Annotated in this window: 55 protein-coding genes and 1 tRNA gene (2 of these 56 cut by a window edge); 20 read left to right on the forward strand and 36 right to left on the reverse strand. The window is 66.1% G+C overall.

Going from position 1 to position 57526, the window contains the following annotated elements; genetic code table 11:
* Positions 1-247: the start of a malonyl-CoA decarboxylase gene (locus tag N825_RS04760; protein ID WP_037447484.1), read on the reverse strand. It extends 1154 nt beyond the left edge of the window; the window shows 247 of its 1401 coding nt (coding positions 1-247); its start codon is at positions 245-247; its stop codon lies off the left edge, out of view.
* Between the two features lie 148 nt (positions 248-395).
* Here N825_RS04760 and N825_RS04765 point away from each other — a divergent pair, with 148 nt between their 5' ends.
* Complete coding sequence (locus N825_RS04765; RefSeq protein WP_051511540.1) at positions 396-1076, forward strand: GntR family transcriptional regulator; 681 nt, start codon at positions 396-398, stop codon at positions 1074-1076.
* Between the two features lie 58 nt (positions 1077-1134).
* Here N825_RS04765 and N825_RS04770 read toward each other — a convergent pair whose 3' ends face one another.
* The 3 genes from N825_RS04770 to N825_RS04780 form a co-directional block, all read right to left on the reverse strand.
* Positions 1135-2553, reverse strand: coding sequence for a homospermidine synthase (locus tag N825_RS04770; RefSeq protein ID WP_037447486.1), 1419 nt, complete (start codon positions 2551-2553; stop codon positions 1135-1137).
* 93 nt (positions 2554-2646) lie between these two features.
* The gene (locus tag N825_RS04775; protein ID WP_063833614.1) at positions 2647-3987 is read right to left on the reverse strand and encodes a type III PLP-dependent enzyme; all 1341 of its coding nucleotides are present in this window, start codon (positions 3985-3987) and stop codon (positions 2647-2649) included.
* 420 nt (positions 3988-4407) lie between these two features.
* Positions 4408-5160: a class I SAM-dependent methyltransferase gene (locus N825_RS04780; RefSeq protein ID WP_037447918.1), complete on the reverse strand. Its 753-nt coding sequence runs from the start codon at positions 5158-5160 to the stop codon at positions 4408-4410.
* Positions 5161-5343: 183 nt separating this feature from the next.
* Between N825_RS04780 and N825_RS04785 the strand changes: the two genes are divergently transcribed.
* A complete protein-coding gene (locus N825_RS04785; protein WP_245613009.1) occupies positions 5344-5718 on the forward strand; it encodes a cupin domain-containing protein in 375 nt (124 codons plus the stop codon).
* 11 nt (positions 5719-5729) lie between these two features.
* Here N825_RS04785 and N825_RS04790 read toward each other — a convergent pair whose 3' ends face one another.
* The 10 genes from N825_RS04790 to N825_RS04835 all read right to left on the reverse strand — a co-directional run bounded on the left by N825_RS04790 (position 5730) and on the right by N825_RS04835 (position 12907).
* Positions 5730-5927: a hypothetical protein gene (locus N825_RS04790; protein WP_037447488.1), complete on the reverse strand. Its 198-nt coding sequence runs from the start codon at positions 5925-5927 to the stop codon at positions 5730-5732.
* Positions 5928-5997: 70 nt separating this feature from the next.
* A complete protein-coding gene (locus tag N825_RS04795) occupies positions 5998-6609 on the reverse strand; it encodes a GNAT family N-acetyltransferase (RefSeq protein WP_051511542.1) in 612 nt (203 codons plus the stop codon).
* Between the two features lie 32 nt (positions 6610-6641).
* A complete protein-coding gene (sseA, locus tag N825_RS04800) occupies positions 6642-7514 on the reverse strand; it encodes a 3-mercaptopyruvate sulfurtransferase (RefSeq protein WP_037447492.1) in 873 nt (290 codons plus the stop codon).
* A gap of 49 nt (positions 7515-7563) precedes the next feature.
* On the reverse strand, positions 7564-8268 hold the full coding sequence (locus N825_RS04805) for an alanyl-tRNA editing protein (protein WP_037447494.1): 705 nt from the start codon (positions 8266-8268) through the stop codon (positions 7564-7566).
* Positions 8269-8282: 14 nt separating this feature from the next.
* Positions 8283-9287, reverse strand: coding sequence for a cysteine synthase A (locus tag N825_RS04810; protein WP_037447921.1), 1005 nt, complete (start codon positions 9285-9287; stop codon positions 8283-8285).
* A 105-nt stretch (positions 9288-9392) separates the two neighbouring features.
* On the reverse strand, positions 9393-10010 hold the full coding sequence (locus N825_RS04815; RefSeq protein ID WP_037447497.1) for an NUDIX domain-containing protein: 618 nt from the start codon (positions 10008-10010) through the stop codon (positions 9393-9395).
* 111 nt (positions 10011-10121) lie between these two features.
* Positions 10122-10658: a helix-turn-helix domain-containing protein gene (locus N825_RS04820; protein WP_063833616.1), complete on the reverse strand. Its 537-nt coding sequence runs from the start codon at positions 10656-10658 to the stop codon at positions 10122-10124.
* Between the two features lie 202 nt (positions 10659-10860).
* On the reverse strand, positions 10861-11922 hold the full coding sequence (locus N825_RS37715) for a S1C family serine protease (protein WP_198038177.1): 1062 nt from the start codon (positions 11920-11922) through the stop codon (positions 10861-10863).
* Positions 11923-12122: 200 nt separating this feature from the next.
* Complete coding sequence (locus N825_RS39645; protein WP_037447499.1) at positions 12123-12428, reverse strand: hypothetical protein; 306 nt, start codon at positions 12426-12428, stop codon at positions 12123-12125.
* 405 nt (positions 12429-12833) lie between these two features.
* Positions 12834-12907 (reverse strand) — tRNA-Cys (locus N825_RS04835).
* 244 nt (positions 12908-13151) lie between these two features.
* Between N825_RS04835 and N825_RS04840 the strand changes: the two genes are divergently transcribed.
* From N825_RS04840 to N825_RS04905, 14 genes are all read left to right on the forward strand, one after another.
* The gene (locus tag N825_RS04840) at positions 13152-13808 is read left to right on the forward strand and encodes a protein-L-isoaspartate O-methyltransferase family protein (protein ID WP_037447501.1); all 657 of its coding nucleotides are present in this window, start codon (positions 13152-13154) and stop codon (positions 13806-13808) included.
* 96 nt (positions 13809-13904) lie between these two features.
* Positions 13905-14237: a rhodanese-like domain-containing protein gene (locus N825_RS04845; RefSeq protein ID WP_037447930.1), complete on the forward strand. Its 333-nt coding sequence runs from the start codon at positions 13905-13907 to the stop codon at positions 14235-14237.
* On the forward strand, positions 14237-15631 hold the full coding sequence (locus N825_RS04850; RefSeq protein WP_037447503.1) for a TolC family outer membrane protein: 1395 nt from the start codon (positions 14237-14239) through the stop codon (positions 15629-15631). The genes N825_RS04845 and N825_RS04850 overlap by 1 nt, the downstream gene beginning before the upstream one ends.
* Positions 15632-15763: 132 nt before the next feature.
* The gene (locus N825_RS04855; protein ID WP_483852542.1) at positions 15764-16381 is read left to right on the forward strand and encodes a DUF2497 domain-containing protein; all 618 of its coding nucleotides are present in this window, start codon (positions 15764-15766) and stop codon (positions 16379-16381) included.
* Positions 16382-16506: 125 nt separating this feature from the next.
* The gene (locus N825_RS04860) at positions 16507-19173 is read left to right on the forward strand and encodes a valine--tRNA ligase (protein WP_037447508.1); all 2667 of its coding nucleotides are present in this window, start codon (positions 16507-16509) and stop codon (positions 19171-19173) included.
* Positions 19174-19547: 374 nt separating this feature from the next.
* A complete protein-coding gene (ilvD, locus tag N825_RS04865; protein ID WP_037447510.1) occupies positions 19548-21287 on the forward strand; it encodes a dihydroxy-acid dehydratase in 1740 nt (579 codons plus the stop codon).
* 33 nt (positions 21288-21320) lie between these two features.
* Complete coding sequence (locus N825_RS04870) at positions 21321-22115, forward strand: YdcF family protein (RefSeq protein WP_037447511.1); 795 nt, start codon at positions 21321-21323, stop codon at positions 22113-22115.
* A 95-nt stretch (positions 22116-22210) separates the two neighbouring features.
* The gene (locus N825_RS04875) at positions 22211-23182 is read left to right on the forward strand and encodes a septal ring lytic transglycosylase RlpA family protein (protein WP_051511545.1); all 972 of its coding nucleotides are present in this window, start codon (positions 22211-22213) and stop codon (positions 23180-23182) included.
* 99 nt (positions 23183-23281) lie between these two features.
* Positions 23282-24430 carry a D-alanyl-D-alanine carboxypeptidase family protein gene (locus N825_RS04880; protein WP_037447512.1) on the forward strand — a complete coding sequence of 383 codons (1149 nt, stop codon included), beginning with the start codon at positions 23282-23284 and terminating at the stop codon, positions 24428-24430.
* 3 nt (positions 24431-24433) lie between these two features.
* Entirely contained in the window at positions 24434-25063 is a 630-nt protein-coding gene (tmk, locus tag N825_RS04885; protein ID WP_037447513.1) for a dTMP kinase, read from the forward strand.
* Positions 25060-26148, forward strand: coding sequence for a DNA polymerase III subunit delta' (locus tag N825_RS04890; RefSeq protein ID WP_037447514.1), 1089 nt, complete (start codon positions 25060-25062; stop codon positions 26146-26148). Before tmk ends, N825_RS04890 begins: the two co-directional genes overlap by 4 nt.
* 55 nt (positions 26149-26203) lie before the next feature.
* The gene (metG, locus tag N825_RS04895; RefSeq protein ID WP_037447515.1) at positions 26204-27760 is read left to right on the forward strand and encodes a methionine--tRNA ligase; all 1557 of its coding nucleotides are present in this window, start codon (positions 26204-26206) and stop codon (positions 27758-27760) included.
* Between the two features lie 7 nt (positions 27761-27767).
* Entirely contained in the window at positions 27768-28580 is an 813-nt protein-coding gene (locus N825_RS04900; RefSeq protein WP_037447516.1) for a TatD family hydrolase, read from the forward strand.
* Entirely contained in the window at positions 28577-29350 is a 774-nt protein-coding gene (locus tag N825_RS04905) for an MBL fold metallo-hydrolase (protein ID WP_037447518.1), read from the forward strand. Before N825_RS04900 ends, N825_RS04905 begins: the two co-directional genes overlap by 4 nt.
* 46 nt (positions 29351-29396) lie before the next feature.
* Here the strand turns inward: N825_RS04905 and N825_RS04910 are convergent, their stop codons facing one another.
* Genes N825_RS04910 through N825_RS04920 form a run of 3 tightly spaced genes read right to left on the reverse strand, consistent with a single transcriptional unit; the run spans position 29397 to position 32247 of the window.
* A complete protein-coding gene (locus N825_RS04910; protein ID WP_037447520.1) occupies positions 29397-30710 on the reverse strand; it encodes an NAD(P)H-dependent oxidoreductase in 1314 nt (437 codons plus the stop codon).
* A 7-nt stretch (positions 30711-30717) separates the two neighbouring features.
* Complete coding sequence (locus tag N825_RS04915; protein WP_037447521.1) at positions 30718-31518, reverse strand: phytanoyl-CoA dioxygenase family protein; 801 nt, start codon at positions 31516-31518, stop codon at positions 30718-30720.
* Between the two features lie 45 nt (positions 31519-31563).
* A complete protein-coding gene (locus N825_RS04920) occupies positions 31564-32247 on the reverse strand; it encodes a GntR family transcriptional regulator (RefSeq protein ID WP_037447522.1) in 684 nt (227 codons plus the stop codon).
* A 258-nt stretch (positions 32248-32505) separates the two neighbouring features.
* Between N825_RS04920 and mazG the strand changes: the two genes are divergently transcribed.
* Both mazG and N825_RS04930 read left to right on the forward strand, forming a co-directional pair.
* On the forward strand, positions 32506-33333 hold the full coding sequence (gene mazG, locus N825_RS04925) for a nucleoside triphosphate pyrophosphohydrolase (RefSeq protein WP_037447523.1): 828 nt from the start codon (positions 32506-32508) through the stop codon (positions 33331-33333).
* Positions 33334-33358: 25 nt separating this feature from the next.
* Entirely contained in the window at positions 33359-34138 is a 780-nt protein-coding gene (locus N825_RS04930) for an SDR family NAD(P)-dependent oxidoreductase (RefSeq protein ID WP_051511568.1), read from the forward strand.
* On the opposite strand, the gene N825_RS04935 is transcribed toward N825_RS04930, so the two are convergent.
* The 14 genes from N825_RS04935 to N825_RS05000 form a co-directional block, all read right to left on the reverse strand.
* Positions 34139-34939 (reverse strand): inositol monophosphatase family protein, encoded by an 801-nt coding sequence (locus tag N825_RS04935; protein ID WP_037447524.1) that lies wholly within the window; start codon positions 34937-34939, stop codon positions 34139-34141.
* Between the two features lie 160 nt (positions 34940-35099).
* Complete coding sequence (gene groL / locus N825_RS04940; RefSeq protein WP_037447526.1) at positions 35100-36752, reverse strand: chaperonin GroEL; 1653 nt, start codon at positions 36750-36752, stop codon at positions 35100-35102.
* A gap of 36 nt (positions 36753-36788) precedes the next feature.
* On the reverse strand, positions 36789-37076 hold the full coding sequence (locus N825_RS04945) for a co-chaperone GroES (RefSeq protein WP_037447527.1): 288 nt from the start codon (positions 37074-37076) through the stop codon (positions 36789-36791).
* A gap of 286 nt (positions 37077-37362) precedes the next feature.
* Positions 37363-38685 carry a GTPase HflX gene (gene hflX, locus N825_RS04950; RefSeq protein WP_037447530.1) on the reverse strand — a complete coding sequence of 441 codons (1323 nt, stop codon included), beginning with the start codon at positions 38683-38685 and terminating at the stop codon, positions 37363-37365.
* 31 nt (positions 38686-38716) lie between these two features.
* The gene (hfq, locus tag N825_RS04955) at positions 38717-38965 is read right to left on the reverse strand and encodes an RNA chaperone Hfq (protein ID WP_037447532.1); all 249 of its coding nucleotides are present in this window, start codon (positions 38963-38965) and stop codon (positions 38717-38719) included.
* 78 nt (positions 38966-39043) lie between these two features.
* Positions 39044-39757 carry an HAD family hydrolase gene (locus N825_RS04960; RefSeq protein ID WP_037447534.1) on the reverse strand — a complete coding sequence of 238 codons (714 nt, stop codon included), beginning with the start codon at positions 39755-39757 and terminating at the stop codon, positions 39044-39046.
* Positions 39757-40620 (reverse strand): D-amino-acid transaminase, encoded by an 864-nt coding sequence (locus N825_RS04965; RefSeq protein ID WP_037447537.1) that lies wholly within the window; start codon positions 40618-40620, stop codon positions 39757-39759. The genes N825_RS04960 and N825_RS04965 overlap by 1 nt, the downstream gene beginning before the upstream one ends.
* A gap of 49 nt (positions 40621-40669) precedes the next feature.
* Entirely contained in the window at positions 40670-42046 is a 1377-nt protein-coding gene (trkA, locus tag N825_RS04970; protein WP_037447540.1) for a Trk system potassium transporter TrkA, read from the reverse strand.
* A 3-nt stretch (positions 42047-42049) separates the two neighbouring features.
* A complete protein-coding gene (ntrX, locus tag N825_RS04975) occupies positions 42050-43471 on the reverse strand; it encodes a nitrogen assimilation response regulator NtrX (protein WP_037447542.1) in 1422 nt (473 codons plus the stop codon).
* Positions 43461-45749: a sensor histidine kinase NtrY-like gene (locus tag N825_RS04980; protein ID WP_051511546.1), complete on the reverse strand. Its 2289-nt coding sequence runs from the start codon at positions 45747-45749 to the stop codon at positions 43461-43463. The genes ntrX and N825_RS04980 overlap by 11 nt, the downstream gene beginning before the upstream one ends.
* Positions 45750-45821: 72 nt before the next feature.
* Positions 45822-47276 (reverse strand): nitrogen regulation protein NR(I), encoded by a 1455-nt coding sequence (gene ntrC, locus N825_RS04985; protein WP_037447543.1) that lies wholly within the window; start codon positions 47274-47276, stop codon positions 45822-45824.
* Positions 47276-48406 carry a two-component system sensor histidine kinase NtrB gene (locus tag N825_RS04990; protein ID WP_051511547.1) on the reverse strand — a complete coding sequence of 377 codons (1131 nt, stop codon included), beginning with the start codon at positions 48404-48406 and terminating at the stop codon, positions 47276-47278. Before N825_RS04990 ends, ntrC begins: the two co-directional genes overlap by 1 nt.
* Complete coding sequence (dusB, locus tag N825_RS04995; protein WP_037447546.1) at positions 48406-49392, reverse strand: tRNA dihydrouridine synthase DusB; 987 nt, start codon at positions 49390-49392, stop codon at positions 48406-48408. The genes N825_RS04990 and dusB overlap by 1 nt, the downstream gene beginning before the upstream one ends.
* 173 nt (positions 49393-49565) lie before the next feature.
* Entirely contained in the window at positions 49566-50381 is an 816-nt protein-coding gene (locus N825_RS05000) for a cytochrome C assembly family protein (RefSeq protein WP_037447549.1), read from the reverse strand.
* Positions 50382-50609: 228 nt separating this feature from the next.
* On the opposite strand from N825_RS05000, the gene N825_RS05005 reads away from it, so the two are divergent.
* Complete coding sequence (locus tag N825_RS05005) at positions 50610-51782, forward strand: bifunctional 2-C-methyl-D-erythritol 4-phosphate cytidylyltransferase/2-C-methyl-D-erythritol 2,4-cyclodiphosphate synthase (protein WP_037447552.1); 1173 nt, start codon at positions 50610-50612, stop codon at positions 51780-51782.
* Positions 51783-51808: 26 nt separating this feature from the next.
* On the forward strand, positions 51809-52294 hold the full coding sequence (locus N825_RS05010; RefSeq protein ID WP_037447554.1) for a CinA family protein: 486 nt from the start codon (positions 51809-51811) through the stop codon (positions 52292-52294).
* On the opposite strand, the gene N825_RS05015 is transcribed toward N825_RS05010, so the two are convergent.
* From N825_RS05015 to N825_RS05035, 5 genes are all read right to left on the reverse strand, one after another.
* Positions 52291-53265 carry a DNA/RNA non-specific endonuclease gene (locus N825_RS05015; RefSeq protein ID WP_051511548.1) on the reverse strand — a complete coding sequence of 325 codons (975 nt, stop codon included), beginning with the start codon at positions 53263-53265 and terminating at the stop codon, positions 52291-52293. The two genes, N825_RS05010 and N825_RS05015, sit on opposite strands and share 4 nt — an antisense overlap.
* Before the next feature lie 45 nt (positions 53266-53310).
* Entirely contained in the window at positions 53311-53784 is a 474-nt protein-coding gene (locus N825_RS05020) for a type II toxin-antitoxin system RatA family toxin (protein ID WP_037447556.1), read from the reverse strand.
* A 9-nt stretch (positions 53785-53793) separates the two neighbouring features.
* Positions 53794-54753 (reverse strand): lipoyl synthase, encoded by a 960-nt coding sequence (gene lipA, locus N825_RS05025; RefSeq protein ID WP_084164337.1) that lies wholly within the window; start codon positions 54751-54753, stop codon positions 53794-53796.
* A gap of 133 nt (positions 54754-54886) precedes the next feature.
* On the reverse strand, positions 54887-56290 hold the full coding sequence (gene lpdA / locus N825_RS05030) for a dihydrolipoyl dehydrogenase (protein ID WP_037447561.1): 1404 nt from the start codon (positions 56288-56290) through the stop codon (positions 54887-54889).
* Positions 56291-56303: 13 nt separating this feature from the next.
* Positions 56304-57526 carry the 3' portion of a pyruvate dehydrogenase complex dihydrolipoamide acetyltransferase gene (locus N825_RS05035; protein WP_037447564.1) on the reverse strand. Its footprint extends 175 nt past the window's final position, so 1223 of the gene's 1398 nt are visible here — the last part of the coding sequence; the start codon falls outside the window, past its right edge — the gene reads right to left on this strand; the stop codon is at positions 56304-56306.

The following is a 57526-nucleotide window of genomic DNA, read 5'->3' on the forward strand; positions in this document are numbered from 1 at the left end:
ACCGCTCCGCCAGCGTCACCAGGAAGGCACGCCGGCCCTCGGCGTCCAGCTTTCGCCAGCCGCACAGGATCTCGTCGGCCAAAGCCACACCGGACGCCTCGCCGCGGCCGCTGAGCAGGGATTCGCATAGGGCGGTCAAGCTGGCGGCGGACGTGGGTCCCTCCGGCGCGCCGCGACCGAGCAGCGAGCGGCCCCGGTCGGCGATGGAGTTCATCAGGTCGCCAAGGAAGGATGTGTTCGTGGTCATGGCTCTGTCCTCACGACTGGGCCTCACAAGGGAGCCCGGGGAGACCCAAGGGGACCTTGTATGCGGCTGGCTTCGATGTGCATTATGAAGCGACATCCTGTGAACAGAGTCAACCAGTCTTGTATACAAAAAATGGATCTATGTGGACATGACCCTGCGAGAGCCGGACGAGACGCGCCTCAAGTTGCGTGACCGTATCGAGAACGAGATCCTGACCGGGGCCATGCCGCCGGGCTTCCGGTTGGACGAGGTGACGCTGGCGACCCGCTTCGGCGTGTCGCGCACCCCCGTGCGGGAAGCCTTGTTCCAGCTGGCGTCCGCCGGGTTGATCGAGATCCGACCCCGGCGCGGTGCCGTGGTGTCGGAGGTTGGGCCGGAGCGGCTGGTGCAGATGTTCGAAGTGATGGCTGGCCTGGAGGGAATGGCCGGGCGCCTCGCCGCGCGCCGCCATAATGGCGATGACCGCGAAGCTCTGACGGAAGCCCACGCGGCCTGCCGGCTCGCGGCCGAAACCGCCGACGCCGACGCCTATTATTACGAGAACGAGCGTTTCCACCACGCGATCTACGCGGCCAGCCACAACGCCTTCCTGATCGAGCAATGCGCGGCATTGCACCGGCGGCTGAAGCCTTACCGGCGCATCCAGCTTCAGGTGATGAACAGGGTCGCCAATTCGCTGGCGGAACACGAGGCGGTGGTGGGCGCCATCCTGGGGACGGACGGAGAGGCCGCCGAACGGCTGCTCCGCGACCACATCATGATCCAGGGCGACCGCTTCTCCGACCTGATGGCGTCGCTGGCCGAGCGGTCGAAGCGACCCTTGGGATGATTTAAGAACGGTGCTGGGAAACGGGCGGGTCGGCCATGCCTCCGACCCGCCCGACGTCTCACACCACCCGGAAGTTCTTGAACTGCCAGGGGTCGGTCGTGTCGACGTCTTCGGGGAACAGGACGCCGCGGTTGTGCAGCGGAGTCCAATCGCTGTAGGAGCCGGTCAGCTTGCCCAGATAGGGGGCCGCGATCTCCAGGACGCGTTCATGGTTCAGTTCCTCCGGCTCGACGATGCCGGCCTTGGGGTTTTCGATCGCCCAGATCACGCCGGCCAGCGCCGCGGCGGTCACTTGCAGGCTGGTCGCGTTGTTGTGCGGGCACAGCTCGCGAGCTTGCTGGATCGACAGCTGCGACCCGAACCAGTAGGCTCCCTTCGCGTGGCCCATCAGCAGCACGCCCAGCTCGTCGATGCCGCCGATGATCTCATCCATCATCAGACGCTTCTCGGGCTGCATCGCCCAGGTCTTGCCGGCGAATTCGTGCAGCGACAGGATCGCGTCGTCGCAGGGATGGTAGGCGTAATGGACGGTCGGCCGGTAGCGCACCGAGGTGCGGTCCCAGACGGTCAGGTAGTCGGCGATCGAGATCGCCTCGCTATGGGTGATCAGGAAACCGTGGAGCGGTCCCTCCTTCGGGGTCCAGGTCCGAACCCGGGTGCCGGCGCCCGGCCGCATCAGGTAGATAGCCGCGTCGCAGCCGAATTCGTGGCGCCGCCCGTCTGGCGGCAAGCCCTTCTCGTGCGTGCCCCAGCCCAGTTCGGCCGGCTGGCATCCCTCGCCGACGAAGCCGTCGATCGACCAGGTGTTGACGAACTCGCCGCGCTTCTTCGGCACGTTGGAAACCTGGGTGTCGCGCTCGGCGACATGGATCGCCTTGACGCCCAGCGTCCGCGCCAGATCGGCCCAGCCGTTGCGGGTGCGCGGCGTCTTGATGTCCAAGCCGGTGTCGGCGGCGATGTTCAGCAGCGCCTGCTTGACGAAATGCGACACCAGCCCCGGGTTGGCGCCATGGGTGATCACGGCGGTCGGACCGTTGGCGTAGCCACCCTTGTGCTGAAGCACCGATTCGCGCAACGCGTAGTTGGAGCGCAGCGACGGGGACAGCGAGGTGTCGGTGTATCCGCCGGCCCAAGGCTCGATGCAGGAGTCGAGGTACAGGGCGCCGCGGGTATGGCAGAACTTGATCAGCGCGAGGCTCGACACGTCCACCGATAGGTTCAGCACGAAATCGCCCTCGCCCACCATGGGGTCGAGCACCGACCGGAAGTTATCCCGGGTCAGCGGGATGCGATGGAATTTGATGCCATACTCCTCCGCCTCCGTCTTTCCCCTGTCCTCGGCGGTCACGACCGAGATCTGCTCGGGCTTCATGTCGATGTGACGCAGCAGGAGAGGCAGGATGCCTTGGCCGATGCTGCCGAAACCGACGATGACGAGGCGGCCGGCGAACTTGACGATGGGAGAGGTCGTGGTCATGGCATGTTCCGAACAAGCTGGAGGTGGCTGACGAATGTCGGGGCCCCGCTGGGTGGATGGGTTGACGAGGAGAGAGTAGAGGAGCGGCGGCCCTTAGGCAGCACGCTCCATGATGTGACCGACCGATTTCGCAGCCGCGTCACTCCAATCGGAGTCACCTTCCGGCTGGACTTCCTGCTCCAGGTAGCCCGGAGTTTCCAGAAGCGGCCGATCGGTCACGTCGACCAGACGGACATTGTCGAAGCCGTTGAACGCGGTGCGCAGGCAGGAGCCATAGGCGCCGAGCTGCCCCAGCTCGATCCAGTCGCCGGCCTTGATGTCGGCGGGCAGCATGAAGGGGCCGACCATGTGATCGGCGCTGTCGCAAGTCGGTCCGTAGAACGAGAACCCGACTTCCTCCACGTCACCCCGGTCATCGCTGGCTTGGCCGTCCGCCTCGGGGCGGATCATCCGCGCCGGGAAGCGGAACGCGGGCACGCCGGCGTCCGACAGGCTGCCATAGACGCCATCGTTGATGAAAAGCTCGTCGCCGCGCCGCTTGATCACCTGGACCACCAGCGAGACGCCGGGCGCCACCAGGGCGCGGCCGGGCTCGCACCACAGTCGCGTGCGGGACGGCAGGCCAAGGTGGGCGAAACCGCGCGCGATGGCGGCCATGAAGTCGTCCAGCGGCGGCGGCGTGACGCCCGGGTAGCTGACCGGGAAACCACCACCGACATCCATCACGTCGATCTCGACGCCAGCGGCCTCGATCACCGTGCCGGCCAGTTCCAGCGCGCGTTCGTAGGCGGCGGGGTCCAGGCTCTGCGATCCGACATGGAAGCAGATGCCGATCCGACGGCTGACGGCGCGGGCGGCGCGCAGGAGCTTGGCGGCCTCGGCCGGGGCGGCGCCGAACTTGCCGGACAGGTCGTAGACGGCCGAACCCTTGGGCAGCGCCAGACGGATGAACAGGCCCAGGTCGTCAGCCTGCTCGGTCTGCTCCATCAGCTTCTCCAACTCCTCGGCGCTGTCGAGCGAGAAGTCCCGCACGCCGTAGTCGAAGTAGGCTTGATGGATGGCGTCCGGCGACTTGACCGGATGCATGTAATGGATCTCGGCATCGGAGAACATCTGACGGACCAGACGGACCTCGCCAGGGGAGGCGGCGTCGAAATGGCGGATGCCACCCTCGTACAGGGCGCGCATCACAGCCGGCTCCGGATTGCACTTGACCGCGTACAGCACGTCGCCGGGAAACGCCGACACGAAACGGGCGGCGGTGGCGCTGAGGACGGCGGGTCGCAGGCAATGGACGGGATCGACCGGGCGCAGGGTCTCGACCAGATTGTCGACGCAGGTGAGCGGGCGGCGGACGGACGGGGTGCCGCGGCGGGCGAGGGTGGTTCCCCGGCGCAGCGGAGAGACGGCGGAACGGAAACGGACGTGAGCCATGACGCATCCTCTCGTGGGCCGCGGACGCGCCGACGGACCCATGAAGACAAAACGAGCCCCAACGGCCTTTAAGCCGCGGGAAGGGACGAATTGGTGGGGATGTGTGACAGATCGGGCGACGCTCCGGCACCGCTAGTAACGCGGTGTGCGGGATCTTTCCAGCGTCGGCGGATCTGCCCGCTACCTTACGGTTCTAAAGCCTTCTGGCCGATAGCAAACATACTTACCTCCCTCTCGGGACCGGCCCACGGATGACCGGTTCTGCCAAAAAGGACGCGGTACGTCGTTACATAACCTCAAAGGGCCAGCGGCACGTGCGGGTGCGTCAACGACTGCTGAGATACTCTCTTCGCGCGGAGATGCAAGGGTATTTTTGTTACGGATCCGTGATTCTGTCCGCGCGGTCAGAATCACGCGCCGTCAAAGCAGGCCGAGCGCCAGGTAATCACCCAAGTGGCGCCAGATGCAGCCGACTTCCCGGAAGCCCACCTGACGCAAGGCGGCAAGATGGAAGTCCATCGTCATCTCCTGCTTGGGCGGCAAGTTGGAGAATCGGCGATGCCGTTCGGCGACGGCGGCGCTCAAGGCCGGTTCCGCCGCGATGGCGTCCCACCAGCCGACCCAGTCGTGGGCGCCATCGGCCCGGGCCGCCGCGCGGTTCGCCTTGATCGCCGTGGCGGTCATCCGCCGCAAGGTCGGCTGCGTCTGGTCGTAAGAGCAGATATCGCCATTGACGAAGACTCCCCCTGGTGCCAGCACGGACGTCAGGTCCTGATAGACCCGCATCAGGTTGGGGGCGCCCAGCCAGTGGAGGGCGGTCGTGCTGACGACGGCGTCGAACCGCCGGCCATCCAGGTAATCGACCCAGTCGGTCCGGCGCATGTCCAGCTCGATCCAGCTCCGGTCGGTGCTGTCCGCGTGCATCGCTCGGGCGAGGGTCAGCAGGAGGGGATCATAGTCCAGTCCGACGATCTCGGCGCCGGGCAGACGTTCCGCCAACCGGTCGCCCAAGCTGCCGGGGCCACAGCCGAGATCCAGGATCACCGGGGCGACCAGTCCGGCCGCCGTCAAGGCGTCCGCGATGATCTCGAACCGAGTCTCGCGGTGGGTGACATAACCCTCCTGCTGGCGATCCCATTCCTTGATCCAGCGGGAGGCCGAATCGGGGGTCAAGTTTCGCGTTCGGGTGGCTGTCAACGCCTGATCCATCCGGGACATCCTGTTCAAAAACCGTACATCTGTTTCCAGGTGGTACGAACGTAATCTCTCTGACCGACGATAAAACCACCAGTGCCACAAAGTCTTCACGAATGCCGGGGCAGCAGGGTGGCAATAGGGTATGCCACTAATGGTGCGGTGCAGCAATCAATTCGAGAGATCAAAAGTATGGGTTCGTTTAAAAACAACGTCTTCGATGACATTCCTGACGTCATGCCGGAGGAGATTCTCCAGGACCTGTTGGTGACGCCGGGAGTTCGTATTGAACGCATCGTCTCGCGCGGCCAGAGTTCGCCCCCCGGTTTTTGGTACGATCAGCCAGAGGGCGAGTGGGTGATCGTGCTGCGCGGCGCCGCCATCCTTGAATTCGAGGGCGAGGCGGAACCCCATCGTCTGCTTTCCGGCGATCACCTGAACATTCCGCCGCGCCGGCGCCACCGCGTGGCTTGGACCGATCCCGACCAACCGACGGTCTGGATCGCGGTGTTCCACGCGGACCGGCGGGCAGACTGACTGGAACGGCGTCAGGCCTTTCTCGGTGCGCCGCCAACCTCTTTCTCCAGGTCCGCGATCCGCTTCGCCATGGCCGTGCGGATGCCAGGAGCGACCGTCGGCTTGAGCGCCGCGAACTGTTCGCGCAACTGCTTGAGCAATTGGACCTTCTGGTCCTTGCTCCGCTTGATCGCGACGTTGTCGGAATGTTGGCCTTCGAAAGCGCGCATGACTGTTCTACCCGATACTGTCTGAGGTCATCGTGACGGACCCGGACCTTATGGTTGGAACAACGTGGAATCAAGAAGTTACGATCGGGTGTTGAGGTGCCGCGTCAAGGGGGATCAAACCGGTGACGCGCGGGTCGTCGGCGATCCTGACATCCTGGCGCACCGGAGTGAAGCCCGCGCGCTGGTACAGGCGCAGGGCCTTGGGATGGTCCAGCGTGCAGGTGTTGACCGTCACCTTCCCGGCACCTCCCTTCCAGGCGGCGTCGATCGCGCAGCCCAGCAGGAAGGGGCCCAGCCTCATGCCGACGAATTCCGGAATCATGCCGAAATAGCTGAGGTCCACTGCGGTTCCCCGGCGCCGGTCAAGCTCGGCGAACCCCGCCGGGACGCCGCCGACATACAGCACGGCGATCTCCACCTTCGGGTCATGGATGATCGCCGTCAGGGCCGCGTCGTCCAGCTTGCGCCGGTCCACCCACAGCCAGGGTTCGCCGACCGTGTTGTAGAGATACCGGTAGAAGGAGACCGTTGGTCGCTCCGCCCGCAGCAGCGCCAGCTTCTCGACCGGCGGGCGCGGTTTCGGAGCGGTCGGCGGGCTGGTCATCTCCAGATAGGTGATGACCACGCGCAGCTTGCCCGGTGGCAGACCCGGCACGACGCGAAGATCGGGAGGGGTCGTCATCGGGTCACCCTTCCAGTTTCAGGCTTCCAGTTTCAGGCTGCCGGTTTGGCGGGGCCCGTCTCGACCGGCAGATCGTCGCGCCGTCCCCACTCGGACCATGAGCCGTCATAGACCGCGACATCCTCCTTGCCCAGCAGGTAAAGGCCCAGCGCCGCGACGCAGGCGGTGATGCCGCTACCGCAACTGGTCACCACGGGGCGCTTCATGTCGATACCCGCCTTTTCCACCAGGGCGGTGAGCTGATCAGCGGATTTGAAGGTCCGGTCGCCTGGGTTCAGCAGGTCGCCGAACGGCAGGTTCAGGCTGCCCGGAATGTGGCCAGCCCTGCGGCCCGGCCAGAAATCGGCCTCGGCGCCGGTGAAGCGGCCAGCCGCCCGCGCGTCGACGATCTGTTCCCGGCCGGCGCCGATCGCGTCCTTGACTTGACCAGCGTCCCGGACCAGGAACGTGTTGAGGCGCGCCGTGAAGTGCCGCTCGCGCGGCATCGGCGGCATGTCCTCCAACGGGCGCCCCTCGGCGATCCACTTCGGCAATCCACCATCGAGCACGGCGACGTCGTGGTGGCCGAACACCCGAAACATCCACCAGACCCGGGCCGCGCTCATCAGGCCATGGGTGTCGTAGACCACGATCCGCACGCCATCGCCCAAACCGAGCTTGCGGACGCGCGAGGTGAACTTTTCCGGCGACGGCAGCATGTGCGGCAGGTCGCTCGACGTGTCCGAGATCTCATCGACATCGAAAAACACGGCGCCGGGAATGTGGCGCTCCTCGTACTCGGCGCGGGCGTCGCGGTCGGAGCCCGGCAGGAAATACGTGGCGTCAACCGCGCGGACATCCGGAGCGCTCAGGTGCTGGGCCAGCCACTCGGTGCTGACGAGCGCGTCGGGTTTTGAATAAGGCATCGTTTCCCCTCGAAAGTTCGGTGCGGCCGTGACCGGCCATCGCCGGTCGTCAGGCCGTGAGCGCCACGACCACGCGCCGGTTCTGCTTGCCCTTGTTCTCTATCTTGGTGACTTCGACCCGGCCGATCTCGCCGGTCCGGGCGACGTGGGTGCCGCCGCAGGGTTGCAGGTCGACGCCGTCGATCTCGACCAGCCGCACCTTTCCCGTACCGGTCGGCGGCCTGACCGACATCGTGCGGACCAGATCCGGATTGGCCTCCAGCTCCGCGTCGTCGATCCAACGCTGACCGACCACGTGATCCGCCTCGATCAGGCGGTTCAACGCCTCCGTCAACGCGTCCTTATCGAGACTGGCCGACGGCACGTTGAAATCGAGACGGCTCTTGTCCGCCCCGATCTGGCCACCCGTGACGGAGCCTGGCACCACCGCGCACAGCAGGTGCAGGCAGGTGTGCATTCGCATATGGGCGAAACGGCGGTCCCAGTCGATCTCCACCTCGACCGAATCGCCAACGGCCGGCGCCGCCGATCCAGGCTCCAGCACGTGGATCGCGGTGTCGAGGCCATCGCCCTTTATGGTGTCGACGATCCGAGTCGCGGTTCCACCGTGGTGGAGCGTGCCCGTGTCGCCGGGTTGTCCACCACCGGTGGGATAGCAGACGGTCCGGTCAAGCGTGACGCCGCGCTCGTCCACGCCCATCACGGTGGCGGCGCATCGGGTGGCGTAGGCGTCCTGGCGGAAGATGGATTCCATTCTCGGATCAAGCCTCAGCTATCGAGCCATGACGGCACGGGCAGGTTCTTCTGCCGAAGGAAAGTGGGATTGAACAGCTTGGACTGATACCGCGTCCCGAAGTCGCAGAGGATGGTGACCACGGTATGACCCGGACCCAGGTCGCGCGCCACCTTCATCGCGGCGGCGACATTGATGCCGCTGGATCCGCCCAGGCAGAGACCTTCGTTCTTCAGCAGGTCGAACAGCAGGGGCAACGCCTCCTCGTCCGTCACCCGATGCCAGTCGTCGATCGGGGCCCCCTCGAGGTTCGCCGTTATGCGGCCCTGGCCGATGCCTTCCGTGATCGAGTTGCCCTCGGCCTTCAATTCGCCATGGGCGTAATGATTGTACAGCGCCGAACCCATGGGATCGGCCAAGGCGATCCGGATGTCGGGGTTCATCTCCTTCAGCGCCATGCCGACGCCGGCGAGCGTGCCGCCGGTGCCGACGGCGCAGGTGAACGCGTCCACCGCGCCACCGGTCTGGCGCCAGATCTCCTGGCCCGTCGTCGCCTTGTGGCCTTCGCGGTTGGCGGTGTTGTCGAACTGGTTGGCCCAGATCACGCCGTTGGGCTCGGTCGCCGCCAGTTCGGCCGCCAGCGTCTCGGAATAGCGGACGTAGTTGCCGGGATCCTTGTAGGGCAGGGCGGGAACCAGGCGGAGGTCCGCGCCCACCAGGCGCAGCATGTCCTTCTTCTCCTGGCTCTGGGTCTCAGGCATGACGATCACGGTGCGATAGCCGAGGGCGTTGCCGACCAACGCCAGACCGATGCCGGTATTGCCGGCCGTCCCCTCGACGATCACTCCGCCAGGGCGCAGCGCGCCGCGCCGTTCGGCGTCGCGGACGATCGCGATGGCGGCCCTGTCCTTGACCGATCCTCCCGGATTGAGGAACTCGGCCTTGCCCAGGATATCGCACCCCGTCGCCCGGGAAGGACCCTCCAGGCGGATCAGGGGCGTTTCGCCGATGCTCCCGATGAAACCGTCGCGCACATCCACCGTGACCACTCTTTCCCAGCGCGTCGCGCTGATGACATACCGGAGTGGTGATAGACTAGCTTTCGCCTCTGTTCGGATCAAGCCGGGCCCGATCGCGGCGCCTTCCTAGCCGCGCCGCAGGCCGTCTCGATTCCGGGCGAGCCAGTTCAACGCGATGATGCTGGCGGCGTTGTCGATCTCGCCCTCGTCGGACCGGCGGATAGCCTCGAGTGCCGAGACGACATGGACCCGGATGTCCTCGTGCTCGTCCTCCAGGCCATGGATGCCACTGGCTTTGGACGAGTCGACGATCCCAAGGAACAGCGTGACGATCTCCGTGCTGCCGCCGATGCTCGCCATGAAGGCCGAGATGCGCCTGAGATCGCCGACGATCTCGCAGCCGGTCTCCTCGAAGGCCTCGCGGCGGGCGACGTCGGCCAACTCCTCGCCGGGCTTGACGACGCCGGCGGGCGTCTCGACGCTCCAAGCCGGCCTTCCCGCCAAATAGGCCGGCAGGCGGAACTGCTCGACCATCACGACCGCGTCGGCGTCCGGATCGTACAGCAGTGCCGCCACCGAGTTGCCGCGCTCGAAGATCTCGCGCGAGACCTCCTCGGTCCAAGCGCCGTCGAACTTCCGATGGCGAAGCCGGTATAGCTCCATCTTGAAGAAGCCGTCGTGCAGGGTTTCCTTGCCGCTGATCTCGATATCCCGCTCGTCATCCATCATGTCGCTCGATCGCATCTGAAAGTGGCATTCGCCGGATCCGGCTACCGTTTTTTTATATCCCATGCCGCCGGTGGGCGCGAGCGCCCCACCGGCCAATCCATTCGCGTCGAGCGACCTACCCGTTTCTCACACCTCCTCGGGGAGCTTGCCGTCGCCGGCGGGTTGTTCCTCCCCGGCGATGACCATCGCCTCGGCGATGGGCTCGGGATCAGCCGGTTTCCCCGGCCGGCGGAGTGACGCGCTCTCGCTGACGGTGCGCAGGAACTCCAGCGCCCGTCGGCGGACCTCGGAATCCTCGATGCTGTAATAGGCGCGCACCAGATCGGTGGTTTCGCGGCTGAGCAGGACGTCCGCGTCGAGCGGCGCATCGCCCAGCGCGCCAGCCCCACCGGGCAGCCGGCCGGACATCACCGCCGCCGTCTCGTCCGGCATGGCATCGAAGAAATAGGCGACCGGCACGTCCAGCACCTTGGACAAGTCGAACAGGCGGCTGGCGCCGACGCGGTTCGCCCCCCGCTCGTATTTTTGGATTTGCTGGAAAGTCAGGCCCAGCGCGTCGCCGAGCTTCTCCTGGCTGATCCCGAGCAGCAATCGCCGGAGGCGCAGCCTCGCTCCCACATGCGCGTCGATCTCGTTGGCGACATTCTTAGGCTTGCGAATCATATCCCATATCCGTGTGCGGCTGCGTATCGGACGCCCGGCGTGAAAACATCCGCGCCTCAGCCAGTCCAACGTGGCTGGCGAAATCGGGTCAGCCCAACCGCCAGCGGGCGCATATTATATCGATATAATCTTAAATACCACTAAAAGGCGAAGCATCCTTCCGGATAGTGCCGCCTGTGCTAGAAGCGCCAAAGGATAGGGCTCAGAAAGTCGGATTCAGCCTCAGATGCCTGTGCCGATCCATCGATCGGACCGACAGGGTCTCAACCCGGCCGCCCCGCTGTACTTCGAGCGGAACGAGTGTGCCGGCATCGCCCAAAGCCCAGATTTTCCGATAGAACTCCGCCAAACTGGTGACCGGCTGGCCCCCGACCGCGAGGACGGCGTCGTCCGGCCGCAAGCCGGCGGCGGCGGCCGGCCCTTCGGGCGTCACCCGCTGGATCACGACGCGACCGCCCGCTTCCCGCGTGGTGACGCCAATCCACGGACGCGGCGCCTCGGCAGATCGCCCCATCGCCAGCAGGTCCCCCAGGATCGGCTTCAAGACATCCACGGGAATGAACATGTTGCCGGGAGCGGCCAGCGGCGGTGCCGCGTCGTGGACGAACAGCGAGCCGATGCCCATCAGCTCCCCCTTGGCGGAAACCAGCGCGGCGCCGCCGAACTCCGCCATGGCCGGCGCTGTGAAGATCGCCTCGTCCAACAGGTATTCCCAGTAGCCGGCGAACTCGCGCTTGCCGACGACCAAGGTGGCGTGAACCCCCTCCAGGCCGCCCTGGGCGACCGCCAGCATGGGATCCCCGACCCGCGCCTCGGCGGAGCGGCCGAGTCGCATCGGCTCCGCCTTGAACCCATAGCGGCCGCGGATCAGCCCGAAGCCGCTGGCGTTGTCATAGGCGACGATCTCGGCGGGGTGGGTCTTGCCGTCGGCCGTCCTGACCTCGACGGCGCTCGCCTCCATGATCAGGTAGCCGATCGTGACGATCAGGCCGCTGCCATCGATGACGACGCCGCTGCCGGAGCGCTCCGTCCCCAGGCTCTCGGCGGAGCGGGCATTGGACGGGACCGTCGCCTTGACACCGACAACCGACCGCGTCATGGCGGCGACATCGGGGGCTCGCGCCTCCTGCGCCCTGGCTGGGCTCGTGATCGTCGAGGCTGATGAGGTGGCCGCGAGCATGCCCCAGACAAGGACATGGCCCAAATGGCGACCCAATTGGCGGTCCAGACCGAATCGTTGAAACATCCCAAGCGCTGATGGCATGTTGCCTCCCACGGCGTTCACGCCCGATCGCGTGACCATACCAATGATCTGTGCCGCGGCGATGCGGGCATCAAGCGCGCTTGAACCGCTTCCATCGGGTATCCGGGAGAAATTTCGGGTTGTCGATCGCCTCGGAGCGGATTGGGCCGGGTGATGTCGTAAGTGCGGAAGGCGGGCGCTGGGAGACCGCCCCGCCAAACTCAGCGCGGTAACGGTACCAGGATCATGGGCCGGGTGTTTTCCGGCAGCGACACGCTGGTCGTGGGCTGGGCGTCGACGCTGTCCCGCCAGGCCGTCACCAGCACGCCTCCGGCGACCGTGGCGATCAGTCCGACGACGATTGTCATGGCCAGGGCGTTGCCGCGAGTCGCTAGCGCCGTTTGTCCAATCGCGATGTGCATGGTCCGCTCCCTGGATACCGCTTGGGCGGAGACGGCATGGACAGGTTTGCCCAGCCGTCCGACTTGAAAGATATCGGCGCGGTCGGCTCGAACGGTCTCGGCCATTCTCGCCCTCGCCGCGACGCAACAAACCAACTTCGAAATACATGATGCACGAAAGCAGGCGAGAGGTGCCACTGCTTTGTCCGTGTTGGCCTCAATAGTTGGGCTGGTGTAGTAAAAATGCGTCAGCAATAACGACCCATTATCCGAGTCTTTAAGAAAAGACTAATTACCAAGAATGTCTCCACTCTTATCAAGTCAAGATAAAATCGATTGGGGTATGCATTGATGAGGCGGGGTGGGGGAGGGCAGGGGAGGGGAGGTTGACTTGGCGCTCAGGCGAACGGGGCCTGGGGCGCCGCAATTCATCACACGCTCGCCAAGCGCGAATGGCACATGATAATGGCCGCCGCATGCCTGAGGCATCGCCGGGACTTTTCGTGATGATTGGGTCTAGGAGAAAGTATTTGGAGGCACGGCCGGGAATCGAACCCGGATATACGGATTTGCAGTCCGCTGCATCACCACTCTGCCACCGCGCCAGGTGCCGCAACCGGCATATGTCAGCGCCGGCTCCGAAAGGGTGACCTGATATAGCGGGCGTGATGGCGTGGGTCAAGCGGCCGGTGACGGCTGCGGCATTCATGCGACAGCGGGCGCCGGTTCCGGGACGCTTCGAAGGCTCTCCGTTGTGTTCGAACGCGTTGACGGATATAAGGCGTCGCAGCGCCGTTCCGCCGCGGAAGACTGGCGCGCCGGATGAAACAAGATCAGAAAACGGTTGCCATGCCCGATTATTCCGCAGCACGCCACAACATGGTCGAAGGGCAGGTTCGCCCCAACAAGGTGACCGATCACGCTCTTGTCGAAGCGATGTCGAACATTCCGCGTGAATTGTTCGTGCCCAAGGCGTCGCGTGGCTTCGCCTATGTCGACGAGGATATTCCGGTCGCCAAGGGCCGCTATCTGATCGAGCCGATGGTGATCGCCCGGCTGCTCCAGGAAGCGCGGGTCAAGCCAAACGACATCGTGCTCGATCTCGGCTGCGGCACCGGCTACGCCAGCGCCATCCTGTCGCGCATGGCCGCCACCGTCGTGGCGCTCGAGGAGGACGCGGAACTCTCGGCCCGCGCCGACGGGACGTTGCGGGAGCTGGGCGTCGACAATGTCGTGCTGGTCCAGGGACCGCTGATCGAAGGCCATGCCAAGCAGGCGCCCTACGACGTCATCCTGATCCATGGCGCCGTGGCCGAGGTGCCGGCGGCGATCCTGGAACAGTTGGCCGAAGGCGGCCGGCTGGTCACCGTGGTGTCTCCCGATGGACGCATGGGGCAGGCGCGGATCTTCCAGCGGACGGGCAAGGTGGAAACCGGCCGCATCCTGTTCGACGCGGCGACCCCGCTGCTGCCCGGATTCGAGCCGAAGCCGGTTTTCCAGTTCTGATAGGGTGTTCGGATGCCGCCCACGGCGGCGGTTCCGACCCTGTTCGCGCCGACGGGACTTATGCCGACCGGGCCTTATTGTGACGAGGGACGTGTGATGACCGACACAGTGCCGCCGCAGATCGACGTCGATGCTCTCCAGAGTCTGCGCCAGTCCGGCGCCGATGTCGCCCTGGTGGACGTGCGGGAACCTTGGGAATTCGAGTTCTGCAAGATCGAGGGGAGCGTCAACGTGCCCTTGGGCTCCCTGACCAGCCGATCGGCGGAATTGCCGAGGGATCGCCAGATGGTTCTGGTCTGCCATCACGGCGGCCGGAGCGCGCAGGCGACCGCCTGGCTGCGTCACAACGGGTTCGCCAAGGCGACCAATCTGATGGGCGGCGTTGATGCCTGGGCTCGCCGCATCGATCCGACGATGAAGGTGTATTGATGAGACGGAAATCCCGGCTATCCGGCCTCGCGCGCGGCACATCGCTTGGCGCCGTTTTGGGCGGCGCCCTGCTGGCCCTGGTGGCCGGCCACCCCGCTTCGGCCCAAAGCCTCGAGGAGGCGCTGGCCAACGCCTACGCCACCAACCCGACCATCGATTCCCAGCGCGCCCAATTGCGGGCCACCGACGAGCTGGTGCCCCAGGCGCTGTCCGGCTATAGGCCGACGCTGGAGGCTGGGGCCGACGCCGGTTACAGCCGCCAGCGGTCACGCGGCGCTGGCAGGACGCTGGATTCCAACCTCGCGCAGCGGGGGGTCGACCTCAGCGTGGTTCAGCCGCTCTACTCCGGTGGCCGCACCGCGGCCGGCACCAAACGTGCCGAGGCGCTGGTCCAGGCGCAGCGCGCCGACCTCTTGTCGACCGAACAATCGGTCCTGCTCGACGCGTCCACCGCCTACCTGGACGTCGTCCGGGACCAGGCCGTGGTCGACCTCAACATCAACAACGAGCAGGTGCTGCGGCGCCAGCTCGACGCCTCGCGCGACCGCTTCAATGTCGGCGAGATCACCCGGACCGACGTCAGCCAAGCGGAGTCGCGGCTCGCGCGCGCCGTGTCGGACAGGATCCAGGCCGAGGGCGCGTTGCGAGCCAGCCGCGCCGTCTATACCCGCTTGATTGGATCGCCGCCCGGCCAGCTGACCGCGCCGCGCCTGCGCTTCGACCTGCCCGCGACGCGGGAGGAGACGGTGTCGCTGGCGGAGAGCAACAATCCCAGCGTGGTCGCCGCGGAATTCACCGAGACGGCGGCCCGCAACGCCGTCGATCAGGTGCGGGGCGAGTTGCTGCCATCGGCCAACCTGCGCGGCACCTTGTCGCGGACCTATGAGCCGAGCAGTTCCGCCGACCGATCTGATGGCGCCTCGGTCACCGCTTCCGTCACGATCCCGCTCTATCAAGCCGGGTCGGTCGAGGCGCGGGTCCGCGAGGCACGCCAAACCGCCAGCCAGAGGCGTATCCAGATCGAAGAGGCGCGGCGGCAGGTGGTCGAGAACGCGATCCGGGCCTGGGAAGGTCTGACCACCGCGCGCGCCACCATCGAATCGCGACAGTCCCAGGTGCGATCCTCCGAAATCGCCCTGGAAGGCGTTCGGCAGGAAGCGCTGGTCGGCTCGCGCACCACGCTCGATACCCTCGATAGCGAACAGGAACTGCTGGACGCGCGCGTCGAACTGGTTCGGGCGCAGCGCGACGAGACGGTCGCGGCGTTCTCCGTGCTGTCGGCCACCGGGCAATTGACCGCCCGGCAGCTTGGTCTCCAGGTCAAGCTCTACGATCACGAGAGTCACTACAAGCAGGTGCGCGACAAGTGGTGGGGCACCGATATCAATGAGTGATCATTCGGCTTCCACCCGGCCGGTTCAACGACTTGGTGGTAATTTAACCTGTTGTGACATAGGCTCCGGGTTCCGGATCAGGACCCTGGGGTTGCGCTGATGAGTGATACGAAGTCCCAGCAAGAACCATCGATGGAGGAAATCCTTGCCTCCATTCGACGAATCATTTCCGAGGATACGGAACCCGCCGAGCCGAGCAAGCCTGAACCGGCTCCTCCTCCGCCACCACCGCCAGCGCCTGTCGCCCGTGTCGCGCCACCACCACCGCCGCCTCCGCCGGAAGAGCCGATGGACGAGGACGTGCTGGAACTCACACAGATGGTCCAGGACGACGGGTCCGTCGTCGACGTCGAGGATCCGCCGGACGACCCGTGGGCGGGTGCCATGGATCCGGAACCGGAACCCTACCAGCCGGAACCGCCGCTCTCGCTCGAGTCCCTGGACGATCTGTTCGACCGCCCGGCGCCCCGGCCGCAGCCAAGACCGAGCTACGATGACGACGATCTCGTCTCAGCCCCGTCGGCCGCGGCGGCCAGCGCGGCCTTCGCGCAGCTCGCCACCAGCATCGGCGGCAACCGCTTCTCGGGGAGCATGCACGCCTATGGCGGCGGGCCGACGGTCGAGGATATCCTGAAGGATGTCATGCGGCCACTTCTGCGGGACTGGCTGGACCAGAACCTGCCGCCCATGGTGGAGCGGATGGTTCAGCGCGAGATCGAGAAGATGGTACGCCGCGCCCAAGGCGGCTGACGAACGATCCAGCCATCGCCTTGGGCGCCGGAGTTGATCGGGGCGGACCGTGCTGAACGCAGGGTCCGCCATATCCATTTCCATTTCCGCGAGGTCGTAGACCCGCGGCACCGAAAGGTTCAGCGATGCTGGACAAGACCTACCGCCCCGCCGACGTCGAAGCGAAGCGTTACGACGCCTGGGAGAATTCCGGCGCCTTCGCGGCCAACGCCGATTCCAACGCGACGCCCTACACCATCATGATGCCGCCGCCCAACGTGACGGGCAGCCTGCACATGGGGCACGCGCTGACCTTCACCCTTCAGGACATCCTGGTGCGGTACCATCGGATGCGCGGCGACGACGCGCTGTGGCAGCCGGGCACCGATCACGCGGGCATCGCGACCCAGATGGTGGTGGAGCGCCAGTTGGCGGCGGAGGGCAAGACGCGCCACGACCTCGGCCGCGCCGCCTTCATCGACAAGGTCTGGCAGTGGAAGGCGGAATCCGGCGGCACCATCACCCGTCAGTTGCGCCGCCTCGGCGCCTCGCCCGACTGGGAGCGGGAACGCTTCACCATGGACCAGGGCCTGTCGGAGGCCGTCGCCAAGGTCTTCGTCACGCTGCACAAGCAAAAGCTGATCTACCGCGACAAGCGGCTGGTCAACTGGGACCCCAAGCTGCACACCGCCATCTCCGACCTGGAGGTGGAGTCACGCGAGGTCCAGGGTCATCTCTGGCACTTCAAGTATCCGCTGGAGAACCAGCCGGACCGTTTCATCACCGTGGCGACCACACGCCCGGAGACGATGCTGGGCGACACCGCGATCGCCGTCCATCCCGAGGACGAGCGTTACCGCGATCTCATCGGTGGCCATGCCATCCTGCCGCTGGTCGGGCGCCGGATCGTGATCGTCGGCGACGAGTACGCCGATCCGGAGACTGGCAGCGGTGCCGTCAAGATCACACCCGCGCACGACTTCAACGACTTCGAGGTCGGCCGGCGCCACCAGCTGGAGATGATCAACGTCCTGGATCGCGACGCCCGGATCATCGACGACGCGATCATCCCCGAGGCCTATCGGGGACTTGACCGCTACGAGGCGCGCAAGCGGATCGTCGCCGACATGGAGGCGCTGGGCCTGCTGGAGAGGATCGAGCCGCACACCCACATGCTGCCCCACGGTGACCGCTCCGGCATGGTGATCGAGCCGTGGCTGACGGACCAGTGGTACTGCGACGCGGTGACCTTGGCGCAACCCGCCATCAAGGCGGTCGAGGAGGGCAGGACGGTGTTCGTTCCCAAGCAGTGGGAGAACACCTATTTCGAGTGGATGCGCAACATCCAGCCCTGGTGCATCAGCCGCCAGATCTGGTGGGGTCACCAGATCCCCGCGTGGTATGGACCGGATGGCGCCGTTTTCGTCGAGGAGACGGAGGATGCGGCCAAGGCCGCGGCGGAAGCCCACTACGGCGCTCCGACCGACCTGACGCGCGATCCCGACGTGCTCGACACGTGGTTCTCGTCGGCGCTGTGGCCGTTCTCGACGCTGGGCTGGCCTAACCAGACGAAGGAACTGGAGCGGTACTATCCCGGTGACGTCCTGGTCACCGGTTTCGACATCATCTTCTTCTGGGTCGCCCGGATGATGATGATGGGCCTGCACTTCATGGGCGACGTGCCGTTCCGCCATGTCTACATCCACGCCCTGGTGCGCGACGAGCGTGGGCAGAAGATGTCGAAGTCGAAGGGCAATGTCATCGATCCGCTCAACCTGATCGACGAGTATGGCTGCGACGCGCTGCGCTTCACCCTGGCCGCCATGGCGGCCCAAGGGCGGGACATCAAGCTGGCGGTCGGCCGGGTCGAGGGTAACAGGAACTTCGCCACCAAGCTGTGGAACGCCGCGCGCTATTGCGAGATGAACGGATGTGTGCCGGTGCCGGGGTTCGATGCCCAGGCGGTCAAGCTGACGGCCAATCGCTGGATCGCCGGCGAGGTCGCCAAGACCGCCGCGCGGACGGCGGAGGCGATCGAGGCCTATCGCTTCAACGACGCGGCGGGAGCGCTCTATCAGTTCACCTGGAACACCTTCTGCGACTGGTACCTGGAGTTTACCAAGCCCATCCTCAACGGCGATGACGAGGCCGCCAAGGCGGAGACGCGCGCGACGACCGCGTGGGTCCTGGATGAGATCCTGCACCTGCTGCATCCGTTCATGCCCTTCATCACCGAGGAGCTTCGGGAGCAGCTGGGTGGCGGAACCGGCACCGGGGGAACCGGGCTGATCCGCGCCGCGTGGCCCGTGTTCGGCCCGGAGATGGAGGATGCCGCGGCGCAGGCGGAGATGGACTGGGTGGTCCGGCTGATCTCCACGGTCCGGACGGTGCGCTCGGAGATGAACGTGCCGGCCGGGGCCCAGATCCCCATGCTGTTGAAGGATGCCGGGACGGAGACCGCGCGGCGTCTCGATACCCACCGCGACCTGATCCTGCGGATGGCTCGTCTGTCGTCGGCCGACACCACCACCGAACCAGCGCCCAAGGGAGCCATCCAGGCGGTGCTCGACGAGGCCGCGGTGCTGCTGCCCTTGGCCGGGGTGATCGACATCGACCAGGAGAAGGCGCGGTTGAGGAAGGAGATCGACAAGCTCTCCGGCGAGGTCGCCAAGATCGACCAGAAGCTCAACAACGCCAACTTCGTCTCGCGCGCTCCAGAGGAGGTCATCGAGGAACAGCGGGAACGCCGCGCCACCGCCGAAGCGGGCAGGGCCAAACTCACGGAAGCCCTGGCCCGGCTGGCGTCGGCCTGACGGCCAGTCCAACTGGGCGTTCGAAGAACGGCGGCGGGGCGCCACACCAGGATCGGTGTGGCGCCCCGCTTTCTTTTCAACCCCAGTGTTTCCAAATCAGAAACGCGAGAGGGAATGCTGTATACAGGTTGCGGTCACAAAGTCGGGGCATGTCGGTTTGCCGATTTGGGTCACGCGTGTGATTGAAGAAAGCTATCAATGGTCCGCGGGGTTGGAGTGGGCGTTGGAAGCCATGCACCCGCCGCATCGGAGCCTCAGGGAATCCGCCGCTCCATACGGATCAATGCACTAGGCTTCATCCGATGACGGGGTTATGTTCCGGCGCAACAAGTGCCGCCCCTCGCGGCCGAAAAGGGAACAAGGGGAATACGCTCATGCCCGACGGCGATACCAAACAACCCAAATGGGATAAATCGAACCTGCCGAGCCGGCACGTCTCGGTCGGACCGGAGCGGGCGCCGCACCGGTCCTATTACTACGCCATGGGCATGACCGAGGAGCAGATCGCGCAGCCCTTCATCGGCGTGGCGACCTGCTGGAACGAGGCGGCACCCTGCAACATCTCGCTCAACCGTCAGGCCCAAGCTGTCAAGATCGGCGTCAAGGCCGAAGCCGGCACACCACGCGAGTTCACCACCATCACCGTGACCGACGGCATCGCCATGGGCCATGCCGGCATGAAGTCGTCGCTGGTCAGCCGGGAGGTGATCGCGGATTCGGTCGAGGTCACCATGCGCGGCCACTGCTACGATGGCTTGGTCGGCCTGGCCGGCTGCGACAAGTCGCTGCCGGGCATGATGATGTCGATGGTGCGGCTCAACGTCCCCAGCGTCTTCATGTATGGCGGCTCCATCCTGCCCGGCCGCTTCAAGGGCAAGGACGTCACGGTCCAGGATGTGTTCGAGGCGGTCGGAGCCCATTCCGCCGGCAAGATGAGCGACGCCGACCTGCACGAGCTGGAATGCGTGGCCTGCCCGTCGGCCGGCTCCTGCGGCGGACAATTCACCGCCAACACCATGGCCTGCGTCTCCGAGGCGATCGGCTTGGCGCTGCCCGGTTCCGCCGGCGCCCCGGCGCCTTATGAGAGCCGCGACGCCTACGCCGAGGCGTCGGGCCGCGCGGTGATGGAACTGATCCGGCGCAACATCCGCCCACGCGACATCGTTACCCGGAAGGCTCTGGAGAACGCCTGCGTCGTCGTCGCCGCCTCCGGCGGATCGACCAACGCCGGCTTGCATCTGCCCGCCATCGCGCATGAATGCGGCATCGAGTTCGACCTGCACGATGTCGCCGAGGTCTTCAAGCGCACGCCCTACATCGCCGATCTCAAGCCCGGCGGGCGCTATGTCGCCAAAGACTTGTTCGAGATCGGCGGCGTTCCCGTCCTGATGAAGGCGCTGCTCGACGGCGGCTATCTGCATGGCGACTGCATGACGGTGACCGGCAAGACGATCGCCGAGAATCTGGCGGGCGTCGTATTCCCGACCGATCAGGACGTCATCCGTCCGACCAGTGATCCCATAACGCCGACCGGCGGCGTCGTCGGACTGCGCGGCAACCTGGCGCCGGGGGGCGCCATCGTCAAGGTGGCGGGCATGAAGATGCTCCAGTTCCGCGGTCCGGCTCGCGTGTTCGACTGCGAGGAGGACGCCTTCGCCGCCGTCGAGCGCCGCGAATACCAGGAAGGCGAGGTGCTGGTCATCCGCTACGAAGGACCGCGCGGCGGTCCGGGCATGCGCGAGATGCTATCGACCACCTCGGCCCTCTATGGCCAGGGCATGGGCGACAAGGTGGCACTGATCACCGATGGCCGGTTCTCCGGTGCCACCCGCGGCTTTTGCATCGGCCATGTCGGCCCGGAGGCCGCGGTTGGCGGTCCGATCGGGTTGCTGAGGGACGGCGACATCATCGCGATCGACGCGGAGGCCGGCACGATCACGGTCGAACTGTCCGACGACGAGTTGGCTTCACGCCGAAGCGCCTGGACACCGCGCCAGCACGATTTCCAGTCGGGTGCCCTCTGGAAATACGCGCAGCTCGTCGGCGATGCCGAGAAGGGTGCCGTCACCCATCCCGGCGGTGCCGCCGAGACCCACTGCTACGCAGATATCTGACGCCAATTCCCAGGCCGCGAGTCGATCCGGATCATGTCTTTCGTTTTGTCGAAGCTGTTCTGGGGGCTCGCCAAGCCTGGGAACGTGCTGGCCATCCTCCTGGTGCTCGGTCAGGCCCTTCAGGTCACCCGGCGGCCTAGGGCGAGGCGGGCGGGGCGGTGGATCGCGGGGTTCGCGGTGCTGGTGGTCGTCCTGGTCACCCTGCTGCCGATCGGACAGCTGACCCTTCGCCCGCTGGAGGACCGTTTTCCCCAGCCAGCGGCACCCGTGAAGGTCGATGGCGTCATCCTGCTGGGAGGCTCGGTCCAGACCGAGATGACGGCCGACCGGGGGCAACCCCTGCTCAACGGGTCGGCGGAGCGGATCACCGAATTCGTCAGGCTGTCGCGCCTGTATCCAGATGCCCGCTTGGTCTTCACCGGCGGGTCCGGGGTCATTTTCGCGGGGGATCTCCGGGAAGCCGACGTGATCGCCGAGATCCTGGACGGCATGGGCTTCGATTTGTCCCGGATCACCTTCGAGCGCGAATCGCGCAACACCTACGAGAACGCCATCCTCACCAAGGCCATGGTCCATCCGGCGTCGGGTGAGACATGGCTGCTGGTGACATCGGCAGTCCACATGCCCCGGTCGGTCGGAATCTTCCGGAACGCGGGCTGGCCCGTCGTGGCGTGGCCGGTCGATTACCGCAGCACGACCAAGCTTGTCTGGTCACCCGACCTGCTGGCCGGGCTCGACGCGCTGAACGAGGCAATGCGCGAGTGGTTCGGGTTGCTGGCCTATTGGGTGATGGGACGGACCGACAGCCTGTTTCCCGCTCCGAAATGACGCGAATAGGCTGTTTTGCCCAAATCGGTTAACCATTTTTGTTGGAGCTTCCGCTTAGATGGGGTAGCTTCGCCCCACCTATCGAGGAAGTCAGGATGGCCGGAAAATTCAGGGCCAGCAACTTGGTTAACACTTTGCTGGTGGCGGTGGCCATCGCCGCCCTGTCGGGATGCGCCGGCACCAGTTCGCCCTCCAAGACCGCCGGTCAGGGTTCGACCAAATCGGCGATCGGCGGCTACAAGATCGGCGAGCCGTATCAGGTCAAGGGCGTCTGGTATTATCCCAAGGAGGATTTCCGGTATGACGACACGGGCATCGCCTCGTGGTACGGTCCGGGCTTCCACGCCGAGACCACGGCCAATGGCGAGCGGTTCGACCAGAACGAGCTGACCGGCGCGCACAAGACGCTGCCGATGCCCAGTCTGGTTCGGGTGACGAACCTGGAGAACGGCCGGTCGATCATCGTGCGGATCAACGATCGCGGCCCCTTCATGCCTGGCCGGATCGTCGACCTGTCGCGACGGGGAGCGCAATTGCTGGGCTTCGAGGAACAGGGGAGCGCCAAGGTGAGGGTGACGGTCCTGGCCGACGAGAGCAGGGCGGTCGCGGCCGCCGCGCGGGCGGGACAGGCGGGTGTCGATGTCTCACGGGTCTCGCCCGACGGCGCGCCGGTGCCGATGGCGGCTCCGCGCGGAGTGGTGCAGGTCGAGGGAGCGAAAGCGCCGGTACAGTTCGCGGAGCGGCGGCCGTTCGACCCCTCGGAGACCGTTCCAGGCGCCACCGTGGATGGCCGTTTCATGCCGGCCGCTGTGGTCGCCGCCATGCCTGTGCGTGGCGCCGGCAGGATCTACGTGCAGGCCGGGGCCTTCACGGTGTATGAGAACGCCAACCGCTTGCGGGCCCGGCTCGCCGCCCTGGGCGACACCCGGATCGATCCCGCCATGGTGGGCGATACGCAATACTTCCGGGTCCGCGTTGGTCCGCTCGGCACGGTGGAGGCGGCGGATCAGGTTTTGACCCAGGTGATCGACACCGGCGTCAATGGCGCGCGGGTCATCGTCGATTGAACGCGTTTCTGGGCTCCACCGGACCAACCGGAGCCCCTGGCACCACGCGGCGGTCTCGGCCGCCGCGTCACGACTTGGAACAAGAGGGTAGCAATAGAGATGTCCGTCGCCCATCCGCGCAAACCGATCGCCTGGATCGCGGGAGTGATCGTTTCCTGTCTCGCCAGCGTCGCATCGGCCGCGTCGATCGACACAATCGCGAGGCAGGCGATCCTTGTCGACATGTCGACCGGCACCACGCTGCTGGAGAAGAACGCCCATCAGCGCATGCCGACATCGTCCATGAGCAAGATCATGACCATGTACATGGTCTTCGATCGGATCAAGGCGGGCCGGCTCTCGCTGGACGACACGATGCCGGTCAGCGAGCGCGCCTGGCGCATGCAGGGCTCGAAGATGTTCACCGAGCTGAACGCCCAGATCAAGGTCGAGGACCTGATCCGGGGCGTCATCATCCAGTCGGGCAACGACGCCTCGGTGGTGCTGGCCGAAGGTTTGTCCGGATCGGAGGAGCGCTTCGCCGAGGAGATGACCAAGCGGGCGAAGGAGCTTGGACTGAATGAGAGCAACTTCAAGAACGCGACGGGCTGGCCGGACGACAACCATTATTCCACCTGCGCCGATCTGGCGCTGCTGGCGCAGCACCTGATCAAGGACTATCCGGAGCACTATCACTACTATTCGCAGACCGAGTTCACCTATCACGGCATCAAGCAGGGTAACCGCAATCCGCTGCTCTACCGCAACATGGGTGTCGACGGCATGAAGACCGGCCACACCGACACGGCGGGGTATGGACTGACGGCGTCGGCCGAGCGCAATGGCCGCCGCCTTATCTTGGTGGTCAACGGCCTGCCGAGCATGCAGGCGCGCGCCGACGAATCGGCTAGGCTGCTGGAATGGGGCTTCCGAGAGTTCGAGAGCTACGCGCTGTTCAAGAAGGGCGAGCCCGTCGACCAGGCCGCCGTTTGGCTGGGAGCGTCGAACACGGTTCCGCTGGTGGTCGCCGAGGACCTGCGGGTCACCATGAACCGCGACGAGCGCCGCAACCTCAAGGTCTCGGTGGTGCTGGACGAGCCGGTGCCGGCACCGATCGAGCAGGGCGCCCAACTTGGCAAGATCGTGATGGAGGCTCCGGGCTTCAGCAAGAAGGAGGTTCCTCTGCTGGCCGGGCAGAGCGTCGACCGCCTAGGTATCGTCGGCCGGATCGGCGCCGCCGCGATGCATCTGGTCTCCGGAGGTAGCTGAGCCTTGGCGTCCGGGCGTTTCATCACCTTCGAGGGCGGCGAGGGCGCCGGCAAGAGCACCCAGGTCAAGCTGCTGGCCCAGGCGCTGGCGGAGCGGGGCAGGGACGTCGTCCTGACCCGCGAGCCGGGAGGATCGACTGGGGCGGAGGAAATCCGCAAGCTGCTGGTGTCGGGCGAGCCCGGCCGCTGGGACGGCGTGACCGAGGCGTTGCTGCATTACGCGGCTCGCCGCGATCACCTGACGCGGACGGTGTGGCCGGCGCTCTCATCCGGCAGCTGGGTGGTGTCCGACCGCTTCGCCGACAGCACCATGGCCTATCAGGGCTACGGCCACGCGCTCGGGCGGGAGCCGATCGAGCGGCTCCACGCCGTCACCGTCGGCGAGTTCGCTCCGGACCTGACGCTGATCCTGGACCTGCCCCCAAAGGCCGGAGTCGCCCGCGCCAACGCCCGGCGCGACGGCGAGGATCGCTATGAGCGCATGGACGTGACGTTCCACGAGCGCCTGCGGGATGGTTTCCTGGACATCGCCGCGCGCGAACCCAACCGCTGCGTCGTGATCGACGCCAGCGGGTCGGTCGAGGCGGTCCACGCCGCCATCATGGCGGAAATCGCGGCTCGGTTTCCCGCGTGAGCGAGCAGGTTCCCGATCCTCGGCATAATCCGGAACTGCTGGCCCACCAGGCGGCCGAGCGAACCCTGTTGGACGCCTGGAACTCCGGCCGGTTGCCGCACGCCTGGCTGATCGGCGGCGTCTCCGGCATCGGCAAGGCGACGCTTGCGTTCCGGTTCGCCCGGTTCCTGCTGTCCCAGGGCGGCGATGACGCCGCCGGGCTGTTCGGTGATCCGCCCCCTGCGACCAGCCTGCGGATCGGTCCCGAACATCCCGTGTTCAATCGGGTGGCCTCCTCCGGCCATGCCGACCTGCTGACCATCGAACGGCCGTTCGACGACAAGAAGGGCAGGCTGAAGAGCGACATCCCGGTCGATCAGGTGCGGCGTGTCGCCCCGTTCCTGCGCTTGACCGCCGCCGAGGGCGGCTGGCGCGTCGTCATTCTCGACGGTGCCGAGCGGCTGAACCTGAACGGCCAGAACGCGATCCTGAAGATCCTGGAGGAGCCGCCGTCGCGCACCGTCCTGATGGTGGTGACCGAAAATCCAGGCGGACTGCTGCCGACGATCCGGTCGCGCTGCCGCAAGCTGTCACTCGATCCCCTGCCGGAACAGGTCGTGATCGACCTGTTGAGCCGCCATCGTCCGGACCTGCCGGAGGGTGACCGGGCGGCGCTGGCGCGGCTGGCGGAGGGCAGCATCGGCCGCGCGCTGGATCTGGCCGAGGCGGGCGGGCTGGCCCTCTACCGCGACCTGATGGGCCTGCTCGGCACGCTGCCCAGGCTTGACGTGGTGGCGGCCCATGGTCTTGGCGACAAGCTGGCGCGCAAGGGGGCGGATACCGCATACTATGCCGTGACCGACCTGCTGGTCTGGTGGCTCGCCCGGTTCGCGCGCTCATTGGCGCGTGGCGTCCTTCCGCCGGAGGTGGTTCCGGGTGAGGCGGCGCTGATGTCCCGTCTGGCGGGGGATCGCGGCCTTGATCGGTGGGTGGAGGTATGGGAAAAGGTCAACCGCCTTTTCGCTCGGGCCGAGAGCGCCAATCTTGATCGTAAACAGGTCGTTCTCAACGCCTTGCTGACGGTGGAGGCGGCGGTTTCCGCCTGACGCCGGGGGCGGCACGAGGTTCACGGGAAGTCACGCCGCGCAGGAGAGCCTAGAGATGGCCGGGCAAAAGCCTTACTACATCACGACGCCGATCTATTACGTCAATGACGTGCCCCATATCGGCCATGCCTACACCACGCTGGCGTGCGATGTCCTGGCCCGGTTCATGCGGCTGGACGGCCGCGACGTCAAGTTCCTGACAGGCACCGACGAGCACGGCCAGAAGGTCGAGAAATCGGCGCAGGTGGCCGGCGTCGACCCCCAGACCTTCACCGACCGGGTGTCCCAGAACTTCCGCGATCTGGTCGGCGCGATGAACTACACCAACGACGACTTCATCCGCACGACCGAGCCGCGCCACATCGAGGCCTGCCAAGCCCTGTGGCGGGTGCTGGCGGAGAAGGGCGAGATCTATCTCGGTTCCTACGCCGGCTGGTACGCCGTGCGGGACGAGGCGTTCTATGGCGAGGACGAATTGACCACGACGCCGACCGGCCGGAAGCTGGCGCCCAGCGGGGCGGAGTGCGAGTGGGTCGAGGAGCCGAGCTATTTCTTCCGCCTCTCGGCGTGGCAGGACCGACTGCTGAAGTTCTACGAGGACAATCCCGACTTCATCCTGCCGCCGGGCAAGCGCAACGAGGTCATGGCCTTCGTCAAGTCCGGCCTCCGCGACCTGTCGGTCAGCCGGACCACGTTCAACTGGGGCGTGCCGGTGCCGGATGACGAACAGCACATCATGTATGTCTGGCTCGACGCGCTGACCAACTACATCACCGCGCTGGGCTATCCGAATACCGAAGCGGGCGGCGACTACGCCAAGTATTGGCCGGCCGACCTCCACATGGTCGGCAAGGACATCCTGCGCTTCCATGCCGTCTATTGGCCGGCCTTCCTGATGGCCGCCGGGCTGGAGCCGCCGAAGCGCGTCTTCGCCCACGGCTGGTGGACGATCGAGGGTCAGAAGATGTCCAAGTCGCTGGGCAACGTGGTGGCGCCCGACGCGCTGATCTCGACTTACGGCCTTGACCCGACCCGTTACTTCCTGCTACGCGAGGTCCCGTTCGGCAACGATGGCGACTTCTCGCGCCGGGCCATGGTCAACCGGCTGAACGGCGACCTCGCCAACGACTATGGCAACCTCGTGCAGCGCGTGCTGTCGATGATCCAGAAGAATTGCGCCGCCAAGGTGCCCGAGGCGGGCGCCTTCACCGAGGCGGACCAGAAGCTGCTGGGCGCCGCCGGAGCCCTTCTGGATACCGTCCGGCGCGAGCTGACGGTCCAAGCGTTCCACAAGGCGATCGAGGCGATCTGGGGCGTCATCGGCGATGCCAACCGCTATGTCGACGAGCAGGCGCCTTGGGCGTTGCGCAAGACCGATCCGGCGCGTATGGGGACTGTTCTGTATGTTTTGGCCGAGACGATCCGTCGCTTGGCGATTCTGACCCAGCCGCTGATGCCCGACGCGTCGGCCAAGATCCTGGATCAGCTCGCGGTGCCGGCGGAGCAACGCGGGTTCGACAGGCTGGCCGAGGGTCAGGCCTTGGCGTCGGGGACGCCGCTGGCTCCCCCACAGGGCGTGTTTCCCCGATTCGTCGAGGAAGCGGGAAACTGAGACGAAGATGCTGATCGACAGTCACTGCCACTTGGACTTCCCGGACTTCGCCGAGGAGCGGGACGCCGTGATCGCGCGGGCCAAACAGGCTGGAGTGGCCCGCATGGTGACGATCTCGACCCGGATCAGCCGGTTCGACCAGATCCGCGCGATCGCCGAGGCCCATGACGAGGTCTACTGCACGGTCGGCGTCCATCCGCATCAGGCCGCCGAGGAACAAGGCTTCACCTCGGTGTCGGCGCTGGTGGATCTTGCCCGCCATCCCAAGGTGGTCGGGATCGGCGAGACCGGGCTCGATTATTTCTACGACAACAGTCCGCGCGACATCCAGGAAGCTGGATTCCGGATCCACGCCGAAGCCTGCCGCGAAACCGACCTGCCGATCATCATCCATACCCGCGACGCCGATGACGACACCGCCCGGATCCTGGAGGAGGAGGGAGCGGGGCAGGGACTTCGCGGCGTGCTCCACTGTTTCAGTTCGGGCCGTGCCCTGGCGGAGCGCGCGCTGGAGATGGGTTTCTACATTTCCCTCTCGGGGATCGTGACCTTCCGCAAGTCGGAGAAGTTGCGCGACATCGTCCGCTCGGTGCCGCTCGACCGCATCCTGGTCGAGACGGACGCTCCGTTCTTGGCCCCGATGCCCAAGCGCGGCAAGCGCAACGAGCCCGCGTTCGTGGCATTCACCGCCGCGGTGGTGGCGGAGGTCAAGGGCATCAGCCCGGAGGAGCTGGCGGCGCGCACGACGGAAAACGTGCTGCGGCTGTTCAACCGGATGCCGGCGCTGGGCGCGGCTGGTGGAGCAACACCCGCGTCATGAGGATCACGATTCTCGGCTCGGGCGGGTCGGCCGGCGTTCCGCTGATCGGTGGCGATTGGGGCGACTGCGACCCGGCCAATCCCCGGAATCGGCGCAGCCGTCCCTCGATCCTGGTCGAGGATCGGGGTGCCCGCGTGCTGGTCGACACCAGCCCCGACCTGCGGGAGCAGCTGATCGCGGCGCGGACGACGTGGCTGAGCGGTGTGATCTTCACCCACGGCCACGCCGACCATACCCACGGGCTCGACGACCTGCGCGGCATCAACAACGCCATGATGGCGCCGATCGACGTCCACGCCGACCAGAACACCCTGGCGGATCTGCTGCACCGGTTCGGCTACTGCTTCACGCCGATCAAACCGGGGAGCATCTACTACAAGCCGACCTTGGTCGCGCACGAGATCACCGGACCGTTCGCCATTGGCGGCATCGAGATCCTGCCTTTCGAGCAGGACCATGGCTGGATGAAGACGCTGGGCTTCCGCTTCGGCGATTTCGCCTATTCGACCGATGTCGTCAGGATGAACGACGCCGCCTTCGAGGCGTTGGCCGGCGTCGACACCTGGGTGGTGGATTGCGTTCGGGTGGCGCCGGCGCATCCCGTCCACGCCCATCTCGAATTGACGCTGGAGTGGATCGAGCGGCTTCGGCCGCGCCGGGCCTACCTGACCCACATGAACCAGACGATGGACTACGACGCGGTTTGCAAGCTGCTGCCGCCCGGTGTCGAGCCCGCCTATGACGGGCTCGTCCTGGACATGCCGGAGTAGGACCGGGCGAGGGTAGGATGGGGGGGCGAGGGTAGGGAAGGCCGGTTCAGGCCTCCACCGCCCCGGCCCGCCGCTCCATCTCACGCCGGACCCGGACCGCGTCCGTGTCGGGAATGACGATGTCGGACCACGTCACCGCCTGTCCCGCCGGAACATCCCGGATCAGCTCGACCTTGTGCGCCAAGCCGATCGGCAAGGCTCCGATGTCCAGGCTGTGACCGGCGGAGACCAGCTTGCCCCAGACGGTGTAGCCGCCCTCGCCGTCCAGCGTCTCTCCCGCCCGAAGCTGTCGCTTCGCCACCGCAGCCACATCGCCGCGGAACGACTTGGTCTGGCCGGTCGGCTCGCCCCGAAGGGCCGCCGACAGCACCGAGATTCCGAGTTCCAGGCCGATCAGGTGGTACGGCTTGTACATGGCGGCATAGACGCCGCTGTCATCGGTCTTCAACCCGTACTGCTTGAAGCAGGCCTTGGCATAGTCGTTCGGCGCTTTGAGAACGACATAGACGCCCCAGCGCAAGTCTCGGAACACCGGACGGCCATCGCGTTCCAGCGACGAGACGACCTCGACCATGCCTTCCCGCTCCAGGATACCGCCAGCCGATTTGGGCCGCAGGATCTGGGGGAGGTCGTCGACGCCGCAGGGCGGGAACAGCAACCCGTCTGACGGCACCGAGAGGTCACAGGCATTGGCGATCGCTGCCATCTCGATCGCCGATTTGGTGCCATCCAGGAACGAGTTGAACATCTGGGCGTTCATCCCGCCGGCTCGCGCCTCCTCCGGCGTCAGCCCATAATGGCTCCAGACGTCGTCCGGCGTGACGCCGTGGAAGTGGGGCAGGTACTTGGTGCCCTTGCCGGCCGCGACGACCTGGAAGCCGCAGGAGCGGGCCCAGTCGACCAGTTCCGACGTCAACGCCGGCTGGTCGCCATAGGCCATGGAGTAGACGACACCCTTGGCCCTGGCCTCCTCGGCCAGCAACGCCCCGGCGAGCACATCCGCCTCGACATTGACCATGACGATGTGCTTGCCGGCGGCGATGGCGGCCCGCGCGTGGGAGATGCCGGCGGCCGGCGCTCCCGTGGCCTCGACGATGACCTCGACGCCGTCACGTCCGCAGGCCTCGGCACCGGTGGTGACGAAGGCCGTGCGGCCGATCCGGGCGTCATCCCAGCCGACCTGGCGGCACGCCGCCTTGGCGCGTTCCGGATCGAGGTCGGCGATCACGGCGACTTCCAGACCCGGCGTGGTCGGCACCTGGGACAGGAACATGGAGCCGAACTTGCCGGCGCCGATCAGTCCGACCCTGACCGGCCGTCCGGCGGCGACCCGCGCTTGGAGGAGGCTGTGGAGGTTCATCCCCTGATCACTCCGCGGCCAGCTTCTGGGACCGGGCGTAGGTCAGCAGCGCGTCGTCCGGAACCGTCTCGATCGGCGTGAAATCCTGATGGGCGATCCACTCCGGCCGGGTCGGCTTGCGGATGTGGTTGGAGACGGCGCACAGCGTCAGATAGACGATCTTGCGAGGGTAGGGGGTGATGTTGCCGGCGGAACCATGGATGAGGTTGCCATGGAACATCAGGACCGAACCCGGCTTGCCGGTCGGCGCCACGATGCCGCCCTCGTCGACCAGTTTGGAGACGGTGTCGTGATCCAGCGTCCACAGCGGGTAGGATGTCGTCTGCACGTCATGGCCCGCCGCCAGGGTCCCGTGCTTGTGGCTGCGCGGGATCAGCATCAAGGGACCATTGATCGGCATCACCTCGTCGATGAAGACCGAGATGTTCATCGCGCGCGGCTCCGGCATGCCGTCGTCGCGAGCCCAAGTTCCATAATCCTGGTGCCACTGCCAGACCTCGCCATCGAACGCCGCCTTGGCGTTGATCTTGTACTGGTGCATGTAGAGCTTTTCGCCGAAGAACTGCTCGACCGGCTCGATCAGCCGCGGATGGGCTCCCACGAGGCGGAAGACCTCGTTATAGGTGTGGGCGGCGAAAGCGGTGCGCGGCGCGCCACTCTTCTCACGCCAGACTTCCTTGCGGTCGGACTGGTAGATGCCCTCCGCCTCGGTCCGCATGACCGCCACTTCTTCCGGCGAGAAATGCTCCGGCAGGAAGATGTAGCCCTGTTCCTCGAAGTCCTTGAGCTGTTCGGGGGTGAGTTTCATGGAATGTTTCCTCCGTTTGATGATGTTCGTTAGTTGCGCGGCAATTCAGGCGGCTTGTGCCATGTCGGCGAGCCGTTGGGATGTCTCCGTTCCAGCCCGGCTGGCATGGGCACGCGCTTCGGCTTCGGCTTGATCAGCGTTCCCAGCCAGGATGAAACCCACGATGCTGGCATGTTCACGCCAGACCAGCGGCCGATGATCGGGGTCGTCCAGGACAACGCCCATCGACCGCTTCAGGTGCGGCCATTGCGGCGCCACGGTTTCCTCGATCGCCGAGTTGCCCGAGAGCCTATAGATGGCGGTATGAAACGCCACGTCGGCCTGGATGAACACGGCGGCCGGACGATCGGGATCGAGCGACCAGCCATGCTTGACCATCTCCTCGAGATCGCGGCAGGCCACCGGGCTTGCGGAACCCGCCGCGACGCGTTTGGCGGCCAAACGGGCGGCGAGGGCGTCCAGAGATGTCCTGACCTGATACAGGTCGAGGATGCGGCCGGCGTCCAGCGGCGCCACGACCAGGCCGCGCTTGCCGCTTTCGACCAGTAGACCTTGCCGCTTGAGAAGCTGGAGCGCGTGGCTGACCGGCTGGCGCGACACGCCCAGCCGTTCGGCCAGTTCCTCCTGACGGATGCGGCCACCAGCCGCCAAGTCGCCACACGCGATGGCTTCGACCAGCGATTCGTAAACTTGGTCGATCAGAACCGGCTGGGAGGCGACTGGCTTCATGATGGCTCACCGAGGCTTCAAAGTTTCGGAATTCTGAATTCCGAATTCATCAACCCTAAACCGGCGCGGTCGGATCGTCAAGCACATACCGTCGTATTGCACCTGTCATTTCCATAATATAAATTATCACATTCAATGGCATTGTTGGGAGAGAGTGCTTTTTGCCCGCCGGCGCGGCCATCGACCATCATCGGGTTTGCACCCGCCGCGGCGTCGGCTAAGGTCGAACCATCCTCCCTCCTGGACAGATCGGCCCTCATGTCGCGAAACATCGACCGCCTGCTCGAGATCATGGCCCGCCTACGCGACCCCAACGGTGGCTGTCCTTGGGATCTGGAACAGACCTTCCGGACCATAGCGCCGCATACCATCGAGGAAGCCTACGAGGTCGCCGACGCCATAGAACAGGACGACCTGCCCGCACTCAAGGAGGAACTGGGCGACCTGCTGTTCCAAGTCGTCTTTTACGCCCAGATGGCCAAGGAGGCCGGCGAGTTCGATTTCGACGCCATCGCGGGCGCCATAGCCGACAAGATGCTGCGCCGGCATCCCCACGTCTTCGGAGACGTCACCGTGGAAAGCGCGGACGCCATGGTCGTGCGCTGGGAGAATCAGAAAGCCGCCGAGCGCGCCGCCAAGGCGGCGGCCGAAGGCACGGTCCCGAGCGTGCTGGACAATGTCGTCGGCGGCCTGCCCGCCTTGACCCGAGCGATCAAATTGCAGAGGCGCGCCGCGCGCGTCGGCTTCGACTGGGCCGCGACCGCCGACATCCTGGACAAGATCGACGAGGAGATCGCCGAGTTGCGCGCCGAGTTGGCCGCCGCCGACAAGGCGCGGCTCCAGGACGAGTTGGGAGACGTGCTGTTCGCCGTCACCAACCTGGCCCGTCGCCTGGATATCGACCCGGAGACGGCGCTGCGCGGCACAAACGCCAAGTTCGACCGCCGGTTCCGCCGGATCGAGGCTTTGCTGGCCGAGACTGGCCGCGGCCCCGAACAGTCCGATCTGGACGAGATGGAAACCCTGTGGCAACGCGCCAAGCGTGAGGAAACCGCGCTGGCGCCTGAAGCCCCGCCCAACGCCTAGCTTGATAGCTGAAGGAATGAAGACGATGACCTACGCCAACAACGCCCCCCACAAGCCGGCGACGGTCCTGATCACCGGCGCCACCGGCGGGTTCGGCGGCGCCTTCGCGCGCCGGTTCGCCGCGATCGGATCGAAGCTGGTGCTGGCCGGCCGCAAGGCCGATCGCCTCAAGGCGCTGCGCGACGAGTTGAACACGGAAGTCCACACCATCGAGGTCGATGTCCGCGACCGTACCGCCATCGAACAGGCGTTCGGCACCCTGCCCGCCGGCTTCGACGAGGTCGAGACGCTGATCAACAACGCCGGGCTGGCGCTTGGGACGGATCCCGCCCAAAAGGCCGATCTGGACGACTGGGAAACCATGATCGACACCAACGACAAGGGCTTGGTGTTCTGCACCCGCGCGCTGCTGCCCGGCATGATCGAGCGCGGTCGCGGCCATGTCGTCAACATCGGCTCGACAGCCGGCAGCTACCCGTATCCGGGCGGCAACGTCTATTGCGCCTCGAAGGCCTTCGTCAAACAGTTCTCACTGTCGCTGCGGGCGGATCTCCAGGGCACCGGCGTCCGCGTCACCAATGTCGAACCCGGCATGGTCGAAACCGATTTCTCGCTGGTCCGTTTCAAGGGCGACGCCGAGAAGGCCGGTAAGGTCTACGCCGACACGACGCCGCTGACGCCGGACGATGTCGCCGAGGCGGTGTTCTGGGCGGCCACCCTGCCCCCGCATTTCAACGTCAACCGGCTGGAGATCATGCCGACGACCCAGGCGTTCGGGCCGCTGGCGATCCACCGGACCAAGTAGTCACTCGCCGAACAGCAAGTCCCGCAACGCCGTCCAACTCGCGCGGTCGGGGGCCAGCAGCAGGCCGCCGTCGCGCTGGGTCGGCGAATACGGTGTGCCGTCGATCCTGGCGTGATAGCCGCCAGCCTCCGCGTGCATCAGCGCGCCGGCCGCGTGATCCCACGGCATGATGCGGCGGTAGATCGAGAAATGCGTCTCGCCAGCGTTGAGCTTCAGATATTCGTGCGCGGCGCAACCCAGGGAGAAGGTTCTGGCCAGTCGGAGCTTCCGGCCCTCCAGCCGCTCGCGGGTCGAGGCGTCGAAATAGCGGGACGACAACACGCCGGTCATCTCGGGCAACTCCGACGCCGGGGCCGTCCGCAGGCGGGCACCATCAAGCCAGGCGCCCTGCCCTTTCTCCGCCACCGCCATGCGGCCGCCCAGCGGATCATGGATCCACCCGGCAAGCGTCTCGCCGCCCGCGGCGAGCGCCACGATCACGCCGAAGTGTTGTTTGCCGGCCGCGAAGTTGGAGGTGCCGTCGATCGGGTCGATGATCCAGACGGGATCGTCGCCGTGGATGCGGTCCAGGACCGTGATGTCGGCGGCGGTCGCCTCCTCGCCGATCACCACCGAGCCCGGCAGCAGGTCAGCCAAGCGCCGGGTCAATGCCACCTCGCTCGCCTCGTCGGCGACGGTGACGAGGTCGCCGGGACCCTTTTCCCGGATATCGGCTGTCGCCAGATGGCGGAAACGCGGCAGGATCTCCGTTTCGGCCACCTCGCGGATGATGGTCGAAACGCGGTCGATATCAGGCAACATACGGGAAATTTCCAGGACGGCTTCGTGAGGTGCTTCAATCGGATAGATGGTGTGCCGTGATGATTTTGCAAAATCGGGCACACACGAAAGAAGGGGCCGCGACGTAAGCCGCGGCCCCTTCCCTACCCTGGTCCAGCCTGTATGGCCGGGAGACTGGTGCTTAGAAGCCCATGTCGCCCATGCCACCCATGCCGCCCATGCCACCCGGCGGCATCGACGGGCCACCCTTGGGCTCGGGCTTGTCGGCGATCATCGCCTCGGTGGTGATCAGCAGGCCGGCGACCGAAGCGGCGTCCTGCAGCGCGGTGCGGACGACCTTGGTCGGGTCGATGATGCCGGCCTTGAACATGTCCACGAAGGTTCCGTTCTGGGCGTCGTAGCCATAGGACGGATCGGTCGACTCGAGCAGCTTGCCGACCACCACGGCGCCATCGGCACCGGCGTTGTCGGCGATCTGACGGGCCGGAGCCTTCAGGGCGCGACGGATGATCTCGACGCCGACGCGCTGGTCGTCGTTGGCGACCGTGACGCTGTCAAGGGCCTTCAGGGCGTACAGCAGGGCGGCGCCGCCACCCGAAACCACACCCTCTTCGACCGCGGCGCGGGTCGCGTGCATCGCGTCGTCGACGCGATCCTTGCGCTCCTTCACCTCGACCTCGGTGGCGCCGCCGACGCGGATCACCGCGACGCCGCCAGCCAGCTTGGCCAGACGCTCCTGCAGCTTCTCACGGTCGTAGTCGCTGGTGGTCTCGTCGATCTGGCGACGGATCTGCGAGCAACGCGCCTCGATGTCAGCACCGGCACCGGCGCCGTCGACGATCGTGGTCTCCTCCTTGGTGATCAGCACGCGCTTGGCGGTGCCGAGCATCTCCAGGGAGACGTTCTCAAGCTTGATGCCGAGGTCCTCGCTGACGACCTGACCACCGGTCAGGATGGCCATGTCCTCGAGCATCGCCTTGCGGCGGTCACCGAAGCCCGGAGCCTTGACGGCGGCGACCTTGAGGCCACCACGCAGCTTGTTGACCACCAGGGTGGCCAGGACCTCGCCCTCGACGTCCTCGGCGACGATCAGCAGCGGACGGCCGCTCTGGACGACGGACTCGAGGACCGGCAGCATGGCCTGGAGGCCCGACAGCTTCTTCTCGTGCAGGAGAATGAAGGGGTTCTCCAGCTCGGTGGTCATCTTGTCGGCGTTGGTCACGAAGTACGGGCTGAGGTAGCCGCGATCGAACTGCATGCCCTCGACGACCTCGAGCTCGGTCTCGAGCGACTTCGCCTCCTCGACGGTGATGACACCCTCGTTGCCGACCTTCTCCATGGCGCGGGCGATCATCTCGCCGATCTCGCGCTCGCCGTTGGCGGAGATGGTGCCGACCTGGGCGATCTCGGCGTTGGTGCCGATCTTCTTGGACGAGGCCTTGACGGCGGCGACGACGGCTTCAACAGCCAGATCGATGCCGCGCTTCAGGTCCATCGGGTTCATGCCGGCCGCGACCGACTTGACGCCCTCACGGACGATCGCCTGCGCCAGAACGGTCGCGGTGGTGGTGCCGTCGCCCGCCAGGTCGTTGGTCTTGCTGGCGACCTCGCGCACCATCTGCGCGCCCATGTTCTCGAACTTGTCGGACAGCTCGATGTCCTTGGCGACCGTCACGCCGTCCTTGGTGATGCGCGGAGCGCCGAAGCTCTTCTCCAGCACCACGTTGCGGCCCTTCGGGCCCAGCGTCACCTTGACGGCGTCGGCGAGAATGTCCACGCCACGCAGCATGCGGGTGCGGGCGTCGACCGAAAACTTAACTTCCTTGGCAGCCATGCCCTGGATCTCCTATTAGGTGGTTGACGCGAGGTGTTATTCGAGGACGCCCATCAGGTCGGACTCACGCATGATCAGCAGCGTGTCGCCCTCGATCTTGACCTCCGTACCGGACCACTTGCCGTACAGAACTTTGTCGCCCGCCTTGACGTCGAGCGCGGTGACCTTGCCATCGTCGCCGCGGGCACCAGGACCGACGGCGATGACTTCGCCCTGCATCGGCTTTTCCTTGGCGGTGTCCGGAATGATGATGCCGCCGGCAGTCTTGTTTTCCTGCTCGGTCGGCTTCACGACGACGCGATCATGCAAAGGCCTGAACTTCATGGGATCTCTCCGAGATGTCTGTCGCCGGCTTTGGGTGCCAGCGGGATTGTTTGTTAGCACTCAAGGCCAGGGAGTGCCAGCCGTATAGCGGCAGATTACCACGCCGTCAAGGTTTTCAACCAAAGGCGGGGTTTTCAGCCGTCCGCCGGGTGGCACTCCCGGGCAAATGGGGCCTCGCCCTGGATACACCAGGGGTGGTGGCGCATTTTCCGCGCGTCAAAAAGAGGGCCGGCGTCCTTTCCGGACGCCGGCCCCGTGTTTCCGCGGCGTCACGCGCGGCTTTGGCTCACCGCGCGGGATGGTAGTCGTAGCGGCTCTCGAACCGGGCAAGATCGGCGGGGTCGAGTGCTATCCGCAGATGGGCGAAGGACTCGTCGTCGCGCCGTTCCAGCACGTCACCCTTCTGGTGGAGCCAAGCCAGCGCCGCCCCGTCCTCGATCCGGACGGAGAGGTCGACCGTCTGCCGGTCCGCCGTCATGTGCCGGTCCAGCAGGCCGAACAGTTCGGGCAAGCCCTCGCCGGTCAGCGCCGAGACCGCCTGCATGTTATCGTTGCGCGCGGCCTGGGCCAGCAGCCCGTTCCGCGTCTCCGGATCCAGCAGGTCGATCTTGTTCAGTACCTCGACGACACGTCCGTCCTGCTCGCGGTCGATGCCAAGATCGCGCAGCACTGATTCCACGTCGGCCTTTTGGGCTTCGGTGTCGGGATGGGCGATATCCCGCACGTGCAGGATGATGTCGGCGGCCTGCACCTCCTCCAAGGTCGCCCGGAACGAGGCGACCAGATGGGTCGGCAGGTCGGAGATGAACCCCACCGTGTCGGAGAGGATCACCCTGCGGCCAGTCGGCAGCTCGATCCCGCGCATGGTGGGATCCAGCGTCGCGAACAGCAGGTCCTTGGCGAAAACGTCGGAGCCGGCCATCCGGTTGAACAGCGACGACTTGCCGGCGTTGGTGTAGCCAACCAGCGCCACCACCGGATACGGCACCCGCTCCCGCGCCTTGCGGTGCAGGTCTCGGGTCCGCCGGACCTCCTCCAGCTCGCGCTTGAGCTTGATGATCCGGTCACCGATCAGCCGCCGGTCGATCTCCAGCTGGCTTTCGCCGGGACCGCCCAGGAATCCGAAACCACCGCGCTGGCGTTCCAAGTGGGTCCATGACCGGACGAGCCGCGAGCGCTGATAGGTCAGCGCCGCCAGCTCGACCTGCAACTGGCCCTCCTTCGTCCGCGCGCGGGCGCCGAAGATCTCCAGGATCAGGCCAGTGCGGTCGATCACCTTGGCCTTCAATCCCCGTTCCAGGTTGCGCTGCTGGACCGGCGACAGGGCGTGGTCCATCACGACTAGGTCGATTGGTTGCTCGTTCTCCTCCGCCTCGCGGATCAGCTCCGCGAAATGCTCGACAACGCCGGACCCCAGCAGGGTGGCGGGCTGCGGCTTGTTGACCTTGATCGCCTCGGCGTGGACGACAGTGAGATCGATCGCGGAGGCCAGACCGACGGCTTCGTCCAGACGCGCCTCGGGGCTGCGGGCGCCACCTTCCGAACTGGCCTCTGATCTCCTGGTCTCGCGCAGGATCGGGTGGATCACGAGGGCGCGGCCGGTGCCCATGGCGGACCGGCCGTCGCCTTGATCTGGCGTGTTAGGTGCTTTCACCTTCTTTGGGCGGCTCGAAGAGTTGAATAGGATGGGCCGGCATCACGGTCGAGATGGCGTGCTTGTAGACCAGCTGGCTGTGCGCGTCGCGCCGCAGCAGGACCGAGAAGTTGTCGAACCAAGTTATGATGCCTTGCAGTTTGACTCCGTTCACCAGGAAGACGGTGACCGGAGTCTTGTTCTTTCGGACGTGGTTAAGGAAAACGTCCTGAACGTTTTGACTTTTTTCGGACATGTGCAATCGCCCCGTTTGTGATGGTTCTTGGGGCCCCATCCCAGAGCCCGGATATTCCCGCATAACCCAAAGGCTGGGCTACTCGCTGCGCTCCACTGGAGACTCCAGCGATATGGTGGTGCGGAGCCGCCGCACCAAGTCGGATACTATACCGCAACCGCCAAAACGGTGCGCGGGCGGAAAATCGCCGAAATCATCGGGACCATCACCAATCAGCATGGGTAGGCAGCCAGCGGCGTGGGCGCACTGCATATCCACGTCGGCGTCACCGACGAACCAGACATCCGGTCCAGCGGGAAACCCGCCGGGCGCCAGCGCCATGTGGATGGGATCAACCGCCGGTTTATCATGTGGGGCGTCCCCAGCCCCGACAAGTTTACCAAAATACCGATCCCAGCCAAGCTGGGCCGACTCGGCGCGCAGGAACCGCCCCGTCTTGTTGCTGACCACTCCCAGATAGACACCGCCGTCCGACAGGGCCTTCAGCAGATCCTCGGCACCGGGAAGCGGCTTCAGGTAGTCGAGGTGATGTCGGCCAAAATGGTCATAGAAGATGTCGCGCGCGTCGGTCCAGCGGTCACCGAACAAGCGGGGAAAACTGTCTCGGAGGCTCTGTCGGACGCGGACGCGGGTTTCCTCCAGCGTCCACGGCGGCAGGTCGTGGGCGACCAGGGCGGCGTTCAAGGCGGCGTGGATGCATCCCCAATTGTCGACCAGCGTGTTGTCCCAATCAAACAGGACGGCGCGGGGAAGCCGATCCGGTTCCTCGGGACCGGTGTCGGCGACACGCATCACGACGCCCCCTCGCCGCTGGCGTAGTCCAGATAGGCTTGCCGCAGCCGCTCGCCGAACGATCCCGGCCTGCCATTGCCGACGGTGTGGTCATCGATCCTGGTCACCGGCATGACGAAGGTGCTGGCGCTGGAGACGAAGGCCTCGCGGGCGCGGTACGCCTCCTCCAGCGAGAACGCGCGTTCCTCGAACGGGATGCCCGCCTCCTTCGCCAGACGGATGATCGACAGGCGCGTGACGCCGTTCAGGATCAAATTGTTCGCACAACGGGTCACAAGGGTACCGGTCTCGGTCACGATCCAGGCGTTGCTGGAGCAACCCTCCGTCACGTTGCCCTCGGGGTCGAGCTGCCACGCCTCGAAGGCGCCCGCCTCCACCGCCCGCTGCTTGCCCAGCACCTGCGGCAGCAGGGCCACCGATTTGATGTCGCGGCGCAGCCAGCGGATGTCGGGGATCGAGATCACCTTGACCCCGTTCTCCAATTGTTCCGGCGTCGCGAAGCTGGTGGCCCGCTTCGTCGTCATCACCAGGGTGCTGTCGGAATGCTTCGGGAACTTGAAGTCGCGCGGCGCGACACCCCGGGTGACCTGGAGATAGATCGTTCCCTGCCTCACCCGGTTCTGGGCGATCAGTCGGCGCATCAGCAGCTTCAGCACATGCGGCGCGACCGGCCACGCGATCCGCAGCTCACCCAGCGAGCGGGCCAGCCGGTCCAGGTGTCCCCGCTCGTCGACCAGCTTGCCGCCAATGATCGTGACGACCTCGTAGACGCCGTCCGCGAACTGGAAGCCCCTGTCCTCGACATGGACCATCGCCTCGCCGTGGGGAACGAACCGGCCGTTGACATATGCGTATCGAGACATGCTTTCCGCTTCCGTAAGGAGAAAGGAACGTTGGAAACCTTGGAGGCGCCTAGAAGAACTCCAGCCGGACGGCGAACATCTTCTCGACCTTCTTGACCTGCCCGACCGCCGCCAGGATGATCACCCGGTCATGCGGCTTGATGACGGTCGACGGCCTCGGGATGATCACCTCCTCGCCGCGCACGATCGCACCGACGATGACCCCGGTCGGCAGCTTGATCTCGCGCAGCGGCGTGTTGATCAGGCTGGATGTCTCCAGCGCCTCCGCCTCGATGATCTCGGCGAACCCCTCCCGCAGGCTGTGCACCGAGCGGATCCTGCCGCGGCGGACATGCTGGAGGATGGTCGAGACCGTGATCGTGCGGGGGCTGACGACGGCGTCGATCCCCAACGTCGTGACCAGCGGCGAGTACGTCGTCTTGTTGATCAGCGTGATGGCGCGCTGGCAGCCATAGCGCTTGGCTAGCAGCGAGGCGAGGATGTTGCCCTCGTCGTCGTTGGTGACGGCGACCACCGTCTCCGCCGCCCGCACGTTGGCCTCCTCCAGGATCTCGGGGTCGAGCCCGTCGCCGTGCAGCACCATGGTGCGGTTGAGCCGCTGGGCGATGAACTGGGCGCGGGCGCGGTCGAACTCGACGATCCGGGCGCTGACCTGAGGGTGTTTCGCCTCCAGCTCCTCCGCGAGGCACAAGCCGATATTGCCGCCGCCCAGGATGATGATCCGGCGGGCCTCCGTCTCCTCGTGGCCGAAGGCGGCCATAGCGCGGCTGAGATGCCGCGTGTCCGCGACGAAATAGACCTCGTCACCCGGCAGCATCTGGTCGTCGCCGCCGGGGATGATCGGCTTGTCGTTGCGGACGATCGCCACGACCTCGATGTTGAGGTCGGGGAACAGCCCGGTCAGCTGACGCAGCGGCGTGTGCAGGATCGGGCAGTTGTCGGCGCAGATCACCCCGATGACGCGGACCTTGCCGTCCGCCAGCGGGATCATGTCGAAGGCGCCCGGTACCTGGAGCCGCCGCGCGATGGCGCGCGCCACCTCGATCTCGGGCGAGATGATCACGTCGATCGGCATGTGCTCGCGCGAGAACAGGTCGGCCCAGATCGGCGCCAGATAGCTCTGGTTGCGGACGCGGGCGATCTTGGTCGGCACGTTGAACAGCGAGTGGGCGACTTGGCAGGCCACCATGTTGACCTCGTCCGCCAGCGTGACCGCGATGATCATGTCGGCCTCGCCGGCGCCCGCCTGCTCCAGCACGTTGGGGTGCGAGGCGAAGCCGACCATGGCCTGGACATCCAGCGTGTCGCTGATCTTCTGGATCAGTTCCGGCGACTGGTCGATCACCGTCACGTCGTTGTTTTCGGTCGCGAGATAGCGCGCGATGTTGGAACCGACCTGCCCCGCGCCGCAGACGATGACTTTCATGGCTCAATCCGCCGCCAGCTTGTGGCCTGGCTTGTCGTGGCCCGGCTTGTCGTTGCCGTGGACGCCCAGCGATTTCAGCTTGCGGTGCAGGGCCGAGCGCTCCATCCCGACGAAGGCCGCCGTGCGCGAGATGTTGCCGCCGAACCGTGTCACCTGCGCCAGCAGGTACTCGCGCTCGAACACCTCGCGCGCCTCGCGGAGCGGCAGTCCCATGATCTCGCCGCCCTTGTCCCATTTGAGCACGGTCGGGGTGATGGCGCCGATCTCCGGCGGCAGCATGTCGGCGCGGATCGGCTCGCGCGGATCGCCGGTGGACATGATCAGCAGCCAGTCGACCACGTTCCGCAGCTGACGCACGTTGCCCGGCCAATCATAGGCCTGGAGGGCGGCCATCGCGTCCTCGCCATAGTCGCGGGCCGGCAGCCCGGCGGTCTCCGCCGAACGCACCATGAAGTGGCGCGCCAGGAATGGGATGTCCTCCCGCCTCTCGGTCAGCGGCGGGACCCGGATCGGGACGACGCTCAACCGGTAGAACAGATCCTGCCGGAAGCGACCGGCCTCGATCTCGGAGGGCAGGTCGCGGTTGCTCGACGCGATCACCCGCACATCGACCTCGACCCGGGCCCCGCCGCCGACCCGCTCGAAGGTCTGCTCCTGCAGGACGCGGACGATCTTCCCCTGGGTCTCCAGCGGCATGTCGGCGACCTCGTCCAGCAGCAGGGTGCCGCCATGGGCCTGCTCGAACGTCCCGACCTTGCGCGGCACGCCGTCCTGACCATGCTCGGTGCCGAACAGCTCGACCTCCAGGCGGTCGGGCCGCATGGTGGCGCAATTCAGCCCGACGAACGGCCCGTCGGCCCGGCGCGAGCGGGCGTGCAGCAGACGGGCCACCACCTCCTTGCCGGAGCCGGCCGGACCGGTGATCAGGACGCGGCTGCCTGTCGGCGCCACCTTCTCGATCGACTGGCGGACGTGGTTGATGGCGGAGGACTTGCCGATCAGCTCGACCTGTCCGCCGGCCCGCAGCCTAAGCTCCTCGTTCTCGCGCCGCAGCCGGGCGGCCTCGATCGCGCGTTCGACCAGTACCAGCAGGCGGTCGGCCTTGAACGGCTTCTCGATGAAGTCGTAGGCGCCCTGCTTGATCGCGGACACCGCCGTCTCGATCGTCCCGTGACCGCTGATCATGATGACCGGCAGGTTGGGATGGTCGCGCTTCAGCTCGGCCAGGATCTGGATGCCATCGAGCCGGCTGCCCTGGAGCCAGATGTCCAGGATGACCAGGCTCGGCCTTCGGGAGCCGACGGCGGCGATCGCCTGGTCGGCGTCACCGGCCTGCCGGGTCTTCATGCCCTCGTCTTCCAGGATGCCGGAAATCAGCATCCGGATATCGGCTTCGTCATCGACGATCAGAATGTCATGCGCCATAGCGACTCTGTTTCTGCTGCGTTTCTTCGGCGGCCACGGCCGGCGCGGCGATCTCGGTCTTGGGAATCACGAGGCGGACCTGGGCGCCCGGAACGGGGCCATCGGGACCGGCTTCCCTGTCCTCCAGCACCAGTTCGCCGCCATGGTCCTCCATGATCTTCTTGACGATGGCGAGGCCCAGGCCGGTGCCCTTCGCCCGCGTCGTGACATAGGGCTCGGTCAATCTGTCGCGTTCCTCATGGGGCAGACCCTTGCCGTTGTCGGCGATGACGATGGAAACCCTGTCGTCATCGACCTGGAGGCTGAGATCGACCTGTCCAGGGGGCAATGTCCCGATATCGGGAGGCTGCCGGCCGTCGATCGCGTCGGCGGCGTTCTGGAGCAGGTTGGTCAGGGCCTGGGAGATCTGGCGGCCGTCACAGGGCACCGTCAGCGGACCAGAGGGCAGATCCGCCGTGAACTTGATGCTGGGATGGGCGCTGGATTGTAGGAACACGGCTTGTCGGCATAGCTCATTGATGTTCTGCGGCTTCATCACCGGGCTTGGCATCCGCGCGAAGGCGGAGAACTCGTCAACCATCCGGCCGATATCGTCCACTTGGCGTACGATGGTATCGGTACACATCTGGAACGTCTCGGGGTCGCTGGTGATTTCCTTGAGGTATTTTCGGCGCAATCGCTCGGCCGACAGCTGGATCGGGGTCAATGGGTTCTTGATCTCGTGCGCGATGCGCCGCGCCACGTCGGCCCAAGCGGCCTTGCGCTGCGCCGATAGAAGCTCCGTCACGTCATCGAAGGTCACCACGAAGCCGCGGATGTCGTTGCCCACCGACTCGGCGGCGATCCGCACCAGCAGCGTCCTGGCCGTCCCGGCCCGGCGCAGCTGGACCTGCGCTTCCATCAGCTTGGCCGGGCGGCGCCGGATCATGCCCATCAACTCGCCCATCTCGGGCGCCACGTCGACCAGCCGGCGGCCGAGCAGGACCTCCGGGTCGTCGACGCCCAGCAGGTGCGCGCCCGACAGGTTGGGCAGGTTGATGCGGCCCTCGTGGTCCAGGCCGACCACGCCGGCCGAAACACCGGCCAGCACCGTCTCGGTGAAGCGGCGACGCAAGTCGAGCTGGCGGTTCGCCTCGATCAGCTCGCGCCGCTGGCTCTCCAGCTGGCTGGTCATGCGGTTGAAGGCGCGGCTCAGCGTTCCAAGCTCATCCTCCGGCAACAGTTCCGGCACGCGCGCACCCATGTCCCCCGCCCTCACCCGCTCCGCCGCCGCGATCAGCGAGCCGATCGGCGCGACCAGGGCAGTCGCGAAGTTCAGGCCGATCCAGACCGCCGCCAGCAGCAGCAGCAGCGCCACGACCACGAAGATAAGCGTCGCGGTGATCTGAAGGCTGGACCGCTTGCCCTCCAGCTCGGCATAGGCGTTGGCCGCCTCCTGCGCCGATTCCATGTGGTTGAGCACGCGCGGCTCGACCAGCCGGCCAACGAACAGGAAAGTGTCGACGAAGCGGTCCAGCCGGACAAGGCCCCTGACCCTGTCGTCGGTGTCGGTCACCATCAGGACGACCTCGCCCTGCCGGGCGCGCTCCAGCGCGCTCTCGGGGATCGGCTCGAACTCCAGCGTGAACGACAGGCCGGAGCGCGCCAGCATGCGGCCGCTGCCGTCGAACACGATCGCCTCGGTCAAGGCCCGCAGCGCCGCCTGGGTCGCCACCACCTGGGCGAAGCGGCCGGGATCGGTCAGCAGGCGCGCCGCCTCGCGGTTGAGGTCGTTCGCCATGGCGAGCGCGTCGGCCCGGATCACCTGCTGGTGTTCGTGAAGGTAGGCTTGCGCCACGGCGCGGGATTCGTTGACCGCCGTGCGAACCCGCTCGCTGAACCAGGATTGGACGCCGACATAGAAGAAGATGACGGAGAAGGCGGCGACGATGATCGCCGGCATGACGGCCAGCAGACTGAAGGTCGCGACCACCCGCACGTGCAACCTGGAGCCGGCGAGGCCCCGGCGCCGCTCGATCCACAGCGCCACGATGCGCCGCGCGATGATGGCGCCAAGCATCAGCATCAGCGCCAGGTCGAGCGTCAGCAGCAGGCTGACCGTGTTGGGATCGTTGCCGAAGGGAGGTGTCGCGGTGAGCGCGCCATAGGTCGCGAACCCCGCGCCCACGGCCGCCACCGCCAGTGCCACGGCCAGCTTGCCGGCAAGACCGACGCGGCTGGCCCAGACCAGGAACTGGGTCCAAAAGGATTGCGGGACACCCGCGGGTTCACTGCTCATCTATCTCGTCGCATTGGGCTCGTCCTGAACCCGTCCTGTGACCAGGATGCCACGAGACCGATGCAGGGTGTGTTATTTTAGCCCACGGATGACTTGAATATCCAGTTCGCGAATCTTCTTTCTGAGCGTGTTCCGATTAAGTCCCAACATCTGTGCCGCTTTGATCTGATTTCCCCGCGTCGCGGAGAGGCTGAGGGAGATCAGCGGGCGCTCGACCTCGCGCAGTACGCGGTCGTACAGCCCGGCGGCGGGGATACCGTCCTTGTGGGCCGCGAAATAATCCTTCAAATGCCGCTCGACCGCCGAGCTTAGACCCTCGTTCTGGTGCTCCTCGACCTGGGGCGAGGCCGGGGCCGAGTCCGCCAGTTCGGACTCGATGATGTCGGTGCTGATGACCTCCTGGCTGTAGAGGGCCGCCAAGCGCCGCACCAGGTTTTCCAGCTCGCGGACGTTGCCGGGCCAGCGGTAGCGCTTCAAACGGTCCATCGCGGGGCCGTCGATGCTCTTGGTCGGCAGACCCTGCGCGGAGGTCAGCGTCAAGAAATGGCGGACCAGTGACGGGATGTCCTCAGTCCGCTCGCGAAGCGGCGGCAGCCGGATCGGCACGACGTTGAGCCGGTAGAACAGATCCTCGCGGAACAGCCCCTGGCGGATCAGCGTGCGGAGGTCGCGGTGGGTCGCGGCGATGATGCGGACGTCGGTCTTGATCGGCGTCCTGCCGCCAACGGTCGTGTATTCGCCCTCCTGCAACACGCGCAGCAGCCGGGTCTGGGCCTCCAACGGCATGTCACCGATCTCGTCCAGGAACAACGTGCCGCACTGCGCCTGCTCGAACCGGCCGGTCGAGCGGGTCGTGGCGCCGGTGAAAGCGCCCTTCTCGTGGCCGAAAAGCTCCGACTCGATCAGTTCGCGCGGGATCGCCGCCATGTTGATCGCGACGAAGGGACCGCTGCGGCGCTTGCCGTATTCGTGGAGCGCGCGGGCGACCAGTTCCTTGCCGGTGCCGGACTCGCCGGTGATCATCACCGTCAAGTCGGTGCCCATCAGCCGGGCCAGCACCCGGTAGATCTCCTGCATCGCCGTCGATCGGCCGATCAGGGGAAGCTGCTCCTCGGCCTCGGCGGCGTCGAGCGCCGCGTTGCCGTTGAGGGCCAACGCCTGCGGCGCGCTCAACGCGCGCTCGACGACGTTGACCAGTTCCTTCAGGTCGAACGGCTTCGGCAGGTATTCGAAGGCGCCGCGTTCCGCCGCCTTGACCGCCGTCATCAGCGTGTTCTGCGCGCTCATCACGATGACGCGCAGCTCGGGCCGGATCTTCTTGATGCGCGGGATCAGGTCCAGGCCGTTCTCGTCAGGCATCACCACGTCGGTGATCACCAGATCGCCCTGCCCGTCCGCGACCCAGCGCCAGAGGGTGGCGGCGTTGCCCGTGGTCCGGACGTCATGGCCAAGGCGGATCAGGGCTTGGTTCAGCACCGTGCGGATCGCCCGGTCGTCATCGGCGACCAGGATCGTCGATGATGACATCAGATCTGCTCCAGCGGCTGTTCGAAATCGGCATACATTGGTAGCGATACCTTGAATACGGTTCGGCGCGGCAGCGTCTCGAAGTCGATGACTCCACCATGGTCGCCAATCAGTTTCGCAACCAATGCAAGACCTAGGCCGGTCCCATTCCGCTTTGTGGTAACGAAGGCGTCGAACAAATGGGATCTAAGGTCTTCCGGTATGCCGTTGCCGTTGTCCTGCACGCTGACCAGCAACGGCAGGTGAACGCGGCTCTCGATGCCAGGAACGGCCAAACGGACGCCGTGCTGATAGGCGGTGCTCAAAATTATCTCACCACTCTGCTCCGGGACCGCTTCTGCCGCATTTTTAATCAGATTGAGGAATACCTGGATCAGCTGGTCTCGATTGCCATAGACATCCGGCAACGACGGATCGTAGCGCTCGGTGAAGCGGATGGTGCGGGCGAAGCCATTCTGGGCGACCCGGCGGACATGCTCCAGCACGCTGTGGATGTTGACCGCGGTCCGCTCCGGCGGACGCTTGTCCGAGAACACTTCCATCCGGTCGACCAGCGCCACGATGCGGTCGGATTCGTCGCAGATCAGCCGCGTCAACTCGCGGTCGGGTTCGGACGCGTTCTGTTCCAGCAACTGGGCGGCGCCGCGGATGCCGGATAGTGGGTTCTTGACCTCGTGGGCCAGCATCGCCGCCATGGCGGTGACCGAGCGGGCCGCGTTCCGGTGGGTCAACTGGTTGTCGATCTTTCGGGTGATCGACTTCTCGTGCAGCGACATGACCACGCAATCCGCCGGATCGCCGAGCGGCGCCACCCGAACGGTGACGAAGTGGATGCCGATGCGCGGCGTGTCCAGCGTCACCCCGTATTCCGACATGCTGGCGCCACCCAGCCGCGCCTGCTCGATCAGGAAGAAAACCGGGCTGTCCGACGGCAGCAGTTCGGTCAACGGCAGCCCGATCAGCGCCGCGGCGCCGCTGTCGAAGAACTCCTGCGCCTCCAGGTTGACGTACCGGATCTCGTCGCGGTCGCCGATCACCAGGACGGGATCGGGCAAGGCGTTGAGGATGCCGGACGGATCGATCTCCTGTCGCGGCGTCTTGCGCCACATGGGTGCCACCGCGCGCGCCATCAAGCTGCCATCCGTTCGATTTCGGGTGAATAGAAGGACCGGATCATGTCGCGCACGACCACCGGATCGGCGACGCGGTTGACCTCGGCGCGGAACTCGGCGGAGCCCGGAAACCCCTTGCTGTACCAAGAGACGTGCTTGCGGGCGATCTTGACACCCGCGTCGGTGCCGTAGTGTTCCAGCATGGCCTCGTAATGTTCCAGGAGTGTCGCCAGTTGTTCGTCGGGGCGTGGATCGGGCAGGCGATCGCCTGTCCGCAGATAATGGATGACCTGACCGATGAACCAGGGCCGGCCATAGGTGCCGCGTCCGATCATCACGCCATCGGCGCCGGACTGCTCCAGGCACCGCGTGACGTCCTCGAACGTCGTCATGTCGCCATTGGCGATGACCGGGATCGAGACCGCCTCCTTGACCGCGCGGATCGCCGGCCAGTCCGCCGAGCCGGTGTAGAACTGGCAGCGGGTGCGGCCATGGACGGTGACCATCTGGATGCCACATTCCTGGGCGATCCGCGCCAGATTGGGGGCGTTGCGGCTGGTGTCGTCCCAGCCCAGCCGCATCTTCAGCGTGACCGGAAGCCCGACCGCCTTGACGGTCGCCTCCAGGATGCGGGCGGCGTGGACCTCGTCCCGCATCAGGGAGGAACCGGCGTGGCCGTTGACGATCTTCTTGACCGGACAGCCGAAATTGATGTCGATGAGCGCCGCGCCACGATCCTGGTTGAGCCTCGCCGCCTCGGCCATCGCCGCCGGATCGCACCCGGCCAGCTGGACGGCCATGGGAAACTCCTCGGCGCAGTTGGTCGCCATCTTCATGGTCTGGCGCGACGCCCTGATCATCGCCTGACTGGCGATCATCTCGGAGACGACCAGACCGGCGCCGGCACGCTTGACCAAGCGGCGGAACGGCATGTCGGACACGCCCGACATGGGGGCCAGGATGACGGGATCGTCGATCCTGATAGAGCCGATGTTGATGCCCATAGTTTGGGCAATTCCCTGTAATGCTGTCATTTTGTGCAGACTATCACGCATTGCGAAAACATCGCAAGCGCGAAGAATGCCAATGAAACTATCATTCGGCCTGCCGGCACCGCCAATTTTGGTGGACGACCAGCGGCGCGACGGTTTCTTCGTTTGAATTTAGCCAAATGAAGTCAGGGAATTAGAACATCCGTAACGAACTTGACACCGGGGTATCCCAATGTGAGCAGGAGAAACGCCAGGAGAACGAACCGCGCGGCGCGCCTTCCCCTGACCCCTGTCGCGGCATGGGCGATCAGCAAGCCGCCGATGACCACGAAGGTGGCGACAGAAAGTACTGTCTTGTGATCGACTCGAAACAGGATGCCCTGCTCGAAATACAGCACCGACATTCCCGTCGCCAGACCCATCCCCAGCACGATCTCCGACGCCACCAGCAGGCGGCCCTGGAGCTGCTCGCTGTCCGCCATGGGGGGAAGCATCCGAGTCAAGGCGCTCGGCCGCTTCTCCTTCAGCGCGCGCTCCTGGAGGAACGCCGCCAGCGCCGCCACGGCGGACAGGGTCAGCAACGCATAGGTCGTGACCGACACGATGATGTGGATGTCGACCCAAACGGTCGGCGCCGACGCGCTCAAGGTCGGGTCCGGCGCCTCGACCGTCGCGGTGGCGAACAAGCCGACCAGCAGCAGGTAGGGCAGCAGCAGGGGCATCAGCCTCCAGCCGGAGCGTGTCGTCAGGCAGATCCCCGTGAACAGCACCATGCAGGTGGCGATACTGACCCAGAGGGTGGTGGACAACCCCGTTCGCCACGTGCCGTCGAGCTGGATCAGCGCCCAGGTCACCGGACCGGCGACCGCCACCGCCAGCGACGCCCAGAATGGCAGGTCCGGCCCTGCTCCCTGGCGGAACCCGCTCCGGACATAGGCCAGCAGCGAGGCCGGCATCAGCGCCAGCAAGGCGGTCAGACTGGAAATGACGTTGAGCAGCATGTTCTTCCGATCTTGGTTCCCGGCCGCGGTTCCCGATACCACCACAAAGCTCAGGAGCCTTCCGCTGGAATACAACCTCTTTCACCGCTTCGGAAACCATTTACGGCTGGTCGGCGCTCCACGACACATCGAACCGCCCAATCGGACGGCTTGGCGTGGCCAGTCCGACCGGCTAGGCTGCGCGCCACCTGACTTGCCAGGCTTGACCCGATAGTTCCGGACCAGACGATGACCTCATGTGTGGCGCTGATCGTCGCCGCCGGCAGCGGCGAACGCTTCGGCGGCGACCGCCCGAAACAATACCAGCGATTGGCGGGCCGCGCGGTTCTCCATCATACCATCTCCACCTTCCTGCGCCATCCGGCGGTGGACGCCGTCCAGGTGGTGATCCAGCCAGCCCACCGCGAGCTTTACGACGCGGCGGTGGCGGATCTCGCGCTGCCGGAACCGGTTGCGGGAGGCGCAACCCGCCAGGATTCGGTTCGCCTCGGTCTGGAACGGCTGGCGGCGCTCGATCCCGTCCCCGGTTTCGTGCTGATCCACGATGCCGCCCGGCCGCTGGTGGACGACGCCACCATCCAGGCGGTCCGTGACCGCCTGGACGCCGTGCCGGCCGCCATCGCGGCGGTCGCGGTGACCGACACGCTGAAGCGCGGCGTGGCGGGTCTGATCGGCGGCACGGTCGAGCGCGCCGGCCTATGGCGGGCGCAGACACCGCAGGGCTTCCGCTTCGCCGATATCCTGGGTGCCCACCGTGAGTTCGCGGGGGCGGAACTGACCGACGACGCGGCGGTGGCCGAGCGGGCGGGTCTGGAGGTGGCCTTGGTCGAAGGAAACGCGGATAACTTGAAAGTGACCAACCAGGACGATCTGGCGCGCGCCGCCATGCTGATGAACGCCTCCCTGCTCACGCTGCCCGACATCCGCACCGGCCAGGGATTCGACGTCCACCGCTTCGCCCCCGGCGACCATGTCGTGCTGTGTGGGGTGGCGGTACCGCATGACGCCCGTCTGGAGGGGCACTCCGACGCCGATGTCGGGCTCCACGCGCTGACCGACGCCATCCTGGGCGCCCTGGGCTCGGGCGATATCGGCAGCCACTTTCCGCCAAGCGATCCCCAATGGCGCGGCGCCGACAGCGCCATGTTCCTGCGCCACGCCGTCGATCTGGTCCGCCAGCGTGGCGGCATGATCGCCCACGCCGACGTGACGCTGATCTGCGAGCGGCCCAAGATCGGGCCGCATCGTGACGCGATGGTTGCCCGCATGGCCGAGCTGCTCGGCATCGCGCCGGACCGCGTCAGCGTCAAGGCGACCACGACGGAGCGGCTGGGCTTCACCGGGCGCGGCGAGGGTATCGCCGCCCAGGCCGTCGCCACCGTCCGCCTCCCGGTCAGCTAACGCGCCTAAGGTGAAAGGACCCGCCGATGCTCCCCGATGACGTGCTGGAACGCGCCCGCTCCGTCCTGAAGGCCTATGACACGGCCGGGCTCAAGCTCGCGACCGCCGAATCCTGCACCGGCGGACTGGTCGCCAGCGCCCTGACCGAGATCCCCGGCTCGTCCAGCGTGGTCGAGCGCGGATTCGTCACCTATTCGAACGAGGCGAAGACGGAGTTGATCGGCGTTCCCGCCGACCTGATCGCCCGGGTTGGCGCGGTCAGCGCCGAGGTCGCGGAGGCCATGGCGATCGGCGCCGTCGCCCATTCCCGCGCCGACGTGGCGGTCGCCATCACCGGCATCGCGGGGCCGGGAGGCGAGACGCCGGGCAAGCCGGTCGGGCTGGTCCATTTCGGCGTCGCCCGCCGCGATGGCGGGGTCAGGCTGGAGCGGCGGGTGTTCCCCGGCGACCGGTCGGCCGTCAGGCGCGCGGCGGTGCTGTTCGCGCTCGACCTCGCCGCCGATGCCGTCTAGGGCGTCAGGTAGAGGTCCCTCACGCTCGCCAGCCTGACCCGCGTGCCGGGATCGGCCCGCTCGAACACGTCGAGCGCCGCGTAGCGGCTGAGATCCAAGCCGGTCTCCCGGGCCAATCCGGCGATACTCACCTGGGTATCCTGGAAGTCGCCAAAGACCAGTGCTCGGGTCCGGGTCGGCAACACGCGCGCTTGCGAGCGCTGATAGCCGATCGCGGTCAACGCGCGGGTCGCGGCGTTGGTGAAAACGATGATCTTCCAGAAACCAAGGGGAATGGGCACGTCGTAGTATACCGGATCGTCCTCGTCGAACACGGGTCCGGTGATCGCCGTGACCCGGATGTTCTCCTGGTCCGTGTTGTCGAGGACGTAGTCCTCCAACTCCAGCCAGATGCCCCCATTGAACTCCTGGCGCTGCGGGCAGGCGTTGGTCGCGTGGAAGGTGTCGGCATCGGCCTGTTTGGCGGTCTTCTTGTCGCCCCAGTTCGGGTCCTCCCGCCGCGTCATGTGACCCCGGCTGAAGAATCCCCTGCCGTCGTCGCCGTAGACGCCATCGACGATTTGATATTCCTTGCCGATGCGGGGATCGAAGCGCCAGACATTGGTGCGCTTGACCGTCCGGTCCGACTTGGCGCCATCGATGTTGACGGCGCTGAACAGCGGCAGGCGCCGCCGCGTCGAAACCTTGACCGAGAAATGGGTATACTTCAGTTCGTGTGGATCATCCCCGGCGCGGAGGGCCGACGGATCCACCCCGGCAACCTCCCAGTGCCCCGTTCCGGGCAGTGGCAACGGCTTCGCGGCATCCACGAAGGCCGGATCATAGCCACCGCGGCCGGCATAGTCCTCCATCGGCCAAGGCTGCTTGGCGACACGCCGCGCCGTCACCCCCATTCCCGCCGAGGCCGCCACCGGGCCGAAGCGCCGGAGCGCGCCGTCCAGGGCGTCCGTCTTCGATTTGGTCTTCGCCATCACGACCTCCCGGTGCGGAACCCCTTATCGTCGCGACGCGCTGGGTCAGGCCGGCGTCGAGTTGGTCGCCGCCGCTGGAGCCGCGCCGGTGCCGTAGAGCTGCCGAGCCCTGCCCTCGAAGGCGGCGACCATCCGGCGCACCGCCTCGTTGAACAGGACGCCGATGATCTTCTGCAGCATCTTCGAGCGGAACTCGAAGTCGACATAGAAGTCGATCAGGCAGCCGCCGTTCTCCGCCGGGTGGAAGCCCCAGTGGTTGTTCAGGTAGCTGAATGGACCCTCGGTGTACGACACGTCGATCCGGTCGGGCGGCCCCAGCGTGACCTTGGACGTGAACCGCTCCCGGATCATCTTGAACCCGATGATCAGGTCGGCGTAGACGACCTCCCCCTCCCGCTTGCGGATCCGGGCCGCGAGGCACCAGGGAAGGAATTCCGGATAGCGTTCGATATCGGCCACGAGGTCGTACATCTGCTCGGGCGTGTAGGGCAGTACCCGCTTTTCCGCGTGTGTCGGCATCAGGTTTCCTTAGGATGCGGCGGCCAGGGCCAGCTTGGCGTCGCGCGCGGCGCGCATCCGTCGGAAATCGTCACCCGCGTGATAGGACGAGCGGGTGAGCGGTGAACTGGAGACCATCAGGAACCCCTTGCCGCGCGCGATCGAGGCGTAGCTCTCGAACTCGTCCGGTGTCACGAAGCGGTCCACCGCCGCGTGCTTGGGGGTCGGCTGGAGATACTGGCCGATGGTCAGGAAATCCACGTCGGCCGCCCGGAGGTCGTCCATCACCTGCAAAACTTCTTCCTTGGTCTCGCCAAGCCCGACCATGATGCCGGACTTCGTGAAGAGGCCGGGTTCCAGCTCCTTCGCACGGGACAACAAGTTCAGCGAGGTAAAGTAACGGGCACCCGGCCGGATCGTTGGATAAAGCCGCGGCACGGTTTCCAGATTGTGGTTGAACACGTCCGGCAGCGCCCGCGCGACATGCTCGACGGCACCCTTCTTCCGCATGAAGTCGGGCGTCAGGATCTCGATCGTCGTACCGGGCGAGGTCTCGCGGATCCGCCGGATCACGCGGGCGAAATGATCGGCGCCGCCGTCCTCCAGGTCGTCTCGGTCGACCGAGGTGATGACGACATGCTCCAGTCCCAGCGTGCCCACCGCCTCCGCGACGTTGTCCGGCTCATGCGGGTCGAGCAGGTCGGGACGGCCGGTCGCGACGTTGCAGAAGGCGCAGGCGCGGGTGCAGACGGCGCCCAGGATCATGAAGGTCGCGTGCTTCTTCTTCCAGCACTCGCCGATGTTGGGGCAAGCCGCCTCCTCGCAGACCGTGTTCAGCTTAAGTCCGCGCATCAGTCGTCGCGTCTCGGCGTATTCGGCCGAAACGGGTGCCTTGACCCTGATCCAGTCCGGTTTGCGCTGCACCGGGTTGTCCGGCCGGTGGGCCTTTTCCGGATGGCGGACGCGGTCGATCGGGGGGGAAGCGGTCATGATTCCATCAAGCTCCATATGCCTGTGCCAGAAGTGTAACGCTTCGGCCCGGACATCAAGGTGCGAATTGACCCAAGCGCCGCCGAAAGCCGGCGGCGCTTGGGTCGTTCGTGGTGGGACGCCCGGAGGCTGCCTAGTAGTGGATGGCCTTGCCGTAGGCGGCCAGGACCGACTCGTGCATCATCTCCGACAAGGTCGGGTGTGGGAAGATGGTGTGCATCAGCTCGGTCTCAGTCGTCTCCATGGTCTTGGCGATGCCGTAACCCTGGATCAGTTCCGTCACCTCGGCGCCGATCATGTGCGCGCCAAGCAACTCGCCCGTCTTGGCGTCGAACACCGTCTTGACCATGCCCTCGGGCTCGCCCAACGCGATCGCCTTGCCGTTCCCGATGAAGGGGAACCGCCCGACCTTGACCTCGTGGCCGGCGGCCTTGGCCTTGGCCTCGGTCAGCCCGACGCTGGCGACCTGCGGATAGGAGTAGGTGCAGCCCGGAATGTTGGCGACGACCAACGGGTGGACACCCTCGACGCCAGCGATCCGCTCGACGCAGATGACGCCTTCATGGCTCGCCTTGTGGGCCAGCCAGGGAGCGCCCACCACGTCGCCGATCGCGAAGACGCCGGGCTCGTCGGTCTCCAGCCACTCGTTGACCAGGATGTGCGACTTCTCGGTCTTCACCTTGGTGTTCTCGAGGCCGATGTTCTCGACGTTGCCGACGATGCCGATCGCCAGGATGACGCGGTCGACCGTGATCGTCTCGGACTTGCCGTTGGCCTCGATCGTCGTCGTGACGCTGTCCGCCGACTTCTGGAACTCACCGACCTTGGCGCCGGTGAAGATCTTCATGCCCTGCTTCTCGAACGACTTGCGGGCCATGGTGCTGATCTCCTCATCCTCGGCGGGGAGGATGCGGTCAACCATCTCGGCCACGGTCACCTTGGCGCCCATGTTGAGGTAGAAGCTGGCGAACTCGATGCCGATGGCGCCCGAGCCGATCACCAGGATCGACTTGGGCATTGTTTCCGGCACCATCGCGTGGCGATAGGTCCAGACCAGCTTGCCATCGGCCTTCATGTTCGGGAACTCGCGGGCGCGGGCCCCGGTCGCGATGATGATGTTCTTGGCCTTGAACTCACCGACGCTGGTCGTGCCGTCCTTGTCGACCTTGATCCTGCCCTTGCCCAGCAGGGTCGCGTGGCCGTCGATGACGGTGACCTTGTTCTTCTTCAGCAGGTGCTTGACGCCGCCCGAGAGCTGGGAGGCGACGCCGCGCGACCGCTTGACCACCTTCTGCAGGTCGAAACTGATCTCCTTGGCGGAGAAGCCGTATTCGTCCAGGTGGTGCAGCATGTGCGACACCTCGGCCGAGCGCAGCAGCGCCTTCGTCGGGATGCAACCCCAGTTGAGGCAGATGCCGCCCAGGTTCTCGCGCTCCACCACGGCGGCCTTCATGCCAAGCTGCGCCGCGCGGATGGCGGCGACGTAGCCGCCGGGCCCGCCGCCGATGACGATGAGATCGAACTCTGTGTCAGCCATGGGACTTCTCCGGTTAGAGCAGCATCGACAGCGGATCTTCGATCAGCTTCTTGAAGGCGGCGAGGAACTCGGCGCCAACGGCGCCGTCCACCACCCGGTGGTCAACCGACAGCGTGCAGCTCATGACGGTCGCCACGGCAAGTGCTCCGTCCTTGACGATCGGACGCTGCTCGCCGGCGCCGACCGCCAGGATGCAGCCCTGCGGCGGGTTGATGATGGCGCCGAACTCGCGGACGCCGAACATGCCCAGGTTGGAGATCGAGAAGGTGCCGCCCTGGAACTCCTCCGGCTTCAGCTTGCCGTCACGGGCGCGCTTGGCCAGATCCTTCATGGCGTTGGAGATGTCCACCAGGCCTTTGGTCTCGGCCGCCTTGATGATCGGCGTGATCAGACCGGTCGGGGTGGCGACGGCGACCGAGATGTCGGCGTTCTCGTATTGCAGGATCGCCTCGTCGGTCCAGGCGGCGTTGGCGGCCGGAACCTTGCGGAGCGCCAAGGCGGTGGCGCGGATGACGAAATCGTTGACCGACAGCTTGTACTCGTCCGACCGGCTGTTCAGCTCGGCCCGCGTCTTCAGCAGCTGGTCGATCTGGAGGTCGACCGTCAGGTAGAAGTGCGGGACGGTCTGCTTGGCCTCGGTCAGGCGGCGCGCGATGACCTTGCGCATGCCCGAGTTCGGGATCTCGCGGAACTTCATGCCCAGTTTGGTCGAGAAGTCCTTGGCGTCGACGCCGGCCGGCTTCTGGGCCGACGGTACCGCCGCCGGGGACTGGGCCGCGGCCTGTCCGGCAGCTTGCGACGGAGCCGCCTTCGGAGCCTCGGTCTTGGCGGCTTCGGCTGGCTTGGCGCCCTTCTTGGCGCCGCCACCGGCGACCGCGGCCTCGACGTCGTGCTTGACGATCCTGCCGTTGGGTCCGCTGCCCTGGATCTGGCCCAGGTCCAGGCCGGCCTGCTCGGCCATGCGCTTGGCGAGGGGGCTGGCGAAGACCCGGCCACCGTCCTTGGCGGCGGGAGCCGCCGGCGCTTGGGCCGGAGCCAGAGCGCTCTCGGACTTGGCCGCCGGAGCGGGCGCCGCCGCCGGTGCCGGAGCGTTCCCGACACCCTCGGCGGGCTTGTCGGCGGGCTTCGGCGCGGGCTTGCCGCCGCCGTCCAGCGCGGAGGCGTCCTCGCCGTCCTCCAGCAGCAGCGCGATCACTTGGTTGACCGCGACTCCCTGGGTCCCCTCGGCGACGATGA

The sequence above is a fragment of the Skermanella stibiiresistens SB22 genome (assembly GCF_000576635.1).
Lineage (GTDB): Bacteria > Pseudomonadota > Alphaproteobacteria > Azospirillales > Azospirillaceae > Skermanella > Skermanella stibiiresistens.

Bases quoted from the DNA above. Each gene is read 5' to 3' on its own strand.
- N825_RS04990 (WP_051511547.1), bottom strand. From the start codon at position 48,406: ATGGCGCGCGCGGTGGCACCCATGTGGCGCAAGACGCCGCGACAGGAG.
- groL (WP_037447526.1), bottom strand. From the start codon at position 36,752: ATGGCTGCCAAGGAAGTTAAGTTTTCGGTCGACGCCCGCACCCGCATG.
- N825_RS05010 (WP_037447554.1), top strand. From the start codon at position 51,809: ATGCTCCCCGATGACGTGCTGGAACGCGCCCGCTCCGTCCTGAAGGCC.
- N825_RS04860 (WP_037447508.1), top strand. From the start codon at position 16,507: ATGCTGGACAAGACCTACCGCCCCGCCGACGTCGAAGCGAAGCGTTAC.
- N825_RS04910 (WP_037447520.1), bottom strand. From the start codon at position 30,710: ATGAACCTCCACAGCCTCCTCCAAGCGCGGGTCGCCGCCGGACGGCCG.
- N825_RS05005 (WP_037447552.1), top strand. From the start codon at position 50,610: ATGACCTCATGTGTGGCGCTGATCGTCGCCGCCGGCAGCGGCGAACGC.
- N825_RS04935 (WP_037447524.1), bottom strand. From the start codon at position 34,939: ATGTTGCCTGATATCGACCGCGTTTCGACCATCATCCGCGAGGTGGCC.
- metG (WP_037447515.1), top strand. From the start codon at position 26,204: ATGGCCGGGCAAAAGCCTTACTACATCACGACGCCGATCTATTACGTC.
- hfq (WP_037447532.1), bottom strand. From the start codon at position 38,965: ATGTCCGAAAAAAGTCAAAACGTTCAGGACGTTTTCCTTAACCACGTC.
- N825_RS04980 (WP_051511546.1), bottom strand. From the start codon at position 45,749: ATGAGCAGTGAACCCGCGGGTGTCCCGCAATCCTTTTGGACCCAGTTC.
- N825_RS04870 (WP_037447511.1), top strand. From the start codon at position 21,321: ATGTCTTTCGTTTTGTCGAAGCTGTTCTGGGGGCTCGCCAAGCCTGGG.
- N825_RS04905 (WP_037447518.1), top strand. From the start codon at position 28,577: ATGAGGATCACGATTCTCGGCTCGGGCGGGTCGGCCGGCGTTCCGCTG.
- N825_RS04960 (WP_037447534.1), bottom strand. From the start codon at position 39,757: ATGCGTGTCGCCGACACCGGTCCCGAGGAACCGGATCGGCTTCCCCGC.
- N825_RS04850 (WP_037447503.1), top strand. From the start codon at position 14,237: ATGAGACGGAAATCCCGGCTATCCGGCCTCGCGCGCGGCACATCGCTT.
- ilvD (WP_037447510.1), top strand. From the start codon at position 19,548: ATGCCCGACGGCGATACCAAACAACCCAAATGGGATAAATCGAACCTG.
- N825_RS05020 (WP_037447556.1), bottom strand. From the start codon at position 53,784: ATGCCGACACACGCGGAAAAGCGGGTACTGCCCTACACGCCCGAGCAG.
- N825_RS04900 (WP_037447516.1), top strand. From the start codon at position 27,768: ATGCTGATCGACAGTCACTGCCACTTGGACTTCCCGGACTTCGCCGAG.
- N825_RS39645 (WP_037447499.1), bottom strand. From the start codon at position 12,428: ATGGCCGAGACCGTTCGAGCCGACCGCGCCGATATCTTTCAAGTCGGA.
- N825_RS04855 (WP_483852542.1), top strand. From the start codon at position 15,764: ATGGAGGAAATCCTTGCCTCCATTCGACGAATCATTTCCGAGGATACG.
- N825_RS04815 (WP_037447497.1), bottom strand. From the start codon at position 10,010: ATGCGATCGAGCGACATGATGGATGACGAGCGGGATATCGAGATCAGC.
- N825_RS04840 (WP_037447501.1), top strand. From the start codon at position 13,152: ATGCCCGATTATTCCGCAGCACGCCACAACATGGTCGAAGGGCAGGTT.
- N825_RS04795 (WP_051511542.1), bottom strand. From the start codon at position 6,609: ATGACGACCCCTCCCGATCTTCGCGTCGTGCCGGGTCTGCCACCGGGC.
- hflX (WP_037447530.1), bottom strand. From the start codon at position 38,685: ATGGGCACCGGCCGCGCCCTCGTGATCCACCCGATCCTGCGCGAGACC.
- ntrC (WP_037447543.1), bottom strand. From the start codon at position 47,276: ATGTCATCATCGACGATCCTGGTCGCCGATGACGACCGGGCGATCCGC.
- lpdA (WP_037447561.1), bottom strand. From the start codon at position 56,290: ATGGCTGACACAGAGTTCGATCTCATCGTCATCGGCGGCGGGCCCGGC.
- N825_RS04805 (WP_037447494.1), bottom strand. From the start codon at position 8,268: ATGGAATCCATCTTCCGCCAGGACGCCTACGCCACCCGATGCGCCGCC.
- N825_RS04880 (WP_037447512.1), top strand. From the start codon at position 23,282: ATGTCCGTCGCCCATCCGCGCAAACCGATCGCCTGGATCGCGGGAGTG.
- N825_RS04930 (WP_051511568.1), top strand. From the start codon at position 33,359: ATGACCTACGCCAACAACGCCCCCCACAAGCCGGCGACGGTCCTGATC.
- N825_RS04920 (WP_037447522.1), bottom strand. From the start codon at position 32,247: ATGAAGCCAGTCGCCTCCCAGCCGGTTCTGATCGACCAAGTTTACGAA.
- trkA (WP_037447540.1), bottom strand. From the start codon at position 42,046: ATGAAAGTCATCGTCTGCGGCGCGGGGCAGGTCGGTTCCAACATCGCG.
- ntrX (WP_037447542.1), bottom strand. From the start codon at position 43,471: ATGGCGCATGACATTCTGATCGTCGATGACGAAGCCGATATCCGGATG.
- N825_RS04820 (WP_063833616.1), bottom strand. From the start codon at position 10,658: ATGATTCGCAAGCCTAAGAATGTCGCCAACGAGATCGACGCGCATGTG.
- N825_RS04775 (WP_063833614.1), bottom strand. From the start codon at position 3,987: ATGGCTCACGTCCGTTTCCGTTCCGCCGTCTCTCCGCTGCGCCGGGGA.
- N825_RS04945 (WP_037447527.1), bottom strand. From the start codon at position 37,076: ATGAAGTTCAGGCCTTTGCATGATCGCGTCGTCGTGAAGCCGACCGAG.
- N825_RS05000 (WP_037447549.1), bottom strand. From the start codon at position 50,381: ATGCTGCTCAACGTCATTTCCAGTCTGACCGCCTTGCTGGCGCTGATG.
- lipA (WP_084164337.1), bottom strand. From the start codon at position 54,753: ATGACCGCTTCCCCCCCGATCGACCGCGTCCGCCATCCGGAAAAGGCC.
- N825_RS04915 (WP_037447521.1), bottom strand. From the start codon at position 31,518: ATGAAACTCACCCCCGAACAGCTCAAGGACTTCGAGGAACAGGGCTAC.
- N825_RS04965 (WP_037447537.1), bottom strand. From the start codon at position 40,620: ATGTCTCGATACGCATATGTCAACGGCCGGTTCGTTCCCCACGGCGAG.
- N825_RS05015 (WP_051511548.1), bottom strand. From the start codon at position 53,265: ATGGCGAAGACCAAATCGAAGACGGACGCCCTGGACGGCGCGCTCCGG.
- sseA (WP_037447492.1), bottom strand. From the start codon at position 7,514: ATGCCTTATTCAAAACCCGACGCGCTCGTCAGCACCGAGTGGCTGGCC.
- mazG (WP_037447523.1), top strand. From the start codon at position 32,506: ATGTCGCGAAACATCGACCGCCTGCTCGAGATCATGGCCCGCCTACGC.
- dusB (WP_037447546.1), bottom strand. From the start codon at position 49,392: ATGGGCATCAACATCGGCTCTATCAGGATCGACGATCCCGTCATCCTG.
- N825_RS04845 (WP_037447930.1), top strand. From the start codon at position 13,905: ATGACCGACACAGTGCCGCCGCAGATCGACGTCGATGCTCTCCAGAGT.
- N825_RS04875 (WP_051511545.1), top strand. From the start codon at position 22,211: ATGGCCGGAAAATTCAGGGCCAGCAACTTGGTTAACACTTTGCTGGTG.
- N825_RS04770 (WP_037447486.1), bottom strand. From the start codon at position 2,553: ATGACCACGACCTCTCCCATCGTCAAGTTCGCCGGCCGCCTCGTCATC.
- N825_RS37715 (WP_198038177.1), bottom strand. From the start codon at position 11,922: ATGCCATCAGCGCTTGGGATGTTTCAACGATTCGGTCTGGACCGCCAA.
- N825_RS04765 (WP_051511540.1), top strand. From the start codon at position 396: ATGACCCTGCGAGAGCCGGACGAGACGCGCCTCAAGTTGCGTGACCGT.
- N825_RS04790 (WP_037447488.1), bottom strand. From the start codon at position 5,927: ATGCGCGCTTTCGAAGGCCAACATTCCGACAACGTCGCGATCAAGCGG.